Source organism: Phaeobacter sp. A36a-5a (genome assembly GCF_037911135.1).
Lineage (GTDB): Bacteria > Pseudomonadota > Alphaproteobacteria > Rhodobacterales > Rhodobacteraceae > Phaeobacter > Phaeobacter bryozoorum.
Genome location: NZ_JBBLYU010000004.1, coordinates 1 through 56649, shown reverse-complemented (window position 1 = coordinate 56649; position 56649 = coordinate 1). Strand labels below are relative to the sequence as shown.

Sequence of the window (56649 nt, the reverse complement as noted above, 5' to 3'; positions counted from 1 at the left end):
TTCGCCGGCGGCGGCGGTGCCAATGAGCACCATGAAACCGGTCAGCAGCGTTGCTGCGGCACCATAGGCGGTGGCAGATGCGAGCTGCCGCAACAGGTCCGACACCCGGTCCAGCGCATCGCGGACCCGGATCGCGGTGATGTTCGGCATCGCCTTGGCGAGATCGCGCAGGATCTGGGCTTCGGCCTCCTGTTCGGCATAGACCGTGGCGATATAGCTGTGCGGGGCCCCTGCAAGCGCGCTTTCGTTCAGCACCATGACAAAGCCCATGCCCGCCGTGGAAAAATCGACCTCGCGCAGGCTGGTGATGGTGGCGGTAATGTCGCGGCCCAGCACGTTGAGCGTCAGCGTGTCGCCAAGGTTGAGACCCAGCTCCTCGGCCTCTTCGCGGGCAAAGCTGACCTGCGGCGCGCCGGTGTACTCTTCGGGCCACCACGCGCCCGCGACGATCTGGGTGGTGTCTGGCTGTTTGGCGGCATAGGTGATGCCGCGATCGCCCCGGACGACCCAGTGATCGCCTGCCACCTCGGTTGCGGGCTGGCCGTTGATGGTGGTGAGGATGCCGCGCAGCATCGGTGCGCTCTGCACGCGCTCAACCGCCGGGTCCTGCTCCACGCGGGCGAGGAAATCCGGCATCTGATCGCGCTGGATATCAACGAAGAAATAGGAGGGCGCCACGTCGGGCAGGTTGCCTTCGATGGCGCGGCGCATATTGCCGTCGACCTGACCAATCGCGGCCAGAACGGTCAGCCCCAGCCCCAGGGCCAGCACGGTCGGCACGGCGCCATCGCGAGAGGTGCCAATCGCCGAAAGCGCCCATCGAAGCGCCGGATATCCACGGGTCAGCGGCGCGGCGCGGCGGGCGATCCAGCCCAGCACCAGTGCGGCCAGCAACAGCACCGCCAGCGCGCCGATCAGCCCCGCAGCGGTCCAGAGCGTCAGCTCAATCGCGCCGCTGAACAGCGCGGCAGAACCAATCAGCACCGCCACCGAGACAGCCGTGGCGACGATATAGCGGGGGGCAGGCCAGCGGCTGCGGCTGTCCAGCGCGTCACGAAACAGCGCCGCAGCGCGGATCCGCTCGGCGCGGGCCAGCGGCCAGAGCGCAAAGACAAAAGCCGTCAGCAGCCCGTAAAGCGCCGCTTCGCTCAACGCCGGGACCGAGATGCCAAAGACCGCAGGAAACGGCAGCTGCGCCGCAATCAGCGGCCCCAGCAGCACCGGGGCCAGCCCGCCGATCACGAGGCCAATCGCAACACCAAGCAGCGCCAGCGCCCCGATTTGCAGAAAATAGGTCAGAAAGATCGTCCGGCGGTCGGCGCCCAGCGTGCGCAGGATGGCGATGGTCGCGGTCTTGCCCGCCAGATAGGCGCGCACGGCGGCTGAGACGCCGATGCCGCCCACAGCCAGCCCGGAGAGGCCAACCAGCACCAGAAACCCGGCCAGCCGCTCGACAAAGGTGGCGATGCCCGGTGCGCCATTACGGGCGTCGGTCCAGCGCATACCGCTGTTGTCCAGCTCGGCTTCGGCGCGGGATTTCAGCTGCTCCAGATCGGTGCCTTCGGGCAGGGTCAGCCGGTATTTGCTGGAAAACAGCGTGCCGGGCTGCAACAGGCCGGATCGGGCCAGGTCAGCGCTGCGAACGATGGTGCGTGGCCCCAGCGTGAAGCCTGCGCTGGCGGCATCCGGTTCATTCTCCAGCAGTGCGGTCAGGACAAAGCTTTGGGTGCCAAGGGCAAAGCGGTCACCAACAGAGAGGCCCAGCCGATCCGCAAGCACCCGCTGCATCACGCCGCCGGGCAGGTCCCCGGCGCCCTCCAGCGCCTGTGGCAGCGGCAGATCCGGCGAGAGCCGCACCGTGCCAACCAGTGGATAGGCGCTGTCTACCGCCTTCACCTGCGTCAGGGCGCGTTCCTCACCGACAGCTGCCATCGACCGGAAGTCGATCACCTCGGAGCGGCGCAGGGCATTGGCCTGCATCCAGGCCTGTTCCTCTGGGCTGGCGCGCCGATAGGTAAAGCCCAGTTCGGCATCCCCGCCCAGCAAGACCGCGCCTTCCTTGCTCAGCCCGGTTTCAATCGCCGAGCGCAGCGAGCCGATCCCGGCAATCACCGCCACCCCAAGCGCCAGACAGATCAGGAAAACGCGAAACCCATGCAGCCCGCCGCGCAGCTCCCGCATGGCAAAGCGTGTCGCCAGCGACAAGGTGTTCATTCAGCGGCCTCGCGCGCGGCGGCAAGGTCGAGACGGCCATCGCGCAGCCGGATCACCCGGTCACAGCGCGCCGCCAGTTCCGGCGCATGGGTGACCATGATCAGCGTCGCGCCATAGCGGTCGCGCAGGTCAAACAGCAGGTCCATGATCGCATCGCCGTTGGTGGCGTCCAGATTGCCCGTCGGCTCATCCGCCAGCAGGATCCGCGGGCGGGTCACCAGGGCGCGTGCCAGTGCCACACGCTGTTGTTCACCGCCTGACATCTGCGCCGGGAAGTGACCGGCACGATGGCCGAGCCCCACGGCCTCCAGTTCGGCCTGCGCGCGGTCAAAGGCATCCCTGTGCCCGGCCAGCTCCAGCGGGGTGGCGACATTTTCGAGCGCCGTCATGGTGGGGATCAGGTGAAAGCTCTGGAACACGACACCCATATTGTCGCGGCGAAACCGCGCCAGCGCATCCTCATCCATCGCGGTCAGGTCCTGCCCCAGCGCCGAGACGGTGCCGCCGGTTGCCTGTTCCAGACCGCCCATCACCATCAGCAGCGAGGATTTGCCCGACCCGGAGGGACCAATCAGGCCCAGCGTCTCGCCGCTTTCGACCGCAAGCGAGATGTCATGCAGGATTTCGACAGGTCCGGTATTGCCAACCAGCGACAAAGACGCATGCTGGAGGTTCAGGATAGGGTCGGACTGGGGGATCGTGCTGGACTGCATGTGACGTCGCGCCTGTTTTGGGATCACTCTCGATATGGAGCCTTTCTACCAATGCGCAAGATAATGGCCGGATTGATTTTTATATTAACTGCCGCAGTTGCGCAGGCCGATCCGGTTCGGGTGGCGGCTTTGGGGGACAGTCTGGTGCAGGGCTACGGGCTGCCGCAGGGGCAGGGCTGGGTGCCGCAGCTGCAGCGCTGGCTGGGGGAACAGGGGGCTGAGGTGCGCCTGATCAATGCCGGTGTCTCCGGCGATACCACGGCGGGTGGCGCGGCGCGGATCGACTGGACGCTGGCCGACGGGCCGGATGCGCTGATCGTCGCATTGGGCGGCAATGACCTGCTGCGCGGGATCGCCCCGGCTGAGAGCCGCGCCAATCTCGTCCGTATTCTGGAGGTCGCCAAGGCCAATGCGGTGCCGGTGCTGTTGGTTGGTATCGCGGCGCCGGGCAACTATGGCGCCGACTTCAAGGCAGAATTCGACGCAATCTTCCCCGAGCTGGCGCGCGACTATGGCGCGCTGCTGCATGACGACAGCCTTGCCGGGATCCGCGCGGCAACCGGCAATGATCCGCAGGCGGCGGGGCCGTATCTACAGGAGGACGGCATTCATCCCAACGCAAAAGGCGTGGCGCTGAATGTGGCGGCCATCGGCCCGAAGGTGCTGGATCTGGTGGCCAAGGTGGACCGCTGACGCGGGGCCGCCACGGGATGACCGCAGAGGTGCTGCGGCAGATGACTGGGCACCACAACAAAAGACGGCCCCGAAAGGGGGCCGACAGCTGATCTTCTTCGGGTAGGCGGGTTAGGCCAGCTCGATATTCACCGCAGACTCGCGGCCGTCACGGCCCGGTTGCAGCTCATAGGTCACTTTCTGGTTGTCCGCGAGGCCGGTCAGCCCCGACCGCTCAACGGCGGAAATATGTACGAACACATCGCTGCCACCCGCATCGGGTGCAATGAAACCGTAACCTTTGGTGGTGTTGAACCATTTGACGGTGCCTGTGGCCATCGTCTTCTTCTCCCAGTCTTACTCTAAATCCCTGTCCGCGACATGCGACAGCCCGGCAATGTCATTGCGTATTCATGACCGAGCCTCCTAGGACAGCGATGAGTTCTGCGTAACCTTGCGGGAACGATCTTGTCGCCAATGTCCTCTCGGTGCAAGTGTTATAGCGGGGGGTGCCTGTCAGTTTGGCGCTGCCAGAGGCGCTGTGGATGGCCATCGGCGGGGCTTGGCACCCGGACAGGCAAGCTGGCGCCGATGCGCCACCAGATCACGCGCTGCCACCTTGGTCTGGTCCTGATCAGAGCACCGTCACCACGGTTCCCAAGGGCACCCGTTCGTAGAGGTCGACGATATGCTCGTTCGTCATGCGGATGCAGCCGTTGGAGACGGAATGGCCGATCGTTTGCGGCTGATTGGTGCCGTGAATGCGGAAATAGGTGTCGATGCCGTTCTGAAACAGGTAGAGCGCGCGCGCGCCCAGCGGGTTATCAGTGCCACCGGGCTGGATGTATTTATTATCGACAAAGCGGGCATAGCTGCGCGGATCGCGTTCGATCATCTCGTCCGTCGGGCGCCAGGTTGGCCATTCTTTCTTGGCCTGGATGACGGCGGTGCCGGTGAATTCAAGACCGGCTCGCCCGACGCCAACGCCATAGCGGCGCGCCCGGCGCGGCTCTGTCACGTAATAAAGGTAATAGGATCGCGGCAGCACCAGAATTTGCCCGGGGGCGAATTGCTTCTTGATGCGGACCTCCTGCGGAGTGGGGTCAAAGGCCGTTTCGGCTGACCCGATCTGAGGCCAGAGAGAGGCGGCGGCGGAGCTGGCCAGAAAGGCGCGGCGTGACAACATGCGTGGCTCTTTCGGTTTTGGAACAGATGCCATCAGTCTGCGGTGCGCGAACAATCCGGTCAATAGCGGCGCCCGCACGGCCGCCGTTGCGGGCAGACGGCGCGACGTTGGTGCAACAGCGTGATGCCCTGATGGGCCATAGGACATTGGCAAATCAGGCTTCGTGATATCACGAAGCTGTGATATCCTGTGATCGGATCGCGTTTCTGATCCACCGTCATTTCCGGCGGGTTTCTGGTTTGAGGGCGTCATGTCGGCACGGCTGCGGGGGCAGCTCTGCCGGAGGTCTCAGGCCCGGACAGGAGCTATTTCTCGGCTTCTGCGTTTCAGGTCTGCGATCCCGTCCGAAACCGGCCGGTGGCTGTTTACAGCCCGTCTGGCGGTTTGTCGGGGGTATACTGGAGTAACCATTGTGACTGTTTCATTTGGGGGGCGCGCGGCAGTGACCGCGCTGATTATGGCTGTCGGCCTCGCGGCTGCGGACCGGGTTGAGGCTCAGGAAGATGCGGGGTTTCTCGCCACCTCACTGCGTTATTCAGAACGGATGCTGGACCGTCAGGAAGATGTGACCAACAAGGTCGCCATTGCCCTGCGCGCGCGGCAATCGGGGCAGCTCGGGGTCAATCGGATCACCTTTGGCGGGCGCTTCTTAGGCACGGTGATCTATGAGAACACCAATACGCCCGGCAAATTTCCGATCCTGTCGCGGCTGCCGCCGACCCACACCAGCGGCACCACCGATACCTATGGTGTGATCAATGATATCTCGCTGATCGCGACCGCCACCACCCCGCTGCTGACAGCGGTTGTGCAGGGCGAATATACCGAGGTCGAATATCCCGGCCAGAACGACATCCAGCTGCGCAAGGCCTGGCTGGCGGTTGGTGATCTGGACCGCTCGCCCTTTTATCTGGCGGTTGGGCGCAAGACGGTGAATTTCGGCAATTTTGCCAGCTATGCGCCCTTCACCCATACCCATAACAGCCATTACTTCTGGGCCCAGACCAAGGATCCGCTGATCGAGATCGGTTATATCACCGAGCGTACCGAACTGGCGCTGTCGATCATTCGCAACCACCGGGGCAACCGGGTGATCAGCAGCCCGAAGAACGATGATCACTACACCAATTACGCGCTGAACGCCTCCCATCGCATTCCGCTGGCCAATGGTATGGGGCTGAAACTGGGGGCCGGTTTTCTGCGCGGCACGATCTACGACAGCACCATTGCCCATCATCCCCCCGGAAGCGGCATCGACCGGGGCTGGAACGGGGCGTGGGATGTCCACGCCACCCTCAGCGGAGAGCGGTTTGACGTCATGGCCGAATTCACCCAAACCACCGACCGCTGGCCTGCCACCGACCATAAGGTCAGCGCGCTGACGCTTCAGGGGCGCTACCGGGGGGAGGTGCTGGGACGTCCGGCGGTCTATTCACTCTCCGCCAGCCACGGGCGGCAAGGCGCCTCCGGCACCGAATGGGAGTCGATGTCGCAGATCATCCTCGGGATGGAGGTTGCGCTGGCCCCGAATGTCACGCTGGGGGCGGAATACCTGTTCAACGATGGCTTTGTGCCGCTGATCCTGCCCCGGCGCACAGGCGATGCCAGCGTGCGCTCGCATAGCGTCATTCTGGGCGCCAAGCTCACCTTCTAGCGGGTGGGCACCAGCGCGGGCAGGGCTTGTCCTGCCGCCTCTGGCCAGTATATCTGGCCTGAATACAGGCGCCACGCCGCCTCGGCGGTCAGTGATGCGAAGGAGAGATTGCCCCATGGGTGCCAAGACCCTGACCTGCCTCAGCTGTGCCCAGCTGAACCGCGTGCCCGAGGACCGTCTGGCCGCCGGCCCCAAATGCGGCACCTGCGGGGCTGCGCTGATCCCTTCGACGCCCGTCGATGTCGACCCGGCGACCCTGCAAAAGGCCGCCGCGCAGGATGACCTGCCGCTGGTGGTGGATTTCTGGGCGCCCTGGTGTGGTCCTTGCAAGATGATGGCCCCGGATTATGCCAAGGCGGCAAAAACGCTGCAGGGGCAGGTGCGGCTGGTCAAGCTGAACACCCAGACCCATCAGTCCACCGGCGCACGCTACCGGATCAAAGGGATCCCGACACTTGTCCGCTTTGTGCGCGGCAAGGAACAGAAACGGCAGGCAGGCGCCCTGCGCGCAGGCCAGATCGTGAGCTGGGCGAAGGGATGAGCCGGAGGCTCGGCTGATATCGAAACGCGGATAAGGGGGCTTTGGCCCTGCGGTTGGCTCAGGTCCTGCGGTCGGCTCAGGCCATGCGGTGGGTTTCATCCCCGTCCGGCGGCATCATCGGGCGCAGACCCGGCGGCAGATGCAGCATTGCAAGCATGGTCACAATGGCGGCGGTTGTGCCAACGGTAGGGTAGAGCAGCAAACTATACCAAAGTGGCAGCGCATAGAGGGTATAGGCGGCGACCGCAGAGAAAATCCCTGCAAAAGTACCGACAATGATCCCGATCCATGCCATGTTTATACCTCTTAGGTTGAGTCGCATTTAATCTACAATTTTTCAGGCAGAGTGCAACTCTCTGTGTTCGAGCAAGATAGCTCAAATTGTCTTTAAATTTGGTTAACATCGGGGTTGGCGCAGGTGATGAGATCTGCTGAATTATGTGTAATACTCTGATTTCAATTGAAAATATCAGTTGGATGCGCGATCTTCGCTGCGTGTGTGGAAGGTATCAAATTGATGTATCCTGCGAATTTTGCTCTGGGCGTTTGCGCGGGAAGCCGCCGCTTTTTAGAACCAGCGCCACGGTGAGGCCGACGCCAAGCAGGCTGCTGATGCCACTATAGAGCAGAAGAAGCCCCCAGATGGGCAGGTTGTACGCCACATAGTATATCACCGTGACCATCATCGTCACACCGGTACTCGTCAACATCGCCAACCAAGCCATAACACCCTCACTCAACTGAGGGGAAATTGCCCTGAAACAGGCGATGCAATCAATATGTCTTACGGTCAGATGGTGAGTATATTGGTATGTGTTGCAGCTTATTCTGGCATTATGGCCGCGACGGGCTGTTCTGGTGCGCATATCGCACGGATTTGACCCGTGGAGTGGTCGGCTGCGGCGGAAATCAGGCCCGCGCGGGTTTCGCCGACAGCCCCTGATGTGCTCCGTGCGCCCGCTTGTCCCCGGCCTTGTCCGCCAGCATATTGCGGGCGGCCTTCTGCGTCCACAGCAGCAGGATCGCCAGCATCGCCGAGGGCACTCCGAACAGCGGATAGAGCAGCAGGCTCATGCCGAAGGACAGGCCGATCAGCGTATAGCCCAATACGGCCGCATTCAGCCCGCCAATGACGCCTACCAAGATCCCGATTCCTGCCATGCTCTCACCCTTCTGTGGTTCGCCGACGGGCACAGGCCCCGGCAAATCTCAGAATAGGGTTAATTTTGTTCAAATTATGCCGGGGTCATGGCGGCTGTGGGAACGGGTTGGTTCCGACAAAGGGAACACGACGACCTGGAAAGCCGGATAAGAGGGGACGCCGGCCTCTATTAAGAGGACGACGCCGAATAAGCCTTTTTGGGAAGGAGTGATTTGAAGACTTCAGGGGGTGAGCTGGTATCGCATCACCCCCTGAAGCACACTTATCGCACGAACTTCTTGTGCTTCAGACGCTTGGGCTCCAGCGCGTCGGGGCCCAGGCGGCGTTTCTTGTCTTCTTCGTAGTCCTCGAAGTTGCCCTCGAACCACTCCACATGGGCGTCGCCCTCAAAGGCCAGAATATGCGTACAGATCCGGTCGAGGAAGAAACGGTCGTGCGAGATGACCACGGCGCAGCCGGCGAAATCGACCAGTGCGTCTTCCAGCGCGCGCAGGGTTTCGACGTCCAGATCGTTGGTCGGTTCGTCAAGCAGCAGCACGTTGCCGCCCTCTTTCAGCAGCCGCGCCATATGGACCCGGTTGCGCTCGCCGCCCGACAGCAGCGACAGTTTCTTCTGCTGGTCGCCGCCTTTGAAGTTGAACGACGAGCAATAGGCGCGGGAGTTGACCTGCGCGTCGCCCAGCTCGATGATCTCGGCGCCGCCGGAGATGGCTTCCCAGACGGTGTCATTGTCGTTCAGATCGTCGCGCGACTGGTCGACGTAGGACAGTTTCACGGTATCGCCATAGCTGACGCTGCCCTCATCGGGCTGTTCCTGGCCGGTCAGCATCCGGAACAGGGTCGATTTACCCGCACCGTTGGGGCCGATCACGCCGACGATGCCGCCGGGGGGCAGGTCAAAGGACAGGTTCTCCACCAGCTGCTTGTCGCCGTAATGTTTGGAGATGCCCGAGACCTCGATCACCTTGGACCCCAGACGCGGGCCGTTGGGGATGACGATCTGGGCGCGGGTCAGTTTCTCGCGCTCGGACTGGCTGGCCAGATCGTTATAGGCGTTGATCCGGGCCTTGGATTTGGCCTGACGCGCCTTGGCGCCCTGACGCATCCATTCCAGTTCGCGCTCCAGCGTCTTCTGCTTGGATTTGTCTTCGCGCGCTTCCTGCTCCAGACGTTTGGCCTTCTGTTCCAGCCAGCTGGAATAATTGCCCTCGTAGGGGATGCCGCGGCCCCGGTCCAGCTCGAGGATCCAGCCGGTGATGTCATCCAGGAAATAACGGTCGTGGGTGACGCAGAGGATGGTGCCCTTGTAGTCGATCAGATGCTGTTGCAGCCAGGCGATGGTTTCCGCATCAAGGTGGTTGGTCGGTTCGTCGAGGAGCAGCATGTCGGGTGCTTCAAGCAGCAGCTTGCAGAGCGCCACGCGACGGCGCTCACCACCAGACAGGTTGGCGATTTCGGCATCATCCGGCGGGCAGCGCAGCGCCTCCATCGAGACGTCGATCTGGCTGTCCAGATCCCAGAGGTTCTCGGCGTCGATCTTGTCCTGCAGCTCGGCCATTTCCTCGGCGGTCTCGTCCGAGTAGTTCATCGCCAGCTCATTGTAGCGATCAAGAATGGCCTTTTTCCCGGCGACGCCCAGCATGACGTTTTCACGCACGGTCAGGCTTTCGTCCAGCTTCGGCTCCTGCGGTAGATAGCCAACCTTGGCGCCCTCGGCGGCCCAGGCCTCACCGGTGAAATCGGTATCGAGCCCGGCCATGATCTTCATCAGCGTTGATTTACCGGCGCCGTTGACGCCGACAACACCGATTTTCACACCGGGGAGAAAGGACAGGTGGATGTTTTCAAAGCATTTCTTGCCACCGGGGTAGGTCTTGGAGACCCCCTGCATGTGGTAGACGTATTGATAGGCAGCCATGAGACAGCTCCGTGTAAGGGGGGAATTTGCTGGCTGGTGTGATAGCGGATGGGAAAGGCGGGGGCAATGCGGGATGCAGGGGCGGGGGCGCGGGGCGTGCACGCCTGCCGCCGTGATCGCAAAGACTGGCGGGGCGGCTTTCACAGTTTCGCAACCAGAGCCTGCAACAGCTGATTGATCTCTCTTGCAACTATGTGCATCAAGGCAGGCATGATGCACCGCTTGCCCCATATTCCGCCCGGCACCACTGTTGGCCTTCTGGGCGGGTCCTTTGATCCGCCGCATCAGGGGCATCGTGCCATCTCGCTGGCAGCGCTCAAACGCTTTGGGCTGGATCAGCTGGTCTGGCTGGTGTCGCCCGGCAATCCGCTTAAGGCGCACCCGCCAGCGCCGCTTGACCGCCGGATTGCCGCCGCGCGGACGTTGATGGACCATCCGCGTGTGCAGATCAGCGGGATCGAGGCCGATGTCGGCACCTGCTACACGGCCGAGACGCTGCGCCTGCTGCGGCAGCGCCATCCCGGCGTGCGCTTTGTCTGGTTGATGGGGGCGGATAATCTGGCCGATTTCCACCGCTGGAAAGACTGGCGGCAGATTCTGGACACCGTACCCGTCGGAGTGCTGGCGCGACCGGGTGAGCGGATCTCGGCGCGGCTGTCGCCTGCCGCGCGGCTTTATGCACCGTATCGGCTGAAAGGTGGGCAGAGCCGTCTGCTGGCCCATGCCGAGGCCCCGGCCTGGTGTTTTGTGAATGTGCCGATGGTCAATATCAGCTCAAGCGCGATCCGGGCGCGTGGCGATTGGTCAGCGACGCAGCCGCGCTGAGACCAGACCGGCGCTGATGACCACACACAGACCGGCCCAGGTCAGCACATCAGGCCATTGATCAAAGACCAGCCAGCCGAGCGAGACGGCGGCGATCAGCTGGAAATAGACCAGCGGTGCCAGCCGTGACGCGGGTGCCTGCGCATAGGCAAAGAGCAGCAGCAGATTGCCCAGCATCGAAAACCCGGCACTGCCAAAGGTCAGCGCCGCAGTCGCCAGTCCAGGCGCGGGCAGGGCGGTCAGCCCCAGCGGCAGCGTCAGCAGCGCGCTGATCGACAGCTGGGTCAGGCTCAGCTGCAGCGGCGTGCCAAGATGCGACAGCCAGCGCGAGGTGGTGAGAAATCCACCGTAGAATACCCCCGCCAGAACCGCCCAGATCAGATTGACCGAGCCTCCCAGCCCGGGCCGCACCACCAGCAGCACGCCGCAGAATCCCAGCGCCATCAGCAGGCTGCGCGCCAGCGTCGCAGGTTCGCGCAGCAGCAGGACGGAGAGCACATAGCTGACCATCGGCCCGACAAAAAAGGCGGCAAACACATTTGCCAGCGGTTCGGTCTTCAATGCGATCTGGATCGACAGGATGCCGCCGCTCAGCAGCGCCGCGCGCAGCCACAGCCGCCAGTTGGCCAGCAGCGGATAGGCACTGCGCAAGGCAAACGGCGCCACCATCGCTGTGCCGATTGCAAATCGAGACCAGGCCACGAATCCCGGTGTCGCCAGACCGCCCGATGTGAGCAGTTTCCCGCAAAGGTCCCCGGCAGGGATCATTGACATGGCGACAAACATGATCATCACTGCCCGTACCATCGCGTCAGCGGTAGCAGGCGGCTCGGTCAAAGAAAAGCCGCCAGTTTGCGGTCGGGGGGCTGTCGGGCTGCGGCATAATAACCTGCCGCATGTTTGCAGAATTGTAGGGGTTTTGAGTAGACTATTGCTGATATGATTTCGCGACGATTTTTTCTGACCTCCGGCCTTGCCTCCGTGGCGGCGCAGACAGCCCTGGCCAATGCGCCGGCTGTTTCTCTGCGCCCGGTGGCACGGGATCCTGCCAGCCTGATCAGCGCCGGCGGCGGGCTGAAGGGGCTCCTGGCGCGCGCGGGCCTCTCTGGGCAGATTGCCTGCGCCGTGGCGGACGTCAAAAGCGGACTGCGGCTTGAGGCTGAGGGCGCCGCGTCGGCCCTGCCGCCGGCCAGCGTCGCCAAGGCGCTGACCGCTCTTTATGCGCTCGATGCGCTGGGGCCGGACCATCGCTTTACCACGCAGATTGTGGCCACCGGCGGGATCAGCGGCGGCGTGGTCGGCGGCGATCTGGTGCTGGTGGGCGGCGGCGATCCGATGCTCAACACCGACAATCTCGCGCGGCTGGCGCAGGCGCTGAAGGCGGCCGGCGTCCGCGAGGTGCGCGGTGCCTTCCGGATCTGGGAGGGGGCGCTGCCGCAGATCGCCTCGATCGACCCGGGTCAGCCCGATCACGTCGGCTACAGCCCGGCCATTTCTGGCCTCGCGCTCAATTACAACCGGGTGCATTTCGAATGGAAACGCGCAGGGCAGGGCTGGGCGGTGACCATGGATGCCCGCACCGAGAAATATCGCCCCGAAGTCTCCATTGCCACGATGAAGATCGCGCAGCGCAGCCTGCCGGTCTACAGCTATTCCGAACGCAACGACACCGATCATTGGACCGTCGCCAGCCAGGCTCTGGGCAAAGGCGGCGCGCGCTGGCTGCCGGTGCGCCATCCGGGCGCCTATGCCGCCGATGTGTTCCGCACCATGGCGCGCGCGAACGGGATCAAGCTGGGCGCGCCGAAACCGGCCAACGCGCCGCCCTCGGGGCAGGTGGTGGCCCATCACAACAGCCCGCCGCTTGATCTGATGCTGAAGGCGACGCTGAAATATTCCAACAACCTGATGGCCGAGATGATTGGCCTTGCGGCAACGCAGGCGCGTGGTGGCCGGCCGCGCACGCTGAAGGATTCGGCGGCGGCGATGAACAGCTGGGCTGCGGCAACCTATGGCATGACCAATACCCGGCTGGTGGATCATTCCGGTCTGGGCGAGGCGTCGCGGATCACACCGGATGACATGGTCAGCGCGCTGGTGGCCTCCTATCGGGACGGGCGGCTGAAACCGCTGCTCAAATCCTTCCCGATGCGCGACAGTAAGGGGCGCGTGCTGAAAGCGCATCCGATCAAGGTCACCGCCAAGACTGGCACGCTCAATTTCGTATCGGGTCTGGGCGGCTTCATGACCGCGACCGACGGCACCGTGCTGGCCTTTGCCATATTCAGCGCCGACCAGCAGGCCCGCGCACGCATACCCCGCGCCGAACGCGAGCGCCCCAAAGGCGCGCAAAGCTGGAATCGCCGCGCCAAAAAGCTGCAACAGAGCCTGATCGAACGCTGGGGCCGCGTCTACGGCAGCTGAACCGTGGCGGTGCAGATGGCGCGCGGCGTATCAGGCATGGCCCGCTACCTGGTTCGCGGCTCTGCCACGGCTCCGGCCGGCAGGTCTAACGGCGGGTCATCGCGTGGATCCAGATCTCTGCCTGCGGCTCATGCGGTGCACGGGTGCCGTCTGTCACAGCCCCCAGCCGCCTCGCCACGGCCTGCGACTTTATGTTGTCCTGATCAATATAGCTGTAGAGCCGATCCAGCCCCAGATCCTTGGAAGCCCATGCCCTGACGGCTATGGCCGCTTCGGTGGCAAAACCCTGCCCCTCGGCCCCTTCAAACAGATGCCAGGCCAGCTCAATCTCGGGCCAGTTGGAATGTTTGATAAGGCCGACGCGACCAACCGGCTGGCGGCTGTCGCGCAATGTGACCATAAAGAAGCCAAAACCGTGCCAATGCCAGTGGCCAACCCCAGTCAGAAACCCGAACCAGGCCTGGTCTGGGGTGATCGCCTCACCCTGTTCAATCATCGACGGGGCGCTGGTCATGAAGCGGGTAAAGGCGGTCAGGTCGTCACGCTCGGGTCCTCGCAGGACCAACCGCGAAGTTGTCAGCCGAGGCGCGGTTGTGAGCGTTGTCATATCGGCCTCTCATTCATTGGGCAAATTGCAGGTGGTCGGGATCAGGCGCTGCCTGTTGCCAGCCCTATCATCAGGCAGCAGGACCGCCCGCGGCCTGCCTCAGACCATATGGCGGGCGCGGGCGCCGCGCTCGATGGCGGCGGCGTGCAGCCGGTCGATGTTCAGCTCATAGCGGATTTCTTCCAGCAGCCGCAGCTCCGACTCGGCAAGGCTGCCATCGGCCGCGGCCACATCGCAGGCCAGTGCATAGGCGGTCTCAAACAGCCGCTCGGGCAGATCCTCGCGGATCAGGCCGAACAGCGCATCCAGCCCGTCCTCCTGCTCGAAAAGGTCAAACACCGTCTGCGAGGTGCGGTTCATCCGGTCGATGTCGTAATCGGCAAAGACCGGCAGCATGTTGACGGCGGATTGGATTTTCACCAGCTCGGCGGTGCGGATATTCTCATCCGAGGCCGAAACCGCCACCATCAGCGCAACGAGGCAATCCTGCGGGGTAAAGGGGTTGGCGGTCTGGGTGTTCATTGTGGGATTCCAGTAAATTGGCACGGGTTCGTGAACAAGAATAGGCATCCCCCCCGGCCCAATCAACGGGTCAATGCGTCACCGGGTGAAATCCGCTGCCGCCTCCCGCTCTTCACCGGTGCGGCGAGGGGCGCGCAGCAGGCGGGGGCGGGGCGAGGGGCCAGCAGAATGCAGGCCGCTGCGGGATCGCCCGCCGGGACCGCGCAAATCGCGCGACATTGGGGCCGTTTGGGCGCTGTTTGGGCGCTATTCTGGTGCTGAAACACTGCGGTTTCTTGACACGTATCGCCGCTCACCATAGGTGAGGCCGACCGGGTGCATGGGGCGCCCGGCAGTGGTGAGCCGCCCGCAGTCACCGGCGCCCGAGACAGCGCCGCAGACGGGGGGCTAGCAGTCCGACCGGAGCCACCTCCGGTTGCCGATGGAGAACATGATGTCTGATCTGCGCGAAGAAGCTCTGAAGAGCAAAGCCTGGCCGTTTGAAGAAGCCCGCCGGGTTCTCAAACGTTATGCCAAGGGCGCGCCGGAAAAGGGCTATGTCCTGTTCGAAACCGGCTATGGCCCCTCTGGCCTGCCGCATATCGGCACCTTTGGCGAGGTGGCCCGCACCACGATGATCAAGAAAGCCTTCGAGGTGATCTCGGATATTCCGACGAAGCTGATCTGCTTTTCGGATGATCTCGACGGGATGCGCAAGATCCCCGGCAACGTGCCAAATGCCGACAGCCTACAGGACCACCTGCAAAAGCCGCTGACCTCGGTGCCGGATCCCTTTGGCGAATACGAGAGCTTTGGCCATCATAACAACGCCATGCTGCGCCGGTTCCTTGATACCTTCGGCTTTGAGTATGAGTTCTATTCGGCCACCGAATTCTACGGCTCCGGTCAGTTCGACGAGATCCTGAAGCGCGCCGTCGACAAATACGACGACATCATGGCGATCATGCTGAAGTCCCTGCGCGAAGAGCGCCGTCAGACCTATTCGATCTTCCTGCCGATCCACCCGGACACCGGCCGCGTGCTCTATGTGCCGATGAAGAAGGTCTGCGCCGAGACCTATTCCATCACCTTTGATGACGAGGACGGCAAGGAATGGACTCTGCCGGTGACCGGCGGCAACGTGAAACTTCAGTGGAAGCCCGACTTCGGCGCCCGCTGGGCGGCACTTGGCGTTGATTTCGAGATGTACGGCAAGGATCACTCCACCAATACGCCGATCTATGATGGCATCTGCCGGGTGCTGGGCGTCCCGGCGCCGGAGCATTTCACCTATGAGCTGTTCCTCGATGCCAACGGTCAGAAGATCTCCAAGACCTCGGGCAACGGGATTTCCATTGATGAATGGCTGACCTATGCCTCGACCGAGAGCCTGGCCTATTTCATGTATCTGAAGCCCAAGACGGCGAAGCGGATGCACTTCGATGTGATCCCCAAGGCGGTGGACGAATACCACCAGCAGCTGCGCGCCTATCACACCCAGGATCTGAAGGGACAGCTGAACAACCCGGTCTGGCACATCCACGCAGGCGATGTGCCGCAGTCGGATATGGTGGTGCCATTCTCGATGCTGTTGAACCTCGCTTCGGCCTCCAGCGCCGAGGATAAGGCAACCATGTGGGGCTTCATCAACAAATACGCCCCCGACGCGACGCCAGAGAGCAACCCGACCATGGATCAGGCGGCGGGCTTTGCGGTGGCCTATTTCAACGATTTCGTGAAACCGGCAAAGACCTATCGCCTGCCCACCGATCAGGAGCGTGCGGCGCTTCAGGACCTGGCGGATGCGCTGAAATCGCCCGAAGCCGCGCTGGCCGCGATTGCCAAGAAGAACGAGATCGCAGGCAGCACCGACCCGCTGCCCGAGGCCGATTTCGCGGATGAGGAATTCCTGCAATCCGTTGTCTTTGCCATCGGCAAGATCCACGGGTTCGAGCCGCTGCGCGCCTGGTTCTCGGCCATCTACGAGGTGCTGCTGGGCGCCACGCAGGGGCCTCGTTTCGGCGGGTTCATCGCCCTTTACGGGGTCGAGGACACCATCACGCTGATTGATCAGGCGCTGGCGGGTGAGCTGGTCTGACCCCGCAGCCATATGTCAACAGAAGGGCGCCTGTAACGGGCGCCCTTTTTGTTTCGCGCAGGGCGCAGCGGCGCGGCAAAACGGTCAGCGGTGATTGACCGCGCCCGCGCCGGGGCTAGCTGACAGGGGCATCAGAGGAGATCTGCCATGCGCAAGTTTTTGTTGATGAGTGTTTCTGTCGCCCTGTTGTCGCTGCCGGTTCCGGGTGCCGCCGAGGGGCGCGATAGCGCGATAACCGGGGTGATCACAGATCAGATCGCCGCCTTTCTCAGGCGTGATTCCGAGGCCGCCTTTGCCCATGCGTCGCCGATGATTCAGGGGCTGTTCGGCAATTCCGAGCGATTTGCACAGATGGTGCAGTCGGGCTACCCGATGGTCTGGCAACCGGATGAGGTGCGCTATCTGGGGCTGCGCACCGTGGCCGGTGGCCTGTGGCAGCGGGTGATGATCACCGATCCAGAGGGGCGGGTACATCTTCTGGATTATCAGATGGTTGAGACCCCGACCGGCTGGAAGATCAACGCCGTTCAGCTGCTGACGGAGGATGCGCCCGCGACCTGATCCATCGCCTGATTCTCCCCCCCGGTGCATACCCTGCGAACGCCCCTCTGAGGGCGCGTTAAACCCCGTCCTTTACAACCCTTTCCCTGAGTGAACCGGGCTGCGGCCTGATCAGCCGGAAACGGCGGTATTAGAAAGGGTGACTGATGAACATAGCGATCACTGACGGCGTAGAGCTGATGCCCCCGGCCTTTGCCGAGGGGCTCAACAACTGGTCCAGCGGCAATGGCACACCGGGGTCGGACACCTATCAGGGCGCGGCCAATGCGGCCTTTGTCGCGGCGGACGCCGATTTTGGCGGCTGTCTTGAACTGCAAAAGACCGCTTCGGTGCAGAAACTGCGCAATATGACCCGCACCATGCTGACGCCGGGCTGCTATTTGCAGGTCACCGCGCGGGTAAAGGCGGTCAGCGGTGCCCTGCCAACCGTTCGCATCGCGGCCTGGGCCGGGCAGTCGGGCGGCGGTCATCTGGGCGGCGTGGTCGAGACCGGGGCGGGCACCAGCCTGTCGACCTACGGAAAAGTGGTTGAGGTATCGGCCATTATCGGCACCGGCAGCCGCAATGGCGTCGATATGGCCTGGGGGCTTGAGGGGCGCTTTGCCCATGTGGGGCTGGATCTGATCGGGCCAAATGGCGGCGTGGTGCGGGTCGACGATATCGAGGTACGCGATGTCACCGGGGTCTTCCTGCGCAATATGATCAGCCTGGTGGATGTGACCGACTATGGCGCAATCGGTGATGGCAGCACCGACAATACCGCCGCCTTTGAGGCGGCTGATGCCGCGGCCGCCGGCCGTCGTGTACTGGTCCCTGCGGGGGAATTCTACCTCGGCAGCACCGTGTCGATGAACCATGAGGTCCAGTTTGAAGGCACCGTCCGCATGCCCACCAGCCGGATGCTGCTGCTGACCCGCAATTTCGATTTCCCCAGCTATGCCGCGGCTTTCGGGGATGAGGAACTGGGCTTCAAGAAGGCGTTTCAGGCGCTGTTGAACAATGCCGATCATGAATCGCTGGATCTGTGCGGGCGCAAGGTGACCCTGCGCGGACCCGTCGATATGCAGGCGGCGGTCCCCAACAAGACCAGCTACGCGACCCGCCGGGTGATCCGTAACGGCCAGCTGGAGGCTGCCGCCAATGCCGCCTGGGACACCGATACCATCACCGCTCAGGCAACCTATAGCACCAGCGCATCCCGCAAGCTGACAAATGTCGCCAATATCGCCAATATTCCCGTTGGCGCGCTTGTCGAAGGCAGCGGCGTCGGGCGCGAAATCTACGTCCGGGACAAGAACGTGGGCGCGGGCGAACTGACCCTGACCGCGCCGCTTTATGATGCGGTGGGCACCCAGCAATACACCTTTCGCGACTTCAAATACATGTTGGATTTCAGCGGCTTCAGCGCGCTCAGTAAATTCGGCATGACCGAAGTCGAGATTCAGTGCGACGGGCGCTGTAGCGGCATTCGTCTGGCCCCGACCGGCACCGTGTTCAGCCTGGACCACTGCTTTATCTCGCGGCCACGAAACCGCGGCATCACCTCAATCGGATCCGGCTGTCAGGGTATCCTGATCGACAATTGCCAGTTCCTGTCCGATGAAGAGCCGCTGAATGTCGGCGCCCGGCAATCCATCGCGCTGAACGTCAACGCCAATGATGCCAAGCTGCGCAACAATCGCGCCACCAAGTTCCGCCATTTCGCATTGCTGGGTGGCCAGAACCAGACGGTGACCGGCAACCACTTCTTTCAGGGCGATACCGTTGCCGATGGCAGCCGCACCGCCGGTCTAATCCTGACCAGCACCAATTGCGCCTCGACCGTGTCGGACAATTACATCGACAATTGTTTTGTCGAATGGACCAATGAACGCGATGCCCGCCCCGATTTCACCAGCGGCTTCTCCTTCAGCGCCCTGTCGATCACCGACAATGTGTTCCTGTCCGGCGATGTCGCCCCCTGGTTCAGCTACATCGTGGTAAAGCCTTATGGCAGCGGCCATTTTCTGAACGGGATGACCGTGTCGGGGAATAAATTCCGCTCCATCAACGGCACCATCGAGCGGGCAGAGCGGGTCGATACCAGCTTCTCCGACCTCGATTTCAGCCGCACCAGGGATATCTTCTACGAGGGCAACACCTATCACAACGTCTCAACCGCGGTGGCCAACCCGCTCAGGATTGAACATGTGCAGGGCAGCGCGGCCACGACCTGGACCGTCGACACCCAGGATGCGCTGCCATTTCGCGGTCAGGCACGGGGCATCGACAGCGTCGTCGCCATTGGCCCGGTAGAGCTCGGCGGCGGCGCCGATCGCCATGCTATGCCCTATGCCAAGCTGCGCGTCGGCAGCCGTCGCGATCAGGTCCAGCTGGTCTGGCCGGAGGCGGTGCGCGGCACGGTGCAGGTAACGGTGCGTGTGGACAGGTGATCCGCAGCGCTGGGGGTCAGAACCGGTGCCAGATCGCCAGTTTGATCCCCAGCGCGCGTGTTTCGGCGCGCTTGTGCTGGAGACCGATCACCAGCTCCGGCGCGCTCTTTCCGAACCGCTTTGCCAGTGGCAGCCGCAGGCTGGGGGTGATGGAAAAGGACAGCGGCGCGCCCGCTGTCCTGCTGGTTTCCACCTGTAGCAGCGGCGCCAGCTTGCCGGGGCGGTTCAACCCCAGCGTGGCATCCAGTTTCCAGGTCTGCTGCCGCCCCTTGCTGCGCCATTCATGACCCAGATCCAGAGCGATCCAACCCGACAGCGGCCTGCCTTTCAGGGCGATGTCGAACCCGCGCCCATAGGACAGGGTGATCCGCTGCATCGGCGCCCAGACCCCGCTGCTCTGATTGGCCCCCAGCGCCAGCTCCACCGCGGTATTTGCCTGTCCCAGACGGGGTAGGGGGTGGCGCAGAAACAGCAGCGCATGGGCGGAGCTGCCGCGGCTGACATTCAGATCGGCGCCGAGCGTCCAGCGCGGATGCAGGCCAAATTCCCCGTAAAATCCGATCTCTGCCGGCAGGCGCTGCCCCTCGCTCAGCCCTTTCAGCGCGGCAAGGTCGCGGCGCAGCGTCAGGCTGGTCGCGCTGAACCCCTGACCCTCCTGCTGCAACCACGCCCCGGCGGAAACCGAGGCCAGCGGCATCAGGCAGAGGGCAAGGACAGCCAGTAAGCGTAGGAACCCGTGCAGCATAAAAACACTTTAAAGTTGATTTTATTTTTGACCACTCTTTTTATGCGTCTGTTGGACAAGGATCGGCGATCCTGCCGGGGCGGGCAAAAACCTCTGCCGGATTTCCTCAAACCGGCGTAGGCTGGAGATGGACAACGGAGGAAGCCATGCCGACGATAGCGACCAATACCGAAACCCAAACCGTGATCACCACCTTTGAGATGACGCCGGGCACCTGTCAGGATCTGCTGGATGCCCTGACCGAAGCCTATGCGGAGTTCATTTCGCATCAGCCGGGCTTTATCTCTGCCGGGTTGCATGTGAATGACGCCCAGACGCGGATCGCCAATTATTCGCAGTGGCGGCGGCGGGAGGATTTTATGGCCATGCTGCGCAGCACCGAGATGCGCAACCGCAATCGCAAGATCAACGAGCTTTGTCGCAGTTTTGAACCGGTGATGTATGAGGTTGCAGCAACCTTTTGATCTCTGGTGCGTTTCCCTGTTGTACGCGGCTGATCTCGATCAAGGCAGGCCGGTGCGCACGGCCTCATGATGGGGGTGCCGCAGACAGAGGAGACCGCAAATGTATCATAATATTCTTGTCCCGATTTCGTTTGATCCCGACCGCGATGTGAGCGCCCCGCTAAAGCTGGCGGGGCTGCTGGCCACGCCAGAGGCCCGGATCACCCTTCTGCATGTGGTCGAACAGGTGCCGGCCTATGCGATTTCCTATATGCCGGTCGATTATCTGGAGGGCACCCGCAAGGCGCTTCAGGCGGAGCTGGACGGCCTGGCCCAGACATTGCCCAACGCGACCGGGCTGCTGATTGATGGCCATTCCGGTCGCTCGATTCTGGACTGGGCCGAACAGAACGCACCCGACCTTATCATCATCGCCTCGCACCGGCCGGGGATGCAGGACCTGCTGCTGGGATCGACCGCCACGCAGGTGGTGCGCCACGCGGCCTGTGCGGTGCATGTCGTGCGCTGAGACTTGCGGTTTTTTGACGCGAGGCCAGCAATTCGTCGCCGACAGGCTTGTCCCGCGCGGCAGCCGACCCCACTTGGATTGCAATCAGGTTTAGCGAGGAGAAAACGATGCAATGTCCAATTGACGGCGCCCAGCTGGTAATGACCGACCGGGCCGGTGTGGAAATCGACTATTGTCCGCAATGCCGGGGTGTCTGGCTTGATCGCGGTGAATTGGATAAAATCATCGAACGGTCCAGCCAGCCAGCGCCGCAGCCGCAGCCCCGGCAGCAGGACAGCTATCGCCCTGAAAAACGCGATTCAGACCGGCATTATTCGGAAAAACGCTACAAGAAAAAACGGGGTGGTTTTCTTGAGGACCTGTTTGATTTCTGATCTAAAAAATGCAGAAAACCGCATTTTGCAAATAAGGGCGGTTTATTCATAGTCGCCTGGTGAGATGCGCGGGCAGCCTGCCGCACCACTTAGTGCAGATAAAAATATGCCCCGGCGCCATGATCTGGCTGCCGGGGCATTATCTAACGCCCTGTTAGATATGAGCTTTGCTGCCGCGTGGGCCTGCGATCAGCCATGCGATCAGGCCGATCACCGGCAGGACCAGGATAACAAGGGTCCAGATCACCTTGGCTGCGGTCGATGCGCCGGATGTCAGGACCTGGTAGATCGCGTAGAGGTCAGCGATAAGAATAAGCAGACCAAGAAGACTGTAACCCATTTTCTCTCTCCATCAATTTTGTTCTGTCTGCTCAACCTTTCAGACGCCAAAAAGGTTCCGCTAAAATTTTTGGGAACCTTTTTGTGAGGCGGATTGTTTGCTTCTCGAACCATCACTGAGATGTATCGCAATCTGAAAAGGAACCACGCTATGAAAACCGCTACCGGAATTATTATGGGTATTGTTGCTGTAATCGCCATTGCGGTCGGCATCTACATGGTCGACGTCGACCAGACCGAAGAGGCAAGCCTGCCTGACGTGGATGTCAGCGTCGAAGGTGGCAACCTGCCGAAATTTGATGCCGAAGTCGGTTCCGTCTCTATCACCGAGGAAACCGCCACCGTAAAGGTTCCCGACGTTGATGTGACCATGGAAGAAGCCGAAATCTCGGTGCCCGGCCTGAAAGTGACACCGCCGGAAGACGCTGCTGACGAAGTTGCCGCCGAATCCAACTAATGCCAGTCCGCCTGTGACCCGGCATTCACTGCCCCCCGCATTTGCGGGGGGTATTTTCGTTTTGGACCCCTATCCGGTCGCCGGTGCTGCGGACCGGGCCGAGGCCGCGCCGCAACGGTGGGCACCTATGAAAATTTCTTCTGCGATTTGCCGCGATAGGCCCGTGTCCCGGCCTTGCCCGCAGTGGACCGGCCCCGTGATTTGACCGCCGCCTCCGATGCGGCTTCGACGGCGGACTGCCGCGCCAGCGGATCGTCGGAAATCGCCAGATCCACCGCTTCCAGCCGTTTGACCTCGTCGCGCAGCCGGGCTGCCTCCTCGAACTCCAGGTTCTCCGCCGCCTTGCGCATCTGTTCGCGCAGCCCGGCCAGATGGGCCTCCAGATTGGCGCCGTGCATCGGTTTGTCGAGGGTTGCGGTCACGCGGTTCATATCCACATCGCCCGCATAAAGACCGGCCAGCACATCCTCGACGTTCTTTTTCACCGTCGCGGGCGTGATGCCATGTTCAAGGTTATAGGCGATCTGCTTGTCACGGCGGCGGTTGGTCTCACCAAGCGCGCGCTCCATCGAGCCGGTGATCCGATCGGCATACATGATGACGCGGCCCTCGGCGTTCCGCGCGGCGCGGCCAATGGTCTGGATCAGCGAGGTCTCCGAGCGCAGGAAACCCTCCTTGTCGGCATCGAGAATCGCGACCAATCCGCATTCGGGAATATCCAGCCCCTCGCGCAAAAGGTTGATGCCAATGAGCACGTCAAAAGCGCCAAGCCGCAGATCGCGCAGGATCTCGATCCGCTCCAGCGTGTCGATGTCGGAGTGCATGTAGCGCACCTTGATGCCCTGTTCGTGCAGGTATTCGGTCAGGTCCTCGGCCATGCGTTTGGTCAGCGTGGTCACAAGGGTGCGGAACCCATCGGCGGTGACACGGCGCACCTCGTCCAGCAGATCATCCACCTGCATCGAGACCGGTCGGATCTCCACCTGCGGATCCAGAAGGCCGGTGGGGCGGATCACCTGCTCGGCAAAGACGCCGCCGGACTGTTCGATTTCCCAGGCCGAGGGCGTGGCGGAAACAAACACCGACTGCGGACGCATCGCGTCCCATTCCTCGAATTTGAGGGGACGGTTGTCCATGCACGATGGCAGGCGGAAACCATGTTCCGCGAGGGTGAATTTGCGCCTATGGTCGCCTTTGTACATGCCGCCGATCTGCGGCACGGAGACATGGGATTCATCCGCAAAAACAATGGCATTGTCGGGAATGAATTCAAACAGGGTCGGCGGCGGCTCGCCCGGTGCGCGGCCCGTCAGATAGCGCGAATAATTCTCGATCCCGTTGCAATGGCCGGTGGCTTCCAGCATTTCAATGTCAAAATTGGTGCGCTGTTCCAGCCGCTGCGCCTCCAGCAGCTTGCCCTCACCAACCAGCTGGTCGAGCCGCATTTTCAGCTCTTCCTTGATCGAGATCACCGCCTGTTTCAGCGTTGGTTTCGGCGTCACGTAATGCGAATTCGCATAGACCCGGATCTGGTCGAAGCTGCCGGTCTTTTCCCCGGTGAGCGGGTCGAACTCGGTGATGCCTTCCAGCTCCTCGCCAAAGAAGGACAGCCGCCAGGCGCGATCCTCAAGGTGGGCCGGGAAAATCTCCAGCGAATCGCCGCGCACCCGGAAGGAGCCGCGCTGAAACGCCTGATCGTTGCGCTTGTACTGCTGGGCAACCAGATCGGCCATCACCTGCCGCTGGTCATATTCGTCGCCGACCTTCAGGTCCTGCGTCATCGCCGAATAGGTCTCGACCGAACCGATACCGTAGATGCAGGAGACCGACGCGATGATGATCACATCGTCCCGTTCCAGCAGTGCACGGGTCGCTGAGTGGCGCATCCGGTCGATCTGTTCGTTGATCTGGCTTTCCTTCTCGATATAGGTGTCAGAGCGCGCGACATAGGCCTCCGGCTGGTAATAGTCGTAGAAGGAGACGAAGTATTCGACCGAGTTTTCGGGAAAGAAGCCTTTGAATTCGCCGTATAATTGCGCCGCCAGCGTCTTGTTTGGGGCAAGAATAATGGCCGGGCGCTGGGTCTCCTCGATCACCTTCGCCATGGTAAAGGTCTTGCCGGTGCCGGTGGCGCCCAGCAGCACCTGATTGCGCTCGCCCTCCAGCACACCTTCGGAGAGTTCCTTGATGGCGGTGGGCTGGTCGCCCGCCGGATCGAACTCGGTGTGCATGACAAATTTCCGCCCGCCTTCCAGCTTGGGACGCTGCTGCGGCGCGCGGTCGGCCATCATCGGCATGGATTTGTCGGAATGGGCGTATGGCATATGGCTCTCTCCTGCTGGGGGCAGAGATTGGTCTGTTTTTGTTCTTATTCAAGGGGCTTTTTCCACCCCGCGCCCGGCGATGGCTTCGCAGCGGCGCAAAATGCCGGTCGCTGAGGGTGGAAATCCCGGTTTTTCCTGCCAAACCCGTGCAATCTGCGGCATTTGCCACCTTGCCCGTGATCAGGGTTCAGCGCATATAGGGGGCAGAGATCTGAGAGGAGATATCCCATGCGAGCGCGGATTTATCGGCCAGCCAAGAATGCCATGACCTCCGGTATGGCCAAGACCCGCAAATGGGTCCTGGATTTCGTGCCCACCAGCGCGCGGGAAGTGGATCCGCTGATGGGCTGGACCTCCTCACATGACACCCAAAGCCAGGTCCGCCTGCGGTTCGACACCAAGGAAGCGGCGCTGGAATACGCCGAGGCCAATGGCATCGACGCCATCGTGACCGAACCAAAGACCCGCAAGGCCAACATCCGGGCGGGCGGCTACGGCGAAAACTTCGCCACCAACCGCCGCGCCCCCTGGACGCACTAGGGTTGTAAATCGGGGCAAAGTTGTCTCGGAATTGGGGCAAGGATGTCGCGAAGTCGAGCTCCAATCAACATGTAGAGTGCTCACTGGGTGCCCTGTCTATTTCTGACGAAGCTGTGGCGGCAGTTGTAAATCGGGATCAAGTTGCGGCCGGATGGTCCACAAGACCCGGCAGACGCAATTTTCTGAGGATACAAGTCGACCCAGTGGGTGCCTTTTTGGGTTCGAAACCTGATCAATTCACAGTCGTGAACGTCAAGCAAAGCTTAGGATTTACACCAAAACTTCGGCAGATCATCTGATAAAGCGGCTCAGTAACACCCATGCCTTGTCAGCATCGGCGCCCTCTCTTGCGACAGACTGCTCCTGATCGGCGGTAAGCACGATTGGTCTGCAGTTTGCCTCATTGCTCAGCGCCTCTATGAGGCGGAGCCGTACCCAAGGGCTGCTTTACACATTCGTGCTTGGCGCAGCTTCGGCCTGTTGCAGGCGCAAAAATCCCTTCAGACCCCATAGTTGCCATGCAGAGAGACGTGGCAGCCTTGGCTGATGCTGAGGTCGGCACCAAGGGGACCGCGAAGCGCAGAAAGCGGGCTTTGCAAAGTCAGGTCCAGAGGGTGGCGGGACCTGACTGACCGGCCCGAACCGGACTTTGCCGTTGTTACCTAATGCGGCGGCGCAGCTTCACCATAGCGGCCATTCGTAAGTCACCTGGCAGCCTAGGGTGTCCAAGGCCGCGAGAGACCAACCGCGTGAATGTCGCAAATTGATGGTTAATGCACTCACCAACTCGCTAGCCTCAACGAGATGACTTTATTGATCGGCCTAACATGACATCCTTAGCGCCAACATCTCCCAACGCGGATGCCCACAAGTACGGTGCGCTCTTCGTATTTGCGGCGGGTATGCTGTGGTCAACCGTCGGCCTTGGCATTCGCCTGATCGAAGATGCTGTCGTGTGGCAGATACTGCTCTATCGTTCGATCAGCATGTCGCTCTTTTTGTACGTGCTTATCCGCGTGCGGTCTGGCGAAAGCCCCTTTGTTCAGATCCGCCGCAATGGTGCCCCTGCTATCATCGCAGGGCTTTCGTTGGTTGCGGCCTATTCCGGGGGCATCTACGCGATCCAGAACACCTCGGTCGCAAATGCAATGCTTCTGTTTGCGACAGCACCGTTTATGGCTGCGGTGCTCGGATGGTTTGTGTTGCAGGAACCCGTCCGCGCTGCAACCTGGATAGCGATCGCCGTCGCAATCGGCGGAATCGGGATCATGGTCGCCGATAAATCCGGAGGCGTCGCTCTGAAGGGCAGCCTCGCCGCGCTTGGATCAGCATTCGGGTTTGCGGTCTTCACTGTGGCGCTGCGATGGGGGCGAACAGGGGAAATGCTGCCAGCAGTTTTCCTGTCGGGCATCTTCGCCATCGCCATCACCTTGGCGATCTGCTTTGGCCTCGATCTCTCGCTAGTTCTGAGCCCCAATGACGGCGGGATCGCCATGGCCATGGGCGTGTTTCAGGTCAGCGCTGGTCTGATCCTCTACACGCTGGGGTCGCGCAGCCTTCCTGCGGCAGAGCTCGCCCTGCTGTCATTAGCCGAGGTGCTACTCGGCCCACTCTGGGTCTGGCTGTTTCTAGGGGAAACCGCGACTGTAAATACCCTGATTGGAGGTGCTGTTCTGCTTGCGGCGATTGCGGGCAATGCGCTGTCGGGCAAGCGAAGAAAACCACCGCCCATCACCGCACCTTAGAATAGGAACCACGGCCCAGAGCCGCCGTTGATCATCACCTTCCACCGCTGGGGTGCAGCCCGTCATTCCGGACTTTCGCCGTACCCGCGAAATCTCAGAGGTGGCGAATTCACAAATGCGGGACAAAACTGCCTTTTGCTCACGCGGCTATTGCTGGCGCAGCATATGCTCGCAAGTGCGGCAGGTTGGTCGCTGCGATGCAGCCGATGCCGCCAGAACGGTCATTGAAAGCAAATCTGAGGGCGAAAATCCGAACCGTCCTTTCGCTGCGCAGCTGGTCGACAAGCGAGACGCGGACGGTGCCGACCTTCACGTAAGCGAGCTCAATGACCACTTATCCATGCCGCAAAAAAAATTGGGATAATGACTTCTTCTTCATCCCAGATATGGCGGTTGAGGATATTATCCAATGCTTGGCCACCCTTATGCAAGCCTGCCAGTTGGTCGCGTGTGACCACGGGATCGTTTAGCTGGGTCAGTGCTGCTTGCGTGCCATCCAGTGCCGCATCCAATACCTTGTGATCGCGATCCAACAAAGAAAACCCACGGTTTAGTTCGGGGTACATCAATCCAAATTGAGGGAAGTAACCATGGTTGAGCTACTCCCCGAAAATCGGACACTGACGTAAGCTACAATTTGCTGTCTGTTGATCTTCGACGCAGAGGAGATCAGAGATGTCGAAACGGAAGAACCATTCGCCTAAGTTCAAGGCCAAGGTCGCGCTTGAGGCTTTGAAGGGCGAGCGGACTGTCGCTGAGCTGGCAAGCCAATTTGGCGTTCATCCGACAATGATCCATAGCTGGAAGCGGGCGCTCCTGGAGGGCGCGTCCGGCGTATTCGAGCGTGGCGGCAAGAGAACCCCGGAGATTGATGAAGAGCAGGTCAAAGAATTGCACGCCAAGATCGGGGAGCTGGCCGTTGCCAACGATTTTTTGTCACGAAAGCTCAAACCCTGGATCGGCAAGTGAGGCGGAAAATGATCGGACCTGCCAATGCCAATGCCAATGCCAATCTGCCCATTGGCAAGCAATGCAAGCTGCTGTCGATCCCGCGGTCTTCGTTTTATTATCAGCCCAAGGGCGAGACGGTGCTGAACCTGGCGCTAATGCGCCTGATCGGCGAGCAGTTTCTGGAAACGCCGTTCTTCGGTGTTCGGCAGATGACTTGGCATCTTCGCAACGAAGGCCTTCTGGTGAACGCGAAACGGATCAGACGGTTGATGCGGCTCATGGGCTTGATGCCGATCTGCCAAAAGCCCAACACCCGCTGCCTGACAGTACATGCAAAGCATGTGCGAGAGGGGGCAAGGCGGCGAAGGGCCACAAGACGTATCCCTACTTGTTGCGAGGGTTGCGCGTCGACCGGCCCAACCAGGTCTGGGCCGCAGACATCACCTGCCAGCCAATGCGACGGGGCTTCTTGTATCTGGTAGCGATCATGGACTGGCATACCCGCAAGGTTCTGGCCTGGCGCATCTCGAACACGCTGGAAGCCGACTTCTGTGTCGAGGCTCTGAATGAGGCGATCCACCGCTTCGGCCCGCCAGAGATCATGAACACCGACCAGGGGAGCCAATTCACGTCCTTTGCCTGGACAGATCGTCTGCGCCGCTCCGGCGTGCGCATCTCGATGGATGGCAAGGGTCGGTTCCTCGACAATATCTTTGTCGAACGGCTCTGGCGCAGCCTGAAATACGAGTGCGTCTACTTGCACGCATGGGAAACAGGATCAGAAGCAAAGGTGGGCGTCGGCAAGTGGGTCGAATTCTACAACCGCAAACGCCCCCATTCCGCCCTTGGTGGCAAACCTCCGGCCGTGGTTTATTGGCTGAGAAAAGACGAAACCCAAACAGGTCAGCAGGAGCAGAGAGTAGCTTAAGTTACGCCGAAAGCTGTCCAACGATTGGGGAGTAGCTCACTTTGCCTTCATTTAATAGGCATTGATTTGAGGTTGTCACGGTTTTGTTGCACAAATCATCTGAGGGACCAACTGCTCATGCCCGTCAGCTATCACTCTGGATTCAAACAGTGAATCCCTCAGATGATTTGTGCAACAAAACCCTTCCAGCGACAAAGGCGACAGTCCGGCCCTGCCCGAACTGCTGAGCCAGTCCCGCCAGAGGAACAGATCTGCACCGTGACCGCCTTCTCGTGCATGTAGACATGCACTGCCGGGCAAGGGATGGCGCCTACGACACGCGCCGCTGCCATACGGCCATCCTGGATCGAGGCGCCGCCGCCGTCATCCCTATCCGCAAGAACGAGCGTCTTTGGAAGGAAGACTGTCCGGCCGCAACGGCTCGCAACGGGATCCTGCGCGCCACCCGGCACCTCGGGCGGGCCATCTGGAAGCGATGGACCGGCTATCATGCCCGAAGTCGGATCGAGGCAAAGATGCGATGTCTGAAATCCTTCGGCGTACGCATCGCCTCACGAGACTTCGACCGACAGGTGGCTGGACACCAAATCCGGATCGCGGTTCTAAACAGCTACACCGCCCTTGGCATACCCGTCACAGTGCCCGTAGGGTAAGTCCGTCCGGGGAAAGGGGAAGCGCCCCCTTCACATGATTTGTGCAACAGAGCTTATCCGGCGGCCCAAATCAGCCCCCCCGATGGCAGAGGAGGCCTGCGGTCCGGTTACCGGCGTGCCGGCCCGGTCGTGGAGCGGCAGGGCTGGGGCGGGGCCATGCTGTGGGCGTCAGCTGTGCTACCTATGATTGATTCGATCAGCGGAACGGCGGTCACCTGTCAATTCGCCGTTCTGCGCGGTTCTGCGGCCCTTGCAACTGTCCGCACAACTTCGCTCATGCCCCGACGTCAATGGGCCAGCTTTTGCCGAAACCAAGGAGTGTCGAAAAACTCACCAAAAATAGTGAGTTGAACGATCATTCAATTCGGAAACGATCAGGGCACGAAACCAATATATCTATAATCTCCGAGGTCAGCCGATGGCGGCCCGGGCGCTCCGACATGCCTGCGGAGGGCTACGGGTGAATTTTGCCCATCATATCTGACTACTCGGGGTTGAACGATTGGGTTGAATGACAGGGAGGCCAACATGCCAACATCAACCGAGACCAGCACAGACTGGTGGACCAATGATCAAACGCCGGAGAACCCCTTTGGCAAAAGCGAGGATTACGAGGGGTTTCTCGATTATCTGGGTGCGCTGGGACGCAGCCTGACGCCGGAAATCGCCGCTGAACCGCTGGTGATCAACCTGACCGGGCTGAATGATCACCCCAGCTACAAAGAGGCGGCCATCGGCGCGCTGGAGATGTGGTCCGCAGTCACGCCTTTGCAATTTGAGATCGTCGATGACGCCCCCTTTGATGCCGATGTGCACTGGATGGAGGTTGTCAGCCCGGAAATCGGCGAACAAAATGACGGCAGCGCCTTTTCCAGCGACCGCTATGTCAGCGTCGGCCAGCGCTTCCACGATACCGAGCCGAATATCACCGACCTTGGCGGCTATGTCTTTGATACCTTTGTGCATGAGTTCGGCCATGAATTCGGCCTGAACCACCCCGGTCTTTATAACTACAGCGGCCCCGGCGGCGTGCAGATCAACTATCTGAACAATGCGACCTGGACCTATGACCGTCAGCAATACAGCGTCATGTCCTATTTCGATGGTATCGACGTGGGTGAGGATACGCGCTGGTCAGCGGTGACCCCGCTTATGGGTGATATCGAGGCGATCATTCGCCGCTATTTCTCCACCGTCGATGATGAGGGCGTGCGGACATATCAGACCATCAACCTCAATACCGATGACAATACCTATGGCTTCAACAGCAGCGAATACGGCTACCTGCTGACCGAGGACGGGCCGCAGCACGATATCGGTTTTGTGATCCATGACACCGGCGGCGATGACACCATCGATTTCTCCGGTTCCACCGCCAGCACCATTCTGGACCTGCGTGCCGGTGAGTTTTCCAGCGTCAACGGGCACAACAACAATGTGTCGATCTTTGCCGGGCACAACGCGGATCAGACTGAATATTACATCGAGACAGGGATCGGCAGCAGCTACGACGATATCCTGATCGGCAATGACGGCGACAATGTTCTGGACGGGCGCGCGGGCAATGACCGCATGGCCGGCAATGGCGGAGATGACGTCTATTTCGTTGATTCCATTGATGATATCGTTCGCGAGGAAGAAAACGGCGGCAATGACACCGTGATCGTGGTGGCCGATGGGCTGGATCTGGGCGACATCGCCAATGTGGAGACCATCATCTACGCGGGCGGCACGCCGGGAACACCGGGCAGCGACGCGCCGGATGCGCCGAACGAGGGGCCAACCGACGCGCTGGACAGTCTGATCATCGGGGATGACAGCAATGAGACGCTGGATGGCGGTGCCGGTGGCAACACCATCTTTGGCCTTGGTGGCGATGATCTGATCATTGGCGGGCGCGATACGCTGGCCAGCCGCGACATCAACAACACCATTGATATTGCTGACCTTGAGGATCAGACCGAAACCGACGATGGCAATGACGCGCTTTATGGCGGCGATGGCAATGATACCATCAACGGCGGAGCGGGCGACGACCTGCTGGACGGCGGCGATGGCAACGACCTGTTGCGCGGTCAGGCGGGGGCCGATGTGTTCCGCGGCGGGGCAGGGATCGACACCGTTGATTTCAGCCAGGAAAGCCCGTTCCAGCTGCTGGTCAACCTGGAAACCAATGTGGCCAGCGGGGGCACCGCTTCGGGCGATACCTTCTACAGCATTGAAAACCTGATCGGCTCGGATGACCGGATCGACCGGTTTATCGGCACCTCCGACAACAACCATTTCTGGGGTCAGGGCGGCGGCGATGTCTTCAATGGCGGCGGCGGTGACGACACGCTGGATGGCGGCAACGACGGTGACATGCTCTATGGTGAGGACGGCGACGACGTTCTGATCGGCGGCAGCGGTCAGGATTATCTCGACGGCGGCGCAGGCGTGGATACCGTGGTTTATACCACCAGCTCGGTCGGGGTGACTGTCGATCTGGAAAACGGCACAGCCCGTGGCGGCGACGCTGACGGACCGGTGCAGATCGTCGGACGCGGCACCACGATCCGTCATGACATCATCGTGGATGTGGAAAACGCGGTTGGCTCGCTCCATGACGATCACCTGATCGGCTCGGATGGCGAAAACACCCTGAGCGGCGGTGCCGGCGACGATGTTCTGACCGGCGGTGGCGGGGCGGACCTGCTTGATGGCGGCGCGGGCAGCGATACGGCCGACTACGCCAATGCGACCCGTGGCGTGAAGCTGAACATGGCCAATGGCAAGACCGCGGGTGACACCTATGTTTCCATCGAGAATATCTCCGGCTCCGGTTTCAATGACCGGATCAAGGGCGACGGCTCCGACAATGTGCTGACCGGGCAGGGGGGCAATGACACCCTGAAAGGCGGCAACGGGGATGACACCCTGCTGGGGGATTTTGCCGATGCCGCGGATGCGATACCGCAGCCCGGTCTTGGCACCGGCTACGCCACGCTGGGTCCGGATGCGACCAATAACTCGATCGAAACCGCCTTTGATATCTCGGATAACTTCTCGCTGACCGAGGACCCGGATATCTTTGACTCGACCAGCGTGCTGCACACCACAGTGAATGCCACCGGCAACGGGGCGGGTGGTTACTACCGCATTGATCTGGCGGCGGGCACCGTGCTGACCATCGACATCGACGGGATTGCCGATCCCAATGTTCACGACAGCTGGGTTCGGCTGCTGGACAGCGAGGGCAATATCGTCACCCAGAACGATGATGGCGGCGGCGATCCCGGCTCCACCAGCAACCGCGACTCCAGCACTGTCTTTGTGGTCGAGGAAACCGGTACCTACTACATCCTTGAGGGCAGCTGGTCGCCGGATACCGCCGATGGCTGGTCCGAGAGCGTGCCTGAAGGCTCCACCTATGAGCTGAATGTCTCGGTCGAATTCCCACCGGCACCGGCGCAGCCGGGCGAGGCGGGCGAGGATGTGCTCAGGGGCGGACGTGGCAACGACATGCTGGATGGCGGTCTGATGGCGGATACGCTCTTTGGTGGTCAGGGAGACGATTACTTCCGCTTCTCGACCGAGCTGGGTGCGGACAATATCGACGAGATCCGCGACTTCGATGTGGCCAGTGACACCATCCTGCTGGACAGCGCGATCTTCACCGAAGTGGGCGCAGAGGGTGTGCTGGACTTTGGCGCCTTCCACAGCAGCGCTTCGGGTACCGCGCTCGATGCGGCGGACCGGATTGTCTACAACACCTCCAGCGGTGCGCTGACCTATGATGCGGACGGTCGGGGCGGTGACGATGCGATCCAGTTCGCCCAGTTGCAGTCCGGGCTACAGCTGACATCAGATGATTTTGTGATCATCTGATCTGATATGAACAGGCACAGGGGGCCGATTGCGCCCCCTGTGCCGGCTATGTTTCGGGAGAGGAAACACCATGCCCCGCTATCTTGCCCCGCAGTCTATCAGACAGTCCCAACCTCGGTCCCATATCCAGCCGCTGCACCGGCGTCAGCTGATCCTCGGGCTGGCTGCAACCGCGCTGGTGGTCACCGCTGATCGCGGCCGGGCACAGCCGGGAGCGGTGCAGGGGATTGTCACCTTTGCCGGCGAGGGCAAGATCCCGAAGGGGCGGATCACCGTCTTCCTGTCGGATCCGTCGCAGGCAGATGCGCCCGATGACACTGCGGCGCGGGTCGATCTCATCAGCGATGGCGCCAGCCGGCAGATCGCATTCAGCCTGCCGCAGACAGAGCTGCCGCAGAACCATACCGCCCGGCGGCTTGTCGCGCGGCTGGAACGGGAAGATGGCTGGCTGATCGCCCGTGGCAGCGCCAAGCTCGCCGCAGGCCAGCGGCCCGAGGTCACGCTCAACACGGTGATGTACTGACCGCATGCCGAACCTGCGATAAGTCCAAGCCTGCGAAGGATGTTTTCCTACCGCTATCTGCGGTCTCATGGTATCAGACCGATGTGCTGCCCGGCAGCAGCGCAGAGCCACAGAAGACGCAAGGAGCGCGAGGATGTTCAACGCAGATCGTGTCACAGAGGTTGCCCAGTCCAGCGTGGTCGAAACGCTGGATCTGTCCATGTTCAGCGAGGCCGATATTCTGAACACCGTGCTTCAGCGGTCCGAGGTGCTCTTTGATCTGGACCGTCCCGGCCGACCGATCCGGCGCTGGTCCAAGGGCAAGCCGGAGGAGTTGCAGGACGAAGTGGCGCGCCGCGGCGATCTGCTGCTGAAACGCGCGATTTCAGTGCTCTACCTTGAGTATCTGGCGCTGAAGCCCACGCTGGAGACACTTGCGCCGAAACATGTCGCGGATATCGGATGTGGCTATGGCTTCATTGATCTGTTTCTGGCGCGGGAGTTTGCCTGCGCGATCACCCTGATCGACCTGGAAGACAATGAGGCAACCCATTTCGGCTTCGACGCCGAAGGGGCCGCCTATAGCAGTCTCAGCACCGCGCGGGCGTTTCTGACCGCCAATGGCGTGGCGGATGTGACGACGGTGAATCCGGGCCGCGAGGATCCGAACCGGATCGGAGATGTCGATCTGGCGCTGTCGCTGCTCAGCTGCGGTTTTCACTATCCGGTCAGCACCTATGAGACCTTCTGGAAGAACAGCGTCAAACCCGATGGGGCGATCATCCTCGACCTGCGCGATGCCGAGGCCGTCCCCCAGCGCGCGCTGCTGGGCCAGATCGGCGCGCTGCATGATCTGTGGAGCGGCGAGAAGTGGACCCGCATTCAGGTCCGCAAACCCGCCGCCTAGCCGACCTGCCACTGGGTGTATCAAGCCAATGATCTGCGGGTGTTTTTCGCCCCTGTAATTTGCCAGCACGATGCGCTATCCGGGGGGAGAGCCTGGCGCGGCGCCGGGGGTGTGATGATGCGCGCATGGCGACGCCGCCTTTGATACCGATGGGTGGCCTTGCGGGTGCCCGACGCCTGTTAGCCCTTGCGGAGCGCCTTTGATGACCATCACCCATCTTGTGACCCATTCCGGCGGGTTTCACGCCGATGAACTGCTGTCCTCGGTCATTCTGACGCGGCTGTTTCCCGATGCCACGCTGCTGCGCTCGCGTGAGGAGGCCTGGATCACGCCGCAGGCGGGGCGGATCATCTATGACGTGGGCCGGGCCTATGATGCCGAGGCGCAGGTTTTCGATCATCACCAGCGCCCCAATCCGCTGCGCGACGATGGCCAGCCCTATAGCTCCTTTGGGTTGATCTGGCGGCATTATGGCCGCGATTACCTGCGCAGTCTGGCGGTGCCGGAGGCGGATATCGAGGTGATCCACCACAGTTTTGACCAGGGGTTCGTGCTGCCGGTGGATCTGCTGGACAATGGCGCGATTGAACCTTCGGTTGCGGGGCCGCTGGCGGGAATGACGCTGCCGGTGCTGCTGGAGACGCTGAAGCCGGCGTTTGACGACAGCCGCGAGGGCGCGGATGATCAGGCGTTTCTGGCAGCACTGCCGGTGGCGCGCGCCTTTGTCGAGGCGGCGGTCCGGGGGAGGGCGGCGAAACGGCGCGCCGAGGTCATGGTGCTGAGCGCGATCGAGGCCGCAGGTGCGGCACGGGTGCTGGAGCTGCCGATGGGAATGCCCTTTCGCGCGGCGGTCGAGGCGGCCGGGGCTGACCATCTCTTGTTCGTGGTCCATCCGCGCAGCAGCGACTGGACGCTGACCACCATCCGCAAGAGCGGCGACAGCTTTGAAAGCCGCGCCGATCTGCCTGCGGCCTGGGCCGGGCTGACCGATGCCGCGCTTGAGGCGGCCTGCGGGGTCAAGGGGGCCAAATTCTGCCACAACGCCCGGTTCATCGCGGTGGCCGACACCCGCGCGGCGATCCTTGAGATGGCGGAGCTTGCGGTGGCTGAGGCACAGCGGCCTGCGGCGTAAACCTTGGGTCCGAGGTGGCGCGGCATGGTCCGTGTCTGGGGCAGCCCGGTTGTCAGCTCGCGCTGTGGAAAAGGTCAGCCTGCCTGTCTAATTGTTTCGCGCGCGAAACAATTAGACAGGCAGGCTGATACTTTTTCTGGGCGTTGCAGAGCGTGCGGGCGCGGATATCTGGTAAGACCGCAACGGATATTTCTGTGAGGTTAACAGACTGGGCGACCAGATTAGGCGAACAGATTAGGCGAACAGGCGCCGACACCGACACTGACACCGACACTGGCGCCGGCCTGCGGGCGCATCGGTGGCGCGGTGATCCTGCGACGGGGCGCGGACAGGGTTTCACACCTGCACAAGGGCGCGCTTGGCCGGTCGCGCCGTTACTTCGAAAAATCCATCGGCAGGCTGAATGTCATCTGGCTAAGCGTCAGCTGCCGGGGGGCGGCGGGGAAATTTGCGGCGCGGGCGACGGCCTGAAGCGCGGCCTGATCCAGCGCGGCATTGCCGGAGGATCTGGCGATCCGGTGGCTGATCAGCTGACCGCTGCGGGCAACGGTGAGACGCACCACCACCCGCCCGTTGCCGCGCGCGCCTGACGGGTAGCGTTTGCGCCGTTCGATACGGGCGCGGATCTTGGCCCCCCAGATCGCCTGAAGCTTGGCCTGTCGACCGGCCTCTGCGGTGGCGGCTGCGGAGCTGCCCGCCTGACCCGCCTCGGCGCCGCCGCCCGATCCGGCAGCGCGCTGGGCATCGCGCCCCGATGATCTCTGTTCGGCTTTGCGGGCGTTTTGCGGTTGCGGCTCCGGCTTGGCGCGTGGTTTCGCGCGGGCGCGCAGATCGGGATCGGGCTGTGGTCGCGGCACGGTCTGCGGTGGCGCTGGCGGCGGCGGCGGTGGTGCGCTGTCGACGTCGAGCCTGTCAGCGGGGGGCGGAGGGCTGATCGCGAGCTGCCGTGCGGCGCTGGGCGCCTGCGCCAGGTCGAACTGCGGTATCACGGGGGCCGAAGGGGCGGTCTGTGGCGGGGTCAGATCGGTGTCGATCCGGGGCTGGGTCTGCGGCGGGCGCTCCCAGGTTTCGACCATCTCGACCACGGTGGCGCTGGCGGCCTGAACCGAGACGAGAGCATCGCCGCCGGCGCCGCTGGACTGGGCGCCGGATCTGGGGGCGCTGGCAAACAGGGCAACGTGAATCACCGTGGCGATCCCGGCAAAGACAGTGAGTTCGGCGGCGCGTTTCATTGTGGGCGCACCACCAGTTCGGCGCGGCTAAGCCCGGCGGCGGCCAGCTGACGCAGGATCCGCGCCAGATCGGTTGCGGGCAACCGGGCATCGGCGCGCAGCTGAATGGTTTTGCCGCTGGCGTCGGCAAGTCGGCTGAGCGCGGCGGTGCCTTCGTGGCCGTCGAAGTTCAGCCGCCCGGTAGCGTCGATAAAGAGCACGGCATCGGATGTTGGCTCACCCTCCAGCGCGGCGGCGGGCGGGGTCACCTCGAACGGGTCAGGCTGGGCGAGCCGCGAGGTCATGAGGAAGAAGATCAGCAGCAGAAATACGACGTTGATCATCGGCACGATGGATTCCGTGCGCATCCGGCGGGGGGGATCGGTCAGGTCCACGGGGTCTCCTCAGTCCACCAGCACAAAATTGCTGAACCCGGCCTGCCGCAGCAGGGTGGTCACATCGGTGATCCGCTGCACATCGGCCTGATCGCGCCCGCGCAGCACCAGCATGTCACCGGGGCTGTCCATCAGCAGGGCGAGCGCCGCTGGCAGGTTGCTCTCTGCCACCGGCTGGCCGTTGAGATCGAGATTGCCGGCACCGATGCCGATCAGCCGGGGCGGGCCGTTGTAGCTGCCGCCCTGACCCGCAAGCGGCAGGTCGAGCACCGCATCGGTGCCAAAGCGGGAGGCCAGCATGAAAAACACCAAGAGCAGGAACACCACGTCGATCATCGGCGTCAGGCTGGGTTTGCGTCGGGGGCGCTGAGCTTGGGTGAGGTGCATCGGCTTACTCGGCGGCCAGTTTCAGCGATGGCGGCTGGTGGGCGACAAAGATGCGGGTGGCGCTGTCCTCAAGGTCGCGGCGAATGCGGCTGATCACGGATTCGAACCAGGTGAGGGCGGCGGAGGCGGGGATGGCCACACCCATGCCGGCCGCAGTGGTCAGGAGCGCCTCCCAGATGCCGCCGGCCAGCAAGGCGGGATCGGCCTTGGACCCGGCGGCCTGCAAGGCCTGAAAGGCCGCGATCATGCCGAGAACCGTACCCAGAAGGCCAAGCAGCGGGGCGATTGTGGCGATCAACTCCAGCGCGCCAAGGCCAGAGCCGGCGGAGGCCAGATGCAGCTTGGCGACGCGGGCGGTTTCTTCGCGGGCGCGGTCTTCGGGCAGGGTGTGGACGGAGGCCAGCGCGGTTGCGACCACTTTGGAGCGGATCCCGCGACGGCCCCGGACGATATCGCGGGCGATGTCCGGTTCGCCGCGTTCAAAGGCGGCGACAGCGCGGCCGGCCTTGCCCCGGGACCAGGCGCCGATCAGCGCGAGCCGCCAGATCTTCCACAGGATCAGCGTCAGCGTGATCACCGAAAGAGCGGCAATCACCCAGATCGAGGGGCCGCCATCACGCAGGAGCGCCATGGCCTGCGCGGTGGCATCGCTGGCGGTCTGCGCAAGGCGCTGCTGTTGCGCCGGGGCGGCGGCATCCGCGGTCTGCGGCGCATCCGGTTGCGGTGCCGGTGCTGCTGCTGGGGCTTGCGCGGCGGAGCCTGTGGTCGCGGGGATCTGCGGCATCACCGATGCCGGGGCATCGGCTGCGACCTGCGGCACCGGCGGGGCGGGAGGGGTTGGCGACACCGGCGCCTCCTGCGCGGCGACGAAGGCGGGGATCAGCAACAGCGCGGCAAGGGCCGCTGGTCTGCGGGTGGTCATGATGGGCTCCAATTGGCGGCGATATAGCTTTGTCCGGGGGCGGCGCGCACAGTGGCAAGGAACGATGCCGGGGGGCTGGCCATGGTTTGCAGGGGGAACAACGGGTTAGCGGTCATGATTGGCCTCTCCCATTCAGGGATCACACGTGGGCTGGGCGGCAATCCGGTCAGGCTCCAGCGCGCCATGCCGCTATGACCGGACGGCGGAGAGATCGCTGCCATATCCTTTGCGCAGCGCATAAGGGCGGCGACCTGGCGCAAGGCTCGCCGGTTCAGCATCCGCTGCGGGCGGCGGCGGGCGCTGTCATTTGAGGGTGGGGGATCGCCCTGTGTCACATGTCTCTCCAGCCATCGGCACAGGGTGCCGCCGTGTTGATCGGTGTCGTGATCGAGAATGGCTGGAGCCCTGCACCGCTGAGGTGCAGAGTCTTGCTGGATGGCGCATCATCCGCTGCGCCCGGGGTCAGTTATTTAACCCTAGTTCTTTTGTCAAGTTAAGCGCAAAGGCTGCCGCAACGGCGTCTGTCGCCAGAGCGCCCCGGCAACCTTCTGGCAAACTCCCGGTCTGCGCGCCGGAAACGCCGCCGCTATCGGGCAGATCCTGATGGATGGAATGCTGGCGATCCCTGAAGGACTCGAACCCTCAACCTGCTGATTAGAAGTCAGCTGCTCTATCCAGTTGAGCTAAGGGACCGCTGGCGCCAGTTATGACAGGACGCGGGGAAGGGTCAAGCCGCGGCGCGCAGGTCAAGGCGCATAAACAGCGACCAGGGGTCCTTGCTGTAGTCGCCAAAGGGTGGGCATTCGACAAAGCCGTAGCTTTCATAGAGCCGTTTGGCTGGGGTGAAATCCTCGGTCGAGCCGGTTTCGAGATAGACAGCAGAGGCCCCGTCGGATCGGGCGCGGTCCAGCAGGAACTCCAGCATCTGGCGTCCGGCGCCGCTGCCGCGGGCCTCGGCGAGGGTGTGCATGGATTTCAGTTCGCAGCCGCCGTCTCGCAGGGACTTCAGGGCGCCCATGGCGATGGCCCGCCCGTCGCGGCGGAGCAGGAAGAAGGCGACATCGGCGGCATCAAGGCCGCTGTCATCCAGTGCGTGGCAGCTTTCTGCGGGGGATTGCGCGGCCATCTGTGCCAGATGGCGTTTGATCAGCGCCTGAGCCTCGGGCTCGGTGGCGCTGGCGCGGGTGATGGCAATATCGGTCGTCATCGGCTGGATCCTTGGGTCGTATATCCCCGGTCGCTGGGCGGGGCGGGGTCTGTTCCGGGGGCTGTGTCTGTGTCCGTTTCTGTGTCGCAGAGTTGCGAAAACCACGTGGCGGCGCAAGCGGTTCTGCCGCAGCCACCGGCGCAGCCAGAGGACCGGATGATGTGTTGCCCAATATTTCGGCAACTGGCGTGTCTGGCGGGGCGGCGGTCACAGGTGGCCGCCGCCATAGCCTTCAGCCCGCGCCCATTTCAGAGCTAAGGAAGGCATCGGCGCTGGCGACCTCTTCCAGGCGACGGCCACGGATCCACCAGAAGCGATTGCCGACGGCCCTGAGAAAGCTGCGGTCATGGCTCACCAGCAGACAGGCGGCATCCTGGCCGATCAGCTCTGCTTCGAGGGCTTCCTGACCTTCGATGTCGAGATGATTGGTGGGTTCGTCCAGCAGATAGAAATTGGGGTTGCGAAGCCGCAGGAGCAGCATTGCCAGCCGTGCCTTCTGCCCGCCTGACAGGGCTTTCACCGCCGTGTCCTGCAAGGCGAATTTGATGCCTGCCCCCGCCAGAAGGTTGCGCGCGGGCTGATCGCCGATGTCGGAGGCCGCCGTGACCAGCGCCAGCGGCGTGTCATTATCGGCCAGCTGGCTGAGGTGCTGGTCCGAATAGGCCGGAACGACAGAGGACGCACATCTGATGTGCTCCGCCCCGCCGGTCAGTGCCTGCTGGATCATCCTGACCAGCTGCGTCTTGCCGGTGCCATTTGCGCCCAGCAGGACAATGCGGTCCCCTGGGGTGATCCATTTCTGGCCGGTGCTGTATAGCCGTTGCCCGTCCGGCGTCTGAACGGTCAGATCATCCAATGTAATCAGGGCCTTGGCATGGGTGCCGCTGTTGGTCAGCCTGATGTCGCCGGCCGAATGCTCGCGGTGGGCCGGTTTGGCGGCGGCCTCCAGCCGGTCGGCGCGTTCGGCCAGCTGCTTTGTCTTGGTCAGCAAGAGATCGGAGCCGGAGTTGATCCCGACATTCTTCAGCTTTGCGGCCTGCTGGCGCAGCTGCTGGGCTTTTTTCAGATCATTGGCAAGGCGTCGCGCATCGGCGGCGTCGACCTCATCCAATGCGGCGCGGGCGGCGGAGAATGGCAGCTGGAACACCCGCGAGCCTTCGGTGCGCAGGAACAGCGTGCGGTTGGTCGTGGCATCCAGAAAGGCGCGGTCGTGGGAGGTGATCACCATCGGCAGATCGCGCGGCCGCTCTGACAGCCAGTTTTCGAGAAAGGCTATTCGGTTGAGATCCAAGTGGTTGGTCGGCTCATCCAGCAGCAGCAGGTCTGGCGTGGTGATCCAGGCGGCCGCCAGCATCGCGGCGCGCTGCCAGCCCCCGCTGAGCGCGCCAAGCGGCTGGTGCTGAAACTCATAAGGCACCTGAAGGTCATCCAGAACCACATCGACGCGCCAGCTTTCATAATCGGCCTGCTCGCCCGGCAGGGCGGCAAGCACCCAGTCATAGAGCGTGACGGCAAGCGCCTCGGCAGGCAGGCTCTGTTTCACGTGGCCAATCCGCAGGCCACGGGCGCGGGTGATCTCGCCGGTTGTCGGCGTCAGCTCATCGGCGAGACAGGCAAGCAGGGTCGATTTGCCCCGCCCGTTGGCGGCGATGAGACCGAGCCGGTCGGGTTTCGAAAGGGTCAGGGAGAGGTCGCGGAACAGCGGGTCGCCAAGGGTGACGCCCAACGCATTGAGATTGATGACAGACATGGAAAACTCGGGTCAAAGAGATTTGGCCGCAAAAGCGGCAATCGGCGGACCAGTGACGAGATTTTCCTCTGGCCAGCCCTGCAAACGGATTTACAGGGCCAGACGGGGACCGTGCTGAAGTCGGCGGATGATACGCATGTTCAGCTGCTGTCCTCCCGTTGTGCGATGTGAGTTTTAAATCAGGCTAAGAAACTTTTGTACCCTTGGCAAGGGGGCGGGGCATGGCCTGCCGACATTCGGTACGCGATAGGCTCTGAGCTTTACCAATTCTTAGATCCGGGTGGTGAATAGTCGCAATCAGTTGCATTTGCCTCAAATAGGGAAAACTAAAAATTGCTTAAAACACAAACGCCTAGACCCGCCTCCATGCCCTTTCTAGCGGGGCGCGCGGAGGCCGGGCATCTGGTGGAGCTTGCCAAATCCACCCCCCTTGGTGATGGCGGTATGCGCAGCGCGCAGCTGTTGTCGGAAGCGCTGCGGCTGGATCCTCATCACCATGAGGCGCAGGTGTTGCAGGAGCGGCTGCACCAGACGTTTGTGCCGCGCTGGCATTTTCCGATGCTGGCGGATCGGGCGCGCAACCGTGCCTATGCCGAGGCCATCGCGATGAAGGTCAGACCGGGGGATATCGTGCTGGATATCGGCTGCGGTGCCGGTCTGACGGCGATGCTGGCGGCGCGGGCCGGGGCGAAACATGTCTATACCTGTGAGCAGCAGCCGCTGATTGCGGAGGCGGCGACGCGGGTGATTGCCGACAATGGTCTGAGCGACCGGATCACCGTCATTTCCAAGTGGTCGCATGAGATTATCCTCGGTGTCGACATGCCGGAGCAGGCCGATGTGGTGATTTCGGAGATTGTCGATACCGTTCTATTGGGGGAGGGCGCGCTGGATACGCTGTCACATGCGATGTCGGCGCTGGCCAAGCCGGGCGCCCGCGCGGTTCCCGAAACCGGCAGGCTGGTCGCGCAACCTGTCGAAAGTGCGCCGCTTCTGGAGCAGTGGCGGCCGCAGATGGCAGAGGGGTTCGATCTGGGCGCCTTTCACCATCTGGCGCGGGTTGCGCAGATCACGCCGAGTGATTTCAGATCCTGTGGGCTGCGACCGCTGGGCGCCGGTACAGAGCTGTTTGCGTTCGATTTTACGCGCCCGGATGTGAGGCCGGGGCGGACCACCGAGACGCTGATCTGTAGCCATCCGGGTATCGTCCATGCGGTATTTGTCAGCTTTGAGATGGAGTTGGCGCCGGGGATTCAGCTGACCAATGATCTTGCTTCCGAGGGGCATTGGGGGCGGACGGCCTTTTTGCTGGATCGGCCACGGTCGGTCTCTCCGGGCGATCATCTGCAGCTGACGGCGCAGCATGATGCGGCGGCGCTGAGCCTCGCGGTTCACGACATGGAGGCGAGCGCGGATCACGCGCGGGTCTGGCTACAGCCGGGCTGGCGCGCGGGTTATGAGCACGGGGCGGGTGAGGCGGCCGCGCTGCCGCAGGGCTACCCGGTCTGGGCGCCGGTGCAGACCGCCGCCCCTGCGGCACCAGCCCCTGCACTTGGCTAGCAGGCAGCGCCTGCCGGGGCCGCATCCATCCTGAAGGTCGCCAGCCACCAAGGCTGGCGACCGCACAGGATCTGCTGCGGCGGTAAAAGCGCGGTGGCCTCGCTATTTCGCGGCCGATTTGAGATTCCCTGTATTGTCGTCGATTTCGCGCCCCGCTCGGCTCCGGTTTGGCTGCGGTGATATCAGCTGCCAGAGCCTCAGGTCTGCCAGAGCCTTGGACCTGCCAGAGAACTGAGCGGCGATGGTGTTGCCCGGATACTCGCGACAGGGTTCTGTCATCCGGGGCAGGGACGCGCAGGGGAGGGGACTGGGCCATGTATCAGGGGGGCAAGCAGATATGAAAAAGGCGCGCCGGATCTGGCGCGCCTTTTCGCTATTGGGTGTGGCCGGGGGAGATCAGAAATCTTCCCAGCCGACGGCGGCCTTTGTCGGGCTGGCATCGAAGAAGTCATCATCGCCATGCGCCGATGGGGCCGGGTTGTGCTCAGCCGCGGGTTTCGGCGCGGCGGCTGGCCGGGCCGGGGCCGGGGCTGGTGCGCTGGGCGCCACGGAGACAACGTTATTGTCCGTTTTGCGGGTCTTGAACACCGAGACCTGGCGGGCCAGCTCATTGGCATCATTGCGCAGGATCTGGCTGGCGGCGGTTGATTCCTCAACCATGGCGGCATTGTGCTGGGTCACCTGATCGAGCTGTGTCACGCCGGTATTGATTTCGCCCAGCGTGGTCGATTGCTCCTGCGCGCCGGTTGCAATGCCGCTGACATGGCCCGAGATGGTGGCGACGCGTTCGATGATCTGTTTCAGCTCCTCGCCCGCGCGGCCAACCAGATCGACACCTTCGCCGACGTGGCCGGTGCTTTCGCTGATCAGCGCCTTGATCTCCTGCGCGGCATCGGAGGAGCGCTGGGCCAGGGCGCGCACTTCGGAGGCGACAACCGCAAAACCACGGCCGGCTTCGCCTGCACGGGCGGCCTCGACCCCTGCGTTCAGCGCCAGCAGATTGGTCTGGAAGGAGATATCGTCGATGACCGAGATGATCTGGGAGATCTTTTCCGATGATTGCTCGATCTTGGACATGGCGTCGACGGCGCGGGTGACGACCTGGCCGCTGTTGACGGCGGTCTCCTTGGCCTCCGATACGATGCCCTCCACTTCGCGGGCGCCATCGGCTGCGGATTTCACGCTGACGGTGAGCTGCTCCATGGCGGCGGCGGTCTCCTCAAGCGTGGCCGCCTGGCTCTCGGTGCGCTGGGAGAGATCGCTGGAGGATTGGCTGATCTCTTCGGCGCTGGCACGGATGCGCGATGAGTTGTCGATCACCGCGTCGATAATGCCGACCATCTTGTCGACGGTCTTGTTGAAGTTCTGGCGCAGGCTTTCGTAATCGGCGGAGAATTCATCGTCGATGGTCTGCGACAGATCCCCCTCCGAGAGCGCGTGCAGCCCGTCATTCAGACGATCCACCACAACCCGTTGCGCCGCCTGGTCGGCACGGCGCTGATCTTCCACGGTTCTGGCGGCGGACAGCTGCGATTTCAGCGCCTCGATATGGCGGGCGATCAGGCCGATTTCGTCGCCCCGTGCCTGATGTTCGGTGTCGTGATCATAATCGCCCTCGGCCAGGCGGTTGATTGCGGTGGCAACATCGCCCAACGGGCGCGACATCATGGAGCGGAGGGCAAACATCGACAGGCCCAGCATCACCACAAAGGCGCCACCGGCGGCAATGAAGGACAGCAGCTGGTTCGGCGCCACCTCGGCAAAGGCGACATCCGGGCTCCAGACCATCCCGACCGCGCCGACGACCACCGTCCCCTCGGCACCGGCGGTGGCGGGTGCTGCGACGAGATAGCCGTTTTCGCTATACTCCATCTGGTTGTTTTCCATCGCTTTTTGGGCGACGAGGGTTAGTTCGGCAATTTCAGCCTCGGTTGCGGTGCCGGTGGAGGCAACCGTTTTGCCTTTGCCATTGATGGCGATCCCGTGGCTGGACCGGCCGTTCGACAGCTCGATCAGGGATTGCAGGTCGCTTTCAAGACGTTCGGTATCACCAAAGCGGATTGCACCGCCGCTGCGCGCGGCCACGGTTACGGTCACGCCTTCGGCCAGTGTCTGTACGCCACTATCCACAGCTTCACCGAGGATTTTCTGGTTTTCCCAAGTCAGAAACAGGGTCACCACGAGGGTGGACGCCGCGATGAGAAGGCTGCATTTGGCAAAGACAGACAGCCTGTTCATGACGGAACGCGCAGGATTTCGGAATTTCATTTCAGCACCTTTCAATTGCCATTGCGTGGAACGAACGCGCTGGCGGAATTTGTGTCGGATTCAGTACCGACAGCCCCCTGGACACAGCCGCAAGCTTCGGCTGCGTCGTTTCGCGAATTGGTTGACCGGAACGGGCAAACCGAGAGAACCATGCCCGATTGGGGGCGGTGACATGGTGAACATACTGTGGCGTCGGACCAAAGATTGGCGGACGCCGGTCATCAGCAGGCGCGCGATTGCGCTGCCCCAATCTTGATACCGAGCTGAAAGAGCAGGTCTGGTTGCCTGCGGGTGCCGCAACAGCGGGCGTGCCGCGACATGAGTCTTCGGCTGATATGGGCGCTGGCAGCTGGCCCCTGTCGAAATCACCGGTCGCCACGCAACAATCAGGCGTGCGGCAGCGCAAACGGTGATGGTCACCATCACGGCCAATGCCTGCGCGACAACCAACATGAGGTCCGCCCGTCGTTCCAAGCTCTGCTCCTTCTCACAACATGTGCCTGTGCACATCGTCGGCGGGTAGCATAGCCCTGAGGACTTACCGGTGAATTAATAGGCGCATCCGCAATGAGCGCAGGCTGAGGCGGGCGAATTTCGGGCGCGATCGGTGGGCAGGCGGGCCCGCGCCCGCTGCGCAAAGTGATGATTAAGCTGCCATTTTATTGCGAACAGGCGGGTGGCCTGCCGGGCGGGCTGCGCCCCCGCATGAGTCTGGCCTGTGGGCGCGTTTTCACGGAAATAATATGATTCAGGGCGCCTTTGGTGTGAAATTTTATCTATATTCTTAAAAATAATGCGTAACTAAAGTTTATCTTGCTTTTTAAATTCCGCTGATTCTCCAACCCCTTGGATAAATTCGCCGAGTTTGGCCCCATTTTCTGCTGCACGGACGGGTTGAAACCTAACGCCAGATACTTACTAAGGAGCGTGGTGACGGGTTTGGGGAACGAATGCGCGTGAAACACCTTGACAGCAGGTTTCGCCGCCACCGGAGGCTTATTTATGCCGCTGAACCAAGGAGACTATTTGTTGGATATCTATTCCGGATCACCCAAGACTGAGACCGCGAATGCGGTGGATCAGACTTTTGATAATGGTGCCGAAGATGATCTGAGCGATTTCGAGTTTGCACTGATGAGAACATTCGAGGGGTTTGCGCGTTGGCAATCCGAATGTCTTGGGCTTGTGTCGGATCTGTCCGCCTCGGGTCCCGAAATCACTCTGATGAACGTTATCCGCATGAACGACAGGCCCAAGACGATCAAGGAGCTTGCGCGGGTCACCAATCGGGATGACATTCCGAATATCCAGTATTCACTGCGCAAGCTGGCTTCGGCCGGGTTGATCCGCAAGACCGGATCGGGGCGTGGCGGGGTGACCTATTCCGCAACGGAGGAGGGGCTGGGGATCACCGCAGCCTATGATGTGCAGCGTCGCAACCTGTTGCTGCAGGCGCTGTCGCAGGTGCCGGGCGTGGAAAACCGTATCGGTGAGGCAACGCGGGTGCTGAATATTCTGACCGGGATCTATGATGGCATCGCCCGGTCGGCGACGGCACAGCGGCAGGCCTGAGGCCTGCTCTGATCGGGGGCGGTAGCGGGGCGCATGAGTGCGGCCTCCATCGCCCATAATATATATGGTGCAGGCTGCCCAGCCTGCTGGCCTGCGCCAAAACTGCCGCTCTCGTGCTGGCAACCGATGGCGCGACCCGCTGTGAATGGTGTATGACCGACAGCGGCGCCCCGGCAGTAGCAAGGAAAACGAGCGGTGATCGAACTCAAGGATCTCAGGTTGCTGAGCGCTTTGGCGCGTCACCGCCATTTTGCCAAGGCCGCGCAGGACTGCGGCATGTCGCAGCCGGCGTTTTCAATGCGGATCCGCAATCTGGAAGAGCGCCTGGGCGTGTCCATCGTGCGCCGGGGCAATCGGTTTCAGGGGCTGACGGAAGAGGGTCTGATGATCGTGCGCCGGGCCCGCTCGATCCTGGATGAGGCCAAGGCGCTGGAGCAGGAGGTGGCCGCCGCACGTGGCGAGGTCACCGGCACGCTGGTGCTGGGGGTGGTGCCCACCGCAACAGCCTATGCCGCGCAGATGGTGGACCGGCTGCATCTCACCCACCCACGGGTTCTGGCCCGGATCGAGGTGCTGAGCTCGCTGGTGATCCAGCAGCGCCTGTTTGACGGGACAATTGATGCAGGCGTCACCTATCACGACAGCCTGGGTCCCGATCAGGTGACCATCCAGCCGCTATATGAGGAGACTTATGTGCTGGTCGCCCCCGAGGCGATGGTGGTGGATCGCGGACATGGCGCGGACAGTATTTCCTGGGCCGAGGCAGCAGAGCTGCCGCTCAGCCTGCTGGAGCCGCAGATGCAGAATCGCCGGATTCTGGACCGGATCTTCGCCGATCAGGGGCTGCGGCCGCAGGTGCGTTCGGATTCCAGCGGGTTCATGTCGGCGATTGTGATGGCGCGGGCGGGCTCGGTTGCCACGATCCTACCGGAAGCCCTGATGGATGCGCTGGGGCCGCTGTCCGGCGCCCGGGTGCTGCGGCTGGTCGATCCGACGCCGAGCAGGCCTATTTGTATGGTCACATTGGACCGCCAGCCCGAACTGACGACGGTGAAGGCGATGAAGGGCGTGGTTGACGATTTCAAGCAATAAGCGTTCGTTATCGTACCTTTGAATTTTCCGATTTGACGATAGGCTTCTTCAATGGAATGCCGCCTTATCTGGCATCGCGAAGTGGAGGTCATCGTGGCACCTTTGGACAATAGCAAGGGCGTTTGGAAATCTGGCAAAGGCAAGGGGCGCAAAACGCCCAAGGGCCGACAGCTGGATGATCAGGCGCATAGCGAGGTTCTGGACCTGCTTGGCGATCGGCCCCGCAACCGGGATCTCCTGATCGAGTTCCTGCATCTCATTCAGGACAAATACGGCTGCCTCAGCGCGGCGCATATCCGGGCGCTGGCCGAGGAGATGCGCACCGGTCAGGCGGAGATCTACGAGGTCGCCACTTTCTACGCCCATTTCGATGTGGTGAAGGAAGGCGAGACCCCGCCGCCGGCGCTGACCATCCGGGTCTGTGACTCGCTCTCCTGCGAGCTGGCCGGGGCCGAAGCGCTGAAGAAGGCGCTGGAAGATGGGCTGGATGCCTCTCAGGTCCGCGTGCTGCGCGCACCCTGCATGGGCCGCTGCGACACGGCGCCGGTGCTGGAAATCGGCCACAACCACATCGACCACGCTACGGTTGAGAAGGTGGAAGCGGCGATTGCGGCAGATGATACCCACGCGCATATCCCCGCGTATGAAACCTTTGCCGCTTATGAGGCGGATGGCGGCTATGCCACGTTGAAAGACCTGCGCGCAAATGGCGACTGGGAAGCGGTTCAGGCCAAGGTCAAAGAAGCCGGTCTGCGCGGTCTGGGCGGCGCTGGTTTCCCGTCCGGCACCAAATGGGGTTTCGTGCGCGCCAACGAAGGTCCGCGTTATCTGGCCGTGAACGGCGATGAGGGCGAGCCGGGCACCTTCAAGGATCGCTACTACCTTGAGCGCACGCCGCATGTGTTCCTCGAGGGGATGCTGATTGCCGCCTGGGCGGTCGAGGCCGAGAAAGCCTTTATCTATATGCGCGACGAATACCCGGCGGTGCTGGAAATTCTGCGTCGTGAGATCACCGCGCTGGAAGAGGCCGGTATCGTCGAGGCAGGTTACATCGACCTGCGCCGCGGGGCAGGGGCCTATATCTGCGGCGAAGAAAGCGCGATGATTGAATCGATCGAAGGCAAGCGCGGCGAGCCGCGCCACCGTCCGCCGTTTGTGGCGCAGGTGGGTGTCTTTGGTCGTCCGACCCTCGTGCACAACGTGGAAACCCTCTACTGGGTCGCCAAGATCAACCGCGAAGGCCCGGAATGCCTGAACTCAATTGAGAAGAACGGCCGCAAGGGGCTGCGCAGCTATTCTGTCTCGGGCCGGGTGAAGAGCCCGGGCGTGCATCTGCTGCCTGCCGGTTCCACCATCACCGACATCATCGAGGCCTGCGGCGGTTTGCTGGATGGCCACGTCTTCAAGGCCTATCAGCCGGGCGGCCCCTCCTCGGGCCTGCTGCCTGCGTCGATGAATGATATCCCGCTGGATTTTGACACGTTGCAGCCGCATGGCACCTTCATCGGGTCCGCCGCTGTTGTGGTGCTGTCCGATCAGGACTCGGCCCGTGACGCGGCGCTGAACATGCTGCGCTTTTTCGAAGACGAAAGCTGCGGCCAGTGCACCCCCTGCCGGGTGGGCTGTGAGAAAGCCGTCAAGCTGATGAGCGAGAAGAAATGGGATCAGGGCCTCTTGGAAGAGCTGAGCACCGCAATGGTCGATGCTTCGATCTGCGGTCTGGGACAGGCCGCACCCAACCCGATCCGCCTGACCATGAAACATTTTCCGGATGAGGTCTGAGCCATGAGCGATAAAGTCACTTTCACACTCGATGGCGAGCAGGTCACGGCAGAGAAGGGCCTGACCATTTGGGAAGTCGCCAACGGCCGCGGGCTGAAGATCCCGCATCTGTGCCACAAGCCGCAGCCGGGCTACCGCCCGGACGGCAACTGCCGTGCCTGTATGGTCGAGATCGAGGGCGAGCGCACGCTGGCCGCCTCCTGTATCCGCGAACCTGCCGAGGGCATGGTGGTCACCACCAACAACGCGCGCGCTGAAAACGCCCGCAAGATGGTGATGGAACTGCTGATCGCGGACCAGCCGAAGCAGGAGGAGGCGCGCGATAAGTCCTCGCATCTGTGGGATATGGCGGAGCTGAACGGGGTTTCAGAGTCGCGTTTCCCCAAGCTGGAAAAGAACCGAATCCCGCTGCTGGATGACAGCCATGTGGCGATGAAGGTCAATCTGGACGCCTGTATTTCCTGTAACCTCTGTGTGCGGGCCTGCCGCGAGGTGCAGGTCAATGACGTGATCGGTATGGCCGGCCGCGGTCATGACGCCTACCCGGTGTTCGATCTGGCGGATCCGATGGGGCAGTCCTCCTGCGTGGCCTGCGGCGAATGTGTGCAGGCCTGCCCGACCGGCGCGCTGATGCCCGCGACCGTGATGGATGACCAGCAGGTCGGCGACAGCAAGGATTATGATTCCGAGACCGAAAGCGTCTGCCCGTTCTGCGGTGTCGGCTGCAAGGTCTCGCTCAAGGTCAAGGACGGCAAGGTCAAATATGTCGATGGCATCAATGGCCCCGCAAACGAAGGCCGCCTGTGCGTCAAGGGCCGCTTTGGTTTTGACTACATCCACCACCCGCACCGCCTGACCAAGCCGCTGATCCGCCGCGACGACGCGCCGGCCAAGGGCCTGAACGTCGATCCCGGTAATCTCTCGACCCATTTCCGCGAAGCCTCCTGGGAAGAGGCGATGGATCTGGCCGCCAAGGGCCTGATGCGCCTGCGCGATGAGAACCCGAAATCGGTTGCGGGCTTCGGCTCGGCGAAATGCACCAATGAAGAGGCGTACCTCTTCCAGAAGTTCATCCGTCAGGGCTTCAAGCACAACAACGTCGACCACTGCACCCGCCTGTGCCACGCGTCCTCGGTTGCGGCGCTGATCGAGAACGTCGGCTCCGGTGCTGTGACCGCGACCTTCAACGAGATTGAGAACGCCGACGTGGCAATCGTGATCGGCTCCAACCCGATCGAGAACCACCCGGTGGCGGCGACCTACTTCAAGCAGTTCACCAAGCGCGGCGGCAAGCTCATCGTGATGGATCCGCGCGGCGTTGGCCTGCGCCGGTTCGCGACCGAAATGGTGCAGTTCCGCCCCGGCGCGGATGTGTCGATGCTGAACGCAATCATGAATGTGATCGTCGAGGAAGAGCTCTACGACAGTCAGTACATCCACCGCTGGACCGAGAACTGGGAGGCCGAGAAAGAGCATCTGAAGCAGTTCACGCCCGAGAAAATGTCGGAAATCTGCGGCATCAGCCCCGATCAGCTGCGCCGTGTTGCCCGGATCTTTGCCGGTGGGAATGCGGGTCTGATCTTCTGGGGTATGGGGATTTCCCAGCACATCCACGGGACGGATAACTCGCGCTGCCTGATCTCGCTGGCGTTAATGACTGGCAACGTGGGCAAACCGGGCGCAGGTCTGCACCCGCTGCGCGGCCAGAACAACGTGCAGGGCGCGTCGGACGCGGGCCTGATCCCGATGTTCCTGCCGGACTATCAGACCGTGACGTCGGATGACGTGCGCAAGAGCTTCACCGATGTCTGGGGCGGCGGCGACTTCTCGAACGAGAAGGGCCTGACCGTGACCGAGATCGTGGACGAGGCCTATGCCGGCAATATCAAGGGCATGTATATCCAGGGCGAAAACCCGGCGATGTCCGACCCGGATGCCGATCACGCGCGCGAGGCCTTTGCCAAGCTGGAGCTGCTGATCGTTCAGGACATCTTCCTGACCGAAACGGCAAACTATGCCGACATCATCCTGCCCGCCTCGGCGCTGTATGAAAAGAACGGCACCGTGTCGAACACCAACCGCCAGGTGCAGCGTGTGCGCCCCGCCGTTCCGCCTCCGGGTGAGGCGCGCGAGGACTGGCAGGTCACTGTTGAGCTGGCGCAGCGCATCGGGCTGCCATGGGACTACAAGGATGTCAGCGAAGTCTTTGCCGAGATGAAGCTGAACATGAAGTCGCTGAACAACATCACCTGGGAGCGTCTGGAGACCGAGACCATCACCTATCCGTCGCTGCATGAGACCGATCCCGGTCAGGCGATTGTGTTCGGCGATGGCTTCCCGCGCCCCGAGGGCCGCGCCCGCTTTACCCCGGCATCGGTGATCCCGCCGGATGAGGCGCCGGATGCGGACTACCCGATGATCATGACCACCGGCCGCCAGCTGGAGCATTGGCACACCGGGTCGATGACCCGTCGTTCCAAGGTGCTGGATGCGGTGGAGCCGGAGGCGAACTGCTCGCTCAACCCGCGGACGCTGAAGCTGATGGGCGTCGAGCCGGGCGAGATGGTCCGCCTCACGACCCGCCGCGGTTCGATCGAGATCATGGCGCGCGCCGACCGGGCGATTGCCGAGGATATGGTGTTTGTGCCGTTCGCCTATGTGGAGGCGGCTGCCAATATCCTGACCAACCCGGCGCTGGACCCCTATGGCAAAATCCCCGAGTTCAAGTTCTCGGCGGTGAAGGTCGAAAAGATCGAAGGACAGATCGCAGCCGAGTGATCCGGCAGGTCGTCTGGCGAAGATCAAAGCGGGCGCGGAACCTAAGGGTTCCGCGCCCGTTGTCTTCGGTGGCGCTGCGCTGGCGCCCGGCGCGGGCGCGGCCCGTTGCAGCGTTGGAAACAAAGACGAACCGTGTCGGGCGCATGAGATACAGCCGGGCGCGACCTGCGCCGGGCCCAATGGGCGCGGCGCCTGACCCAACGGGAGGTGGGGGCTCCGCCGCCAGCCGACGGGCGGGATTGGCGCGGCCTCTGAAGGGTCAGGCCAGAAGCGTGATCGCGCTCCTGCCGGCGGCTTGTCGCAGCGCGTGGACGTCCTGCAGCTCGGGGTCGTTGATCCAGCCCTTGGCGGCCTCTGGACTGGCAAACTGGAGGATCACCCCGATGCCGGTGGCATCGCGCGTGCCTTCGATCACGGTCTGCTGCGGGGTTGAGACCAGCACTTTGGCGCCGTGTTTCTGCAAGGCGGCGCCTGCTTTTTCACGATATGCCGCCATAGTCTCGGGGTCTTGCAGGAGGAGGTTTACGTAGACATAGGCCATCTGTTGTCCTTTCACTGTTGATGGCGTCTTGATGCCGGGAAGCGTGCCGCGAGAAAACACATGCAATCGTGTGCCGCCCATGCGAAAACGCATGTATGCAGATCAACTGGGATGACATGCGGACCATTCTGGCGCTGGTGCGGGCCGGATCCCTGGCCGGGGCCGCGCAGGCGCTGTCCGTCAGCTACACAACCGTGGCGCGCCGTGTGCAGCGGGCCGAGGACATGCTGGGGCGGCCGCTGTTCGAGCGTCGGCCCGAAGGCTATCTGGCCACCGCCGAGGCGGAAGAGCTGGCCGCGGCAGCGCGGCGGATGGAGCAGGCCGAGCAATCGGCCCTGCGCAACCTGTCGGGCCGCGATCAGAGCCTTTCGGGTGAGCTGGTGCTGACGGCGCCACAGCTGCTGATCCAAAGCCATCTCGCGCCATTTCTGGCGCAGTTCTGCGCGGACCACTCGGAGGTCGAGCTGACGGTTCGCGCGACCAATGATGTGCTGGACCTGACCCGGCGCGAGGCGGATCTGGCGATCCGGATCAGCCGGACGCCGGGCGACAGCCTGGTGGGGCTGCATCTGGCCGATCAGAAAACCGCCTGCGTCGCGCGGCGGGATCTGGTGGCGCGGGCTTTGGCGGATCCCGCTGCGCCCTTGGACTGGGTGATCTACAGCGGCTATGACGCGCCGCCAAAGGCCGCGCTGCAACGTTATCCGAACCATCGGATCCGGGCGCGGTTTGACGATATGACTTCGCTGATCGCGGCGGCAAAGGCGGGGCTGGGCGCGGTCAGGATGCCGATCTATCTGGCGCGCAGTGATCCGGATCTGGAGCCGCTGCCGGGGGTTGCGCCGCAGGATTACGCGCCGATCTGGGTGCTGAGCCATCCGGACCTGCTGACCTCTGCCAAGGTGCGCGCGTTCAAGACCGCGCTAAAAGGCTTCTTCCGCAGCCGTGCCGGGGAGTTCACCGCCTTTTAGCGCAGGCGCCGGGTGGCGGCTCTCTCTCGGTCACGAGACCCGCCGGTCACCCCTGACCGGTCACCATCGGCGCTGCCGTGTCGTGCGGGGCTCTTGACAGGGTCGGAAATTGACCTGACACATATGTCCAGAGCTGTGATCTTGTCGGCGGATCCCGCGCGCCCTCGCTTTGGTGGTCCGCGCCATTTGCAGGAGCCTGTCATGTCCAACGATCCCTTGTTGCAGCCCTATCAGCTGAAACATCTGACACTGCGCAATCGGATCATGACCACAAGTCATGAACCGGCCTATCCCGAGGACGGCATGCCAAAGGAGCGCTATGCGGCCTATCACGCCGAACGGGCCAAGGCGGGCGTGGCATTGGCGATGACGGCAGGCTCCGCGGCGGTATCCCGTGACAGCCCGCCGGTGTTCAACAATATCCTCGCCTATAAGGATGAGGTGGTGCCCTGGATCCGCAATCTGACCGACCAGCTGCATGAGCATGGTTGCGCGGCGATGATCCAGCTGACCCATCTGGGGCGCCGCACCGGTTGGGACAAAGGCGACTGGCTGCCCTCGATCAGCTCGTCGCGCCACCGCGAACCTGCACACCGCGCCTTTCCGAAGCTGGCGGAGGATTGGGACATCACCCGCGTCATCGCCGATTTCGCCGATGCTGCGGAGCGGATGCAGGCCGGGGGCATGGATGGGATCGAGTTGCAGGTCTATGGCCATCTTCTGGATCAGTTCTGGTCGCCGCTGACCAATGATCTGGACGGGCCATATGGCGGCCAGACGCTCGACAGTCGGATGGCGCTGCCGATGGCGGTGCTGGCGGCGGTCCGCGAGCGGGTGGGGGACGAGTTCATCGTTGGCCTGCGGTATACGGCGGATGAGGCGGCGGCAGGCGGCATCTCGCCCGACGAGGGGCTGGAGATGTCCAGACGCTTGGCCGCCAGCGGCATGGTGGATTTCCTGAATGTGATCCGGGGCCGCATCCATACGGATCCGGCAATGACCGATGTGATCCCGGTGCAGGGGATGCCGTCTGCGCCGCATCTGGATTTTGCCGGTGCGGTCCGGCAGGCGACGGGCCTGCCCACCTTTCATGCCGCCCGCATCCCCGATGTGGCCACCGCCCGCCATGCGATTGCCGGGGGGCTTCTTGATATGGTGGGGATGACCCGCGCCCATATGGCCGATCCCCATATCGTGCAGAAGATCAGGGAGGGGCGCGAGGAGGACATCCGCCCCTGTGTAGGCGCGACCTATTGTCTGGACAGGATCTATCAGGCGGGAGAGGCGCTGTGCATTCACAACGCCGCAACCGGGCGTGAGCTGACGATGCCACATGTGATCACCCGCGCCGCAGAGCCCAAACAGGTGGTGATTGTCGGCGCTGGCCCCGGCGGGCTGGAGGCCGCGCGCGTTGCCGCAGAGCGCGGCCATGCGGTCACCGTATTTGAGGCAGCCTCCGATCCCGGCGGTCAAATTCGCCTGACCGCACAGAACCCGCGCCGCCGCGAGATGATGGGCATCATCGACTGGCGCATGGCGCAATGTGCGGCACGGGATGTGCAGTTTCGATTCAACACCTGGGCCGAGGCGCAGGATGTGATCGGGCTTGCGCCGGATGTGGTGATCGTGGCCACCGGTGGCCTGCCGAATATGCAGCTGTTCGAGGCGGGCGAGGAGGCGGCGCATGTTGTCTCGGCCTGGGATATCATTTCGGGGGATGTTAAGCCGGGCGGCTCGGTGCTGATATATGACGAAAGCGGCGATCACCCCGCGCTTCAGGCGGCCGAGGTTGCGGCCCAGGCGGGCGCGACGGTTGAGGTGATGACCCCGGACCGGGTCTTTGCCCCCAATGTGATGGCGATGAACCTTGTCCCTTATATGCGCAGCCTGCAGGACCTGGACGTGACCTTCACCGTGGCGCGGCGCCTGCTGGAGGTCCGCAAGGAAGGCAACCGGCTTCTGGCGGTGCTGGGGACGGATTACAGCGGCCATCGCTCCAGCAAGCTCTATGATCAGGTTGTGCTCAACTACGGCACGCTGCCGCTGGACGATCTCTATTTCGACCTGAAGCCGCATAGTCTGAATGGCGGGCAGGTCGATTACGACGCCCTGATCGCCGGGAGGCCGCAGCCGCACGGGCGCCCGGCCAAAGCAGCGGGGCAGGGGGGCTTTCAGCTGTTTCGGATCGGCGATGCGGTCTCGGCCCGCAACACCCATGCGGCGATCTATGACGCCCTGCGCCTGATGAAGGACATCTGACCGTCTGAGT

General features: G+C 62.5%; 48 protein-coding genes, 1 tRNA gene and 2 pseudogenes (1 of these 51 only partly in view). 27 read left to right on the top strand and 24 right to left on the bottom strand.

Annotation, left to right across the window (positions count from 1 at the left end; all coding sequences use genetic code 11):
- Both WLQ66_RS15835 and WLQ66_RS15830 read right to left on the bottom strand, forming a co-directional pair.
- On the bottom strand, nt 1-2214 hold the 5' portion of the coding sequence (locus tag WLQ66_RS15835) for an ABC transporter permease (RefSeq protein ID WP_340547301.1). Its footprint begins 306 nt before the window's first position; the window shows 2214 of its 2520 coding nt (coding positions 1-2214); its start codon is at nt 2212-2214; its stop codon lies beyond the left edge, outside the window.
- The gene (locus tag WLQ66_RS15830) at nt 2211-2927 is read right to left on the bottom strand and encodes an ABC transporter ATP-binding protein (RefSeq protein WP_340547300.1); all 717 of its coding nucleotides are present in this window, start codon (nt 2925-2927) and stop codon (nt 2211-2213) included. The genes WLQ66_RS15835 and WLQ66_RS15830 overlap by 4 nt, the downstream gene beginning before the upstream one ends.
- Nucleotides 2928-2978: 51 nt before the next feature.
- Here WLQ66_RS15830 and WLQ66_RS15825 point away from each other — a divergent pair, with 51 nt between their 5' ends.
- Nucleotides 2979-3620: an arylesterase gene (locus tag WLQ66_RS15825; RefSeq protein WP_340547299.1), complete on the top strand. Its 642-nt coding sequence runs from the start codon at nt 2979-2981 to the stop codon at nt 3618-3620.
- A gap of 111 nt (nt 3621-3731) precedes the next feature.
- Here WLQ66_RS15825 and WLQ66_RS15820 read toward each other — a convergent pair whose 3' ends face one another.
- Both WLQ66_RS15820 and WLQ66_RS15815 read right to left on the bottom strand, forming a co-directional pair.
- A complete protein-coding gene (locus tag WLQ66_RS15820; RefSeq protein ID WP_014875536.1) occupies nt 3732-3938 on the bottom strand; it encodes a cold-shock protein in 207 nt (68 codons plus the stop codon).
- A gap of 295 nt (nt 3939-4233) precedes the next feature.
- A complete protein-coding gene (locus WLQ66_RS15815; protein ID WP_340547298.1) occupies nt 4234-4785 on the bottom strand; it encodes a L,D-transpeptidase in 552 nt (183 codons plus the stop codon).
- Nucleotides 4786-5227: 442 nt separating this feature from the next.
- Here WLQ66_RS15815 and WLQ66_RS15810 point away from each other — a divergent pair, with 442 nt between their 5' ends.
- Together WLQ66_RS15810 and trxC are read left to right on the top strand one after the other, a co-directional pair.
- A complete protein-coding gene (locus WLQ66_RS15810) occupies nt 5228-6439 on the top strand; it encodes a hypothetical protein (RefSeq protein WP_340547297.1) in 1212 nt (403 codons plus the stop codon).
- A gap of 115 nt (nt 6440-6554) precedes the next feature.
- Complete coding sequence (gene trxC / locus WLQ66_RS15805; protein ID WP_340547296.1) at nt 6555-6980, top strand: thioredoxin TrxC; 426 nt, start codon at nt 6555-6557, stop codon at nt 6978-6980.
- Between the two features lie 76 nt (nt 6981-7056).
- On the opposite strand, the gene WLQ66_RS15800 is transcribed toward trxC, so the two are convergent.
- From WLQ66_RS15800 to ettA, 4 genes are all read right to left on the bottom strand, one after another.
- Entirely contained in the window at nt 7057-7275 is a 219-nt protein-coding gene (locus WLQ66_RS15800) for a hypothetical protein (RefSeq protein WP_340547295.1), read from the bottom strand.
- 214 nt (nt 7276-7489) lie between these two features.
- Nucleotides 7490-7690: a hypothetical protein gene (locus WLQ66_RS15795; protein ID WP_340547294.1), complete on the bottom strand. Its 201-nt coding sequence runs from the start codon at nt 7688-7690 to the stop codon at nt 7490-7492.
- Between the two features lie 199 nt (nt 7691-7889).
- Nucleotides 7890-8141 (bottom strand): hypothetical protein, encoded by a 252-nt coding sequence (locus WLQ66_RS15790; protein WP_340547293.1) that lies wholly within the window; start codon nt 8139-8141, stop codon nt 7890-7892.
- Nucleotides 8142-8404: 263 nt separating this feature from the next.
- Entirely contained in the window at nt 8405-10060 is a 1656-nt protein-coding gene (ettA, locus tag WLQ66_RS15785; protein WP_340547292.1) for an energy-dependent translational throttle protein EttA, read from the bottom strand.
- Between the two features lie 210 nt (nt 10061-10270).
- Between ettA and WLQ66_RS15780 the strand changes: the two genes are divergently transcribed.
- Nucleotides 10271-10885, top strand: a complete 615-nt coding sequence (locus WLQ66_RS15780; protein WP_340547291.1) for a nicotinate-nucleotide adenylyltransferase — start codon at nt 10271-10273, stop codon at nt 10883-10885.
- Here the strand turns inward: WLQ66_RS15780 and WLQ66_RS15775 are convergent.
- The gene (locus tag WLQ66_RS15775; RefSeq protein WP_340547530.1) at nt 10865-11671 is read right to left on the bottom strand and encodes a DMT family transporter; all 807 of its coding nucleotides are present in this window, start codon (nt 11669-11671) and stop codon (nt 10865-10867) included. The two genes, WLQ66_RS15780 and WLQ66_RS15775, sit on opposite strands and share 21 nt — an antisense overlap.
- 153 nt (nt 11672-11824) lie before the next feature.
- Between WLQ66_RS15775 and dacB the strand changes: the two genes are divergently transcribed.
- On the top strand, nt 11825-13309 hold the full coding sequence (gene dacB, locus WLQ66_RS15770) for a D-alanyl-D-alanine carboxypeptidase/D-alanyl-D-alanine endopeptidase (protein WP_340547290.1): 1485 nt from the start codon (nt 11825-11827) through the stop codon (nt 13307-13309).
- A gap of 85 nt (nt 13310-13394) precedes the next feature.
- Here the strand turns inward: dacB and WLQ66_RS15765 are convergent, their stop codons facing one another.
- Together WLQ66_RS15765 and WLQ66_RS15760 are read right to left on the bottom strand one after the other, a co-directional pair.
- Nucleotides 13395-13916 (bottom strand): GNAT family N-acetyltransferase, encoded by a 522-nt coding sequence (locus WLQ66_RS15765; RefSeq protein WP_340547289.1) that lies wholly within the window; start codon nt 13914-13916, stop codon nt 13395-13397.
- 99 nt (nt 13917-14015) lie between these two features.
- Nucleotides 14016-14438 carry a tellurite resistance TerB family protein gene (locus tag WLQ66_RS15760; RefSeq protein ID WP_340547288.1) on the bottom strand — a complete coding sequence of 141 codons (423 nt, stop codon included), beginning with the start codon at nt 14436-14438 and terminating at the stop codon, nt 14016-14018.
- A gap of 433 nt (nt 14439-14871) precedes the next feature.
- Between WLQ66_RS15760 and WLQ66_RS15755 the strand changes: the two genes are divergently transcribed.
- The 3 genes from WLQ66_RS15755 to WLQ66_RS15745 all read left to right on the top strand — a co-directional run bounded on the left by WLQ66_RS15755 (nt 14872) and on the right by WLQ66_RS15745 (nt 19508).
- Entirely contained in the window at nt 14872-16515 is a 1644-nt protein-coding gene (locus WLQ66_RS15755; protein WP_340547287.1) for a lysine--tRNA ligase, read from the top strand.
- Nucleotides 16516-16662: 147 nt separating this feature from the next.
- Entirely contained in the window at nt 16663-17076 is a 414-nt protein-coding gene (locus WLQ66_RS15750) for a DUF4864 domain-containing protein (RefSeq protein ID WP_340547286.1), read from the top strand.
- 146 nt (nt 17077-17222) lie between these two features.
- Nucleotides 17223-19508: a glycosyl hydrolase family 28-related protein gene (locus WLQ66_RS15745; protein ID WP_340547285.1), complete on the top strand. Its 2286-nt coding sequence runs from the start codon at nt 17223-17225 to the stop codon at nt 19506-19508.
- A 16-nt stretch (nt 19509-19524) separates the two neighbouring features.
- On the opposite strand, the gene WLQ66_RS15740 is transcribed toward WLQ66_RS15745, so the two are convergent.
- Entirely contained in the window at nt 19525-20253 is a 729-nt protein-coding gene (locus tag WLQ66_RS15740) for a hypothetical protein (RefSeq protein WP_340547284.1), read from the bottom strand.
- A 146-nt stretch (nt 20254-20399) separates the two neighbouring features.
- Between WLQ66_RS15740 and WLQ66_RS15735 the strand changes: the two genes are divergently transcribed.
- The 3 genes from WLQ66_RS15735 to WLQ66_RS15725 all read left to right on the top strand — a co-directional run bounded on the left by WLQ66_RS15735 (nt 20400) and on the right by WLQ66_RS15725 (nt 21599).
- A complete protein-coding gene (locus tag WLQ66_RS15735; RefSeq protein WP_061049879.1) occupies nt 20400-20717 on the top strand; it encodes an antibiotic biosynthesis monooxygenase family protein in 318 nt (105 codons plus the stop codon).
- A 100-nt stretch (nt 20718-20817) separates the two neighbouring features.
- Complete coding sequence (locus WLQ66_RS15730; RefSeq protein WP_260098957.1) at nt 20818-21225, top strand: universal stress protein; 408 nt, start codon at nt 20818-20820, stop codon at nt 21223-21225.
- A 107-nt stretch (nt 21226-21332) separates the two neighbouring features.
- Entirely contained in the window at nt 21333-21599 is a 267-nt protein-coding gene (locus WLQ66_RS15725; protein WP_340547283.1) for a TFIIB-type zinc ribbon-containing protein, read from the top strand.
- A 154-nt stretch (nt 21600-21753) separates the two neighbouring features.
- Here WLQ66_RS15725 and WLQ66_RS15720 read toward each other — a convergent pair whose 3' ends face one another.
- On the bottom strand, nt 21754-21939 hold the full coding sequence (locus WLQ66_RS15720; RefSeq protein ID WP_340547282.1) for a PLD nuclease N-terminal domain-containing protein: 186 nt from the start codon (nt 21937-21939) through the stop codon (nt 21754-21756).
- Nucleotides 21940-22089: 150 nt separating this feature from the next.
- Here WLQ66_RS15720 and WLQ66_RS15715 point away from each other — a divergent pair, with 150 nt between their 5' ends.
- Nucleotides 22090-22395 carry a hypothetical protein gene (locus WLQ66_RS15715; protein WP_340547281.1) on the top strand — a complete coding sequence of 102 codons (306 nt, stop codon included), beginning with the start codon at nt 22090-22092 and terminating at the stop codon, nt 22393-22395.
- Nucleotides 22396-22520: 125 nt separating this feature from the next.
- Here the strand turns inward: WLQ66_RS15715 and uvrB are convergent, their stop codons facing one another.
- Entirely contained in the window at nt 22521-24719 is a 2199-nt protein-coding gene (gene uvrB, locus WLQ66_RS15710; RefSeq protein ID WP_340547280.1) for an excinuclease ABC subunit UvrB, read from the bottom strand.
- Nucleotides 24720-24947: 228 nt separating this feature from the next.
- On the opposite strand from uvrB, the gene WLQ66_RS15705 reads away from it, so the two are divergent.
- A complete protein-coding gene (locus WLQ66_RS15705; protein ID WP_340547279.1) occupies nt 24948-25259 on the top strand; it encodes an ETC complex I subunit in 312 nt (103 codons plus the stop codon).
- An 827-nt stretch (nt 25260-26086) separates the two neighbouring features.
- Entirely contained in the window at nt 26087-27004 is a 918-nt protein-coding gene (locus WLQ66_RS15700) for a DMT family transporter (RefSeq protein WP_340547278.1), read from the top strand.
- Nucleotides 27005-27327: 323 nt separating this feature from the next.
- On the opposite strand, the gene WLQ66_RS15695 is transcribed toward WLQ66_RS15700, so the two are convergent.
- Nucleotides 27328-27537, bottom strand: a complete 210-nt coding sequence (locus WLQ66_RS15695; protein ID WP_340547277.1) for a hypothetical protein — start codon at nt 27535-27537, stop codon at nt 27328-27330.
- Between the two features lie 142 nt (nt 27538-27679).
- Between WLQ66_RS15695 and WLQ66_RS15690 the strand changes: the two are divergent.
- From WLQ66_RS15690 to WLQ66_RS15665, 6 genes and pseudogenes are all read left to right on the top strand, one after another.
- Nucleotides 27680-28883: pseudogene (locus WLQ66_RS15690) on the top strand (IS3 family transposase).
- A gap of 184 nt (nt 28884-29067) precedes the next feature.
- Nucleotides 29068-29536 (top strand): annotated as a pseudogene (locus tag WLQ66_RS15685) (transposase); the annotation flags it as partial.
- Nucleotides 29537-30064: 528 nt separating this feature from the next.
- Nucleotides 30065-33403, top strand: a complete 3339-nt coding sequence (locus tag WLQ66_RS15680) for a M10 family metallopeptidase C-terminal domain-containing protein (protein WP_340547276.1) — start codon at nt 30065-30067, stop codon at nt 33401-33403.
- A gap of 70 nt (nt 33404-33473) precedes the next feature.
- The gene (locus WLQ66_RS15675; RefSeq protein ID WP_340547275.1) at nt 33474-33926 is read left to right on the top strand and encodes a hypothetical protein; all 453 of its coding nucleotides are present in this window, start codon (nt 33474-33476) and stop codon (nt 33924-33926) included.
- A gap of 133 nt (nt 33927-34059) precedes the next feature.
- Nucleotides 34060-34812, top strand: a complete 753-nt coding sequence (locus WLQ66_RS15670) for a class I SAM-dependent methyltransferase (RefSeq protein ID WP_340547274.1) — start codon at nt 34060-34062, stop codon at nt 34810-34812.
- Nucleotides 34813-35014: 202 nt separating this feature from the next.
- On the top strand, nt 35015-35944 hold the full coding sequence (locus tag WLQ66_RS15665) for an MYG1 family protein (RefSeq protein WP_340547273.1): 930 nt from the start codon (nt 35015-35017) through the stop codon (nt 35942-35944).
- Nucleotides 35945-36318: 374 nt separating this feature from the next.
- Here the strand turns inward: WLQ66_RS15665 and WLQ66_RS15660 are convergent, their stop codons facing one another.
- From WLQ66_RS15660 to WLQ66_RS15630, 7 genes are all read right to left on the bottom strand, one after another.
- Nucleotides 36319-37176 (bottom strand): TonB family protein, encoded by an 858-nt coding sequence (locus tag WLQ66_RS15660; protein ID WP_340547272.1) that lies wholly within the window; start codon nt 37174-37176, stop codon nt 36319-36321.
- Nucleotides 37173-37550, bottom strand: coding sequence for an ExbD/TolR family protein (locus tag WLQ66_RS15655; protein WP_340547271.1), 378 nt, complete (start codon nt 37548-37550; stop codon nt 37173-37175). Before WLQ66_RS15655 ends, WLQ66_RS15660 begins: the two co-directional genes overlap by 4 nt.
- Nucleotides 37551-37559: 9 nt before the next feature.
- On the bottom strand, nt 37560-37937 hold the full coding sequence (locus WLQ66_RS15650; RefSeq protein WP_340547270.1) for an ExbD/TolR family protein: 378 nt from the start codon (nt 37935-37937) through the stop codon (nt 37560-37562).
- 4 nt (nt 37938-37941) lie between these two features.
- Nucleotides 37942-38859, bottom strand: coding sequence for a MotA/TolQ/ExbB proton channel family protein (locus tag WLQ66_RS15645; RefSeq protein ID WP_340547269.1), 918 nt, complete (start codon nt 38857-38859; stop codon nt 37942-37944).
- A gap of 616 nt (nt 38860-39475) precedes the next feature.
- Nucleotides 39476-39552: transfer RNA gene (locus tag WLQ66_RS15640), tRNA-Arg, on the bottom strand.
- Nucleotides 39553-39586: 34 nt separating this feature from the next.
- The gene (locus WLQ66_RS15635) at nt 39587-40066 is read right to left on the bottom strand and encodes a GNAT family N-acetyltransferase (RefSeq protein ID WP_340547268.1); all 480 of its coding nucleotides are present in this window, start codon (nt 40064-40066) and stop codon (nt 39587-39589) included.
- A 232-nt stretch (nt 40067-40298) separates the two neighbouring features.
- A complete protein-coding gene (locus WLQ66_RS15630; RefSeq protein ID WP_340547267.1) occupies nt 40299-41816 on the bottom strand; it encodes an ABC-F family ATP-binding cassette domain-containing protein in 1518 nt (505 codons plus the stop codon).
- A gap of 366 nt (nt 41817-42182) precedes the next feature.
- Here WLQ66_RS15630 and WLQ66_RS15625 point away from each other — a divergent pair, with 366 nt between their 5' ends.
- Nucleotides 42183-43376, top strand: a complete 1194-nt coding sequence (locus WLQ66_RS15625; protein WP_340547266.1) for a class I SAM-dependent methyltransferase — start codon at nt 42183-42185, stop codon at nt 43374-43376.
- A gap of 396 nt (nt 43377-43772) precedes the next feature.
- Here WLQ66_RS15625 and WLQ66_RS15620 read toward each other — a convergent pair whose 3' ends face one another.
- Nucleotides 43773-45644, bottom strand: a complete 1872-nt coding sequence (locus WLQ66_RS15620; protein WP_340547265.1) for a methyl-accepting chemotaxis protein — start codon at nt 45642-45644, stop codon at nt 43773-43775.
- A 1029-nt stretch (nt 45645-46673) separates the two neighbouring features.
- On the opposite strand from WLQ66_RS15620, the gene WLQ66_RS15615 reads away from it, so the two are divergent.
- From WLQ66_RS15615 to fdhF, 4 genes are all read left to right on the top strand, one after another.
- A complete protein-coding gene (locus WLQ66_RS15615; RefSeq protein ID WP_340547264.1) occupies nt 46674-47216 on the top strand; it encodes a winged helix DNA-binding protein in 543 nt (180 codons plus the stop codon).
- A gap of 195 nt (nt 47217-47411) precedes the next feature.
- Entirely contained in the window at nt 47412-48308 is an 897-nt protein-coding gene (locus WLQ66_RS15610) for a LysR family transcriptional regulator (RefSeq protein WP_340547263.1), read from the top strand.
- A 51-nt stretch (nt 48309-48359) separates the two neighbouring features.
- Entirely contained in the window at nt 48360-50090 is a 1731-nt protein-coding gene (locus tag WLQ66_RS15605; RefSeq protein ID WP_340547262.1) for an NAD(P)H-dependent oxidoreductase subunit E, read from the top strand.
- 3 nt (nt 50091-50093) lie between these two features.
- Nucleotides 50094-52868: a formate dehydrogenase subunit alpha gene (fdhF, locus tag WLQ66_RS15600; RefSeq protein ID WP_340547261.1), complete on the top strand. Its 2775-nt coding sequence runs from the start codon at nt 50094-50096 to the stop codon at nt 52866-52868.
- A 259-nt stretch (nt 52869-53127) separates the two neighbouring features.
- On the opposite strand, the gene WLQ66_RS15595 is transcribed toward fdhF, so the two are convergent.
- Nucleotides 53128-53409, bottom strand: a complete 282-nt coding sequence (locus WLQ66_RS15595; protein ID WP_340547260.1) for a DUF1330 domain-containing protein — start codon at nt 53407-53409, stop codon at nt 53128-53130.
- 95 nt (nt 53410-53504) lie between these two features.
- On the opposite strand from WLQ66_RS15595, the gene WLQ66_RS15590 reads away from it, so the two are divergent.
- The gene (locus tag WLQ66_RS15590) at nt 53505-54380 is read left to right on the top strand and encodes a LysR family transcriptional regulator (protein ID WP_340547259.1); all 876 of its coding nucleotides are present in this window, start codon (nt 53505-53507) and stop codon (nt 54378-54380) included.
- Nucleotides 54381-54581: 201 nt separating this feature from the next.
- Entirely contained in the window at nt 54582-56639 is a 2058-nt protein-coding gene (locus tag WLQ66_RS15585) for an oxidoreductase (protein ID WP_340547258.1), read from the top strand.
- The last annotated feature ends 10 nt before the right edge of the window (nt 56640-56649 follow it).

Excerpts from the sequence above, each read along its gene's own strand:
- WLQ66_RS15830 (WP_340547300.1), bottom strand. The coding sequence starts at position 2,927 with ATGCAGTCCAGCACGATCCCCCAGTCCGACCCTATCCTGAACCTCCAG.
- WLQ66_RS15825 (WP_340547299.1), top strand. The coding sequence starts at position 2,979 with ATGCGCAAGATAATGGCCGGATTGATTTTTATATTAACTGCCGCAGTT.
- WLQ66_RS15820 (WP_014875536.1), bottom strand. The coding sequence starts at position 3,938 with ATGGCCACAGGCACCGTCAAATGGTTCAACACCACCAAAGGTTACGGT.
- WLQ66_RS15815 (WP_340547298.1), bottom strand. The coding sequence starts at position 4,785 with ATGTTGTCACGCCGCGCCTTTCTGGCCAGCTCCGCCGCCGCCTCTCTC.
- trxC (WP_340547296.1), top strand. The coding sequence starts at position 6,555 with ATGGGTGCCAAGACCCTGACCTGCCTCAGCTGTGCCCAGCTGAACCGC.
- WLQ66_RS15800 (WP_340547295.1), bottom strand. The coding sequence starts at position 7,275 with ATGGCATGGATCGGGATCATTGTCGGTACTTTTGCAGGGATTTTCTCT.
- WLQ66_RS15795 (WP_340547294.1), bottom strand. The coding sequence starts at position 7,690 with ATGTTGACGAGTACCGGTGTGACGATGATGGTCACGGTGATATACTAT.
- WLQ66_RS15790 (WP_340547293.1), bottom strand. The coding sequence starts at position 8,141 with ATGGCAGGAATCGGGATCTTGGTAGGCGTCATTGGCGGGCTGAATGCG.
- ettA (WP_340547292.1), bottom strand. The coding sequence starts at position 10,060 with ATGGCTGCCTATCAATACGTCTACCACATGCAGGGGGTCTCCAAGACC.
- WLQ66_RS15780 (WP_340547291.1), top strand. The coding sequence starts at position 10,271 with ATGATGCACCGCTTGCCCCATATTCCGCCCGGCACCACTGTTGGCCTT.
- WLQ66_RS15775 (WP_340547530.1), bottom strand. The coding sequence starts at position 11,671 with ATGTTTGTCGCCATGTCAATGATCCCTGCCGGGGACCTTTGCGGGAAA.
- dacB (WP_340547290.1), top strand. The coding sequence starts at position 11,825 with ATGATTTCGCGACGATTTTTTCTGACCTCCGGCCTTGCCTCCGTGGCG.
- WLQ66_RS15765 (WP_340547289.1), bottom strand. The coding sequence starts at position 13,916 with ATGACAACGCTCACAACCGCGCCTCGGCTGACAACTTCGCGGTTGGTC.
- WLQ66_RS15760 (WP_340547288.1), bottom strand. The coding sequence starts at position 14,438 with ATGAACACCCAGACCGCCAACCCCTTTACCCCGCAGGATTGCCTCGTT.
- WLQ66_RS15755 (WP_340547287.1), top strand. The coding sequence starts at position 14,872 with ATGTCTGATCTGCGCGAAGAAGCTCTGAAGAGCAAAGCCTGGCCGTTT.
- WLQ66_RS15750 (WP_340547286.1), top strand. The coding sequence starts at position 16,663 with ATGCGCAAGTTTTTGTTGATGAGTGTTTCTGTCGCCCTGTTGTCGCTG.
- WLQ66_RS15745 (WP_340547285.1), top strand. The coding sequence starts at position 17,223 with ATGAACATAGCGATCACTGACGGCGTAGAGCTGATGCCCCCGGCCTTT.
- WLQ66_RS15740 (WP_340547284.1), bottom strand. The coding sequence starts at position 20,253 with ATGCTGCACGGGTTCCTACGCTTACTGGCTGTCCTTGCCCTCTGCCTG.
- WLQ66_RS15735 (WP_061049879.1), top strand. The coding sequence starts at position 20,400 with ATGCCGACGATAGCGACCAATACCGAAACCCAAACCGTGATCACCACC.
- WLQ66_RS15730 (WP_260098957.1), top strand. The coding sequence starts at position 20,818 with ATGTATCATAATATTCTTGTCCCGATTTCGTTTGATCCCGACCGCGAT.
- WLQ66_RS15725 (WP_340547283.1), top strand. The coding sequence starts at position 21,333 with ATGCAATGTCCAATTGACGGCGCCCAGCTGGTAATGACCGACCGGGCC.
- WLQ66_RS15720 (WP_340547282.1), bottom strand. The coding sequence starts at position 21,939 with ATGGGTTACAGTCTTCTTGGTCTGCTTATTCTTATCGCTGACCTCTAC.
- WLQ66_RS15715 (WP_340547281.1), top strand. The coding sequence starts at position 22,090 with ATGAAAACCGCTACCGGAATTATTATGGGTATTGTTGCTGTAATCGCC.
- uvrB (WP_340547280.1), bottom strand. The coding sequence starts at position 24,719 with ATGCCATACGCCCATTCCGACAAATCCATGCCGATGATGGCCGACCGC.
- WLQ66_RS15705 (WP_340547279.1), top strand. The coding sequence starts at position 24,948 with ATGCGAGCGCGGATTTATCGGCCAGCCAAGAATGCCATGACCTCCGGT.
- WLQ66_RS15700 (WP_340547278.1), top strand. The coding sequence starts at position 26,087 with ATGACATCCTTAGCGCCAACATCTCCCAACGCGGATGCCCACAAGTAC.
- WLQ66_RS15680 (WP_340547276.1), top strand. The coding sequence starts at position 30,065 with ATGCCAACATCAACCGAGACCAGCACAGACTGGTGGACCAATGATCAA.
- WLQ66_RS15675 (WP_340547275.1), top strand. The coding sequence starts at position 33,474 with ATGCCCCGCTATCTTGCCCCGCAGTCTATCAGACAGTCCCAACCTCGG.
- WLQ66_RS15670 (WP_340547274.1), top strand. The coding sequence starts at position 34,060 with ATGTTCAACGCAGATCGTGTCACAGAGGTTGCCCAGTCCAGCGTGGTC.
- WLQ66_RS15665 (WP_340547273.1), top strand. The coding sequence starts at position 35,015 with ATGACCATCACCCATCTTGTGACCCATTCCGGCGGGTTTCACGCCGAT.
- WLQ66_RS15660 (WP_340547272.1), bottom strand. The coding sequence starts at position 37,176 with ATGAAACGCGCCGCCGAACTCACTGTCTTTGCCGGGATCGCCACGGTG.
- WLQ66_RS15650 (WP_340547270.1), bottom strand. The coding sequence starts at position 37,937 with ATGCACCTCACCCAAGCTCAGCGCCCCCGACGCAAACCCAGCCTGACG.
- WLQ66_RS15645 (WP_340547269.1), bottom strand. The coding sequence starts at position 38,859 with ATGACCACCCGCAGACCAGCGGCCCTTGCCGCGCTGTTGCTGATCCCC.
- WLQ66_RS15635 (WP_340547268.1), bottom strand. The coding sequence starts at position 40,066 with ATGACGACCGATATTGCCATCACCCGCGCCAGCGCCACCGAGCCCGAG.
- WLQ66_RS15630 (WP_340547267.1), bottom strand. The coding sequence starts at position 41,816 with ATGTCTGTCATCAATCTCAATGCGTTGGGCGTCACCCTTGGCGACCCG.
- WLQ66_RS15625 (WP_340547266.1), top strand. The coding sequence starts at position 42,183 with ATGCCCTTTCTAGCGGGGCGCGCGGAGGCCGGGCATCTGGTGGAGCTT.
- WLQ66_RS15620 (WP_340547265.1), bottom strand. The coding sequence starts at position 45,644 with ATGAAATTCCGAAATCCTGCGCGTTCCGTCATGAACAGGCTGTCTGTC.
- WLQ66_RS15605 (WP_340547262.1), top strand. The coding sequence starts at position 48,360 with ATGGAATGCCGCCTTATCTGGCATCGCGAAGTGGAGGTCATCGTGGCA.
- fdhF (WP_340547261.1), top strand. The coding sequence starts at position 50,094 with ATGAGCGATAAAGTCACTTTCACACTCGATGGCGAGCAGGTCACGGCA.
- WLQ66_RS15595 (WP_340547260.1), bottom strand. The coding sequence starts at position 53,409 with ATGGCCTATGTCTACGTAAACCTCCTCCTGCAAGACCCCGAGACTATG.
- WLQ66_RS15590 (WP_340547259.1), top strand. The coding sequence starts at position 53,505 with ATGCAGATCAACTGGGATGACATGCGGACCATTCTGGCGCTGGTGCGG.
- WLQ66_RS15585 (WP_340547258.1), top strand. The coding sequence starts at position 54,582 with ATGTCCAACGATCCCTTGTTGCAGCCCTATCAGCTGAAACATCTGACA.